This window comes from Halorarius halobius (assembly GCF_024298865.1).
GTDB classification, from domain to species: Archaea; Halobacteriota; Halobacteria; order Halobacteriales; family Haloarculaceae; genus Halorarius; species Halorarius halobius.
In genome coordinates this window covers 2,525,937-2,580,312 of sequence record NZ_CP101161.1, presented here as the reverse complement: position 1 = coordinate 2,580,312, position 54,376 = coordinate 2,525,937, and the positions used below count along the sequence as shown (strand labels likewise).

Sequence of the window (54,376 nt, the reverse complement as noted above, 5' to 3'; positions counted from 1 at the left end):
GCAACAGCACGACGGCCACGAACATTCCCAGCAGGCCGACGAGCCCCAGCCCCGTGAGGAGGCCGGCCGACGGCTCCGCTCCGGGGCCGGCACCGGCGCCCAGCGCCGCGACGCCGACGAACGCCGCGACGCCTATCAACAGCACCGTCGGAATCAGCACGTATGCGATAGTGAGGACGATGAGCTTCAGGCCGTCGACGAACAGGTCCCCCCACTCGTCGAACGCAGGCGGCTCCTCGCCACCGTCGACGGCGACCGCGACGACCCTGACGAGATACCCCTGGACGAACACCGCGGGGATGATGAGAACCCCCAACAGCGAGAGGATACCGCCGATGAGGAAGTTCTTCACGCCGTCGTTGCCGTTGATCGGAAACGCGAGTCCTTCGCCGAGCATGCTCGAATTCGTGTCACTCTCGTTATAATAATCTTCCGCCGAGACATCAGCGCTCTGATTCGTCCGCCATCGGGTCCCTCGTCGCCCCCTCGGTTCGGGGACCCACCCGGTCCCGACCGACGCCACCGTCGTCACCGAGTGTCGGCCCGCGGCCGTCGCCGGTGGCACGCCGCCGGTCGCCGCTCGTCCGTCCGGGGCCGCTGTCGGGGGTGATGCCCTCGGTGTCGACCGTGCGTTGGCGTAGCGACAGCGCCGACCCGACGGCCGACCCCCAGACGTAGCGGACGGCGACGCCGAGCAGGAACTGGAACACGAACCCGATGAGAAGCGAGTAAAACAGGACCGCGACCGGCAGGAACAGGAACTGCAACAGGGTCGTCAGGAGCCAGCCGACCGCGTAATCCTCCGACAGCACCGCGTCGACGATGCGCCGGAGGCCGAACGCGGCCCCGACGCGCCCCTCGTGGGCGTACATCGTGACGGCGGCGGGAACGAGATACGCGGCCGCGAGCAGGGCGAACAGGCCGAACAGGGCGGCGAGTCCGCCCACCGTCTCGGCGGCGGCCACCGTCGCCGGGTCGATGGCCGTCGGGTCACGGACGGCCGCGACGAGGTTGCCGCCGGCCGCGACCGCGAACAGCAGACCCGCGGGTAGCAGGTACGCCACGCCGACGACGACGGCGACGACGCCATCACGGAGGAGTCGGGCGGGCGCGCCGAACGAGGGGGCCGTCGGCTCGCTCTCCGCGGCCGTCGCGCGCAACACCCGGACGTAGTAACCTCGCACCGGCAACTGCACGAGGAACCCCGCCACGAGCGCCGCAGTGGCGACTGCCGGCGGCGCGAACGTTCCGGCGCCGGCCACGAGGACCCCCAGCAGGAGAAGCCCCGACCCGGCGAGGAGCGCGGTCGAACCGTGGTCCCCGCTGGTGGGGTAGTCGAGGGCCTCCGTGAGCATCTACCGCCTCTAGGGCGACAGGGGTGTTAAAACGCCCGCGGTCGGTGTCGCCGTCCCCGAGATGGTCGGCCCAGTGGTCGACCGCCCAGTGATCGGCCAGTCAGACCGCGGGTCGACCTTCGGGCGACTCCGGACCGGAGTCGGCGTCCGAGGCCGCGGCCACGCCCCGACCGTACAGCGAGTAGGCGACGACGAGGCCGTAGAAGTTCACCGGCACCGCCAACAGCCAGCCGACGAGCGGCACGGCCGCCACGAGGCCGGTGGCGACGCCGACGACGAGCAGGACCCCGAGCGCCAGCGCCCACGCGGCGGCGTACGAGCCGTGGAACAGGATTCCCCGCAGGTCGCGCCACGCGAACGCGGCGCCCACTCGACCGGAGCGGGCCAGAAGCGCCAGCATCGCGGGCAACAGATACAGCGCCACGAGGCTCAGAAGCGACGCGGCGAGCACCCCGAGCACCGCGCCCGCGAACACGGTAGCCCGGACGGCGTCGACGTCGCCGGCCAGCGCCGCGGCGAGCGCGGAACCGACGCTCACGCCGAACAGGACCATCGGAACGAGGAACACGACAAGGCTCACGACGAACGCCTTCAGCCCCTCGACGAACAGCTCCCCCCACTCGTCGAATCCGGGGACGGGCTCGCCGTCCATCGAGGCTCGGATGACCCGAAGGAAGTAGCCCAACAGCAGGAACGCCGGCAGTATCAGGACGCTGAACAGGCTCAACAGCGAGCCCACGACGACGTTTCGGACCGCGTCGTCGCTCTCTCTGGGGTAGTTGATGGCGTCTTCGAGCATGACGAATCACCGCCGACTCCGTGGCCTCACGGAGAATCGACTACATCTAACACGCTGAGCGAAGATATAAACGTTTCTCAGACAGTCAGTCGACGATTCGGGAGCCGCCGGGCGGGCAGAACTCCTGTATCAGGTCCGGGGAGGCGACCTTCCGCAGGAACGACTGGTCCGCGAACCGCTCCTTCAGTTCGCGGTACAGCATCTTGGCGATGTCGTTCTGGGCGTACTGGCCCGGCTCTATCTCGACTGACGTCTCCACCTGCCCTTCGATGGCCCGTTTCGGGCCGCCGAGCACCCGCGTCTCCGGTTCACACTGGACGCCGACGGCGCAGTCGACCGGCGTGTCCCGGAAGTAGGTCCGGTCTCCGCGGATGGTGAACCCGCCCTTCTCGAGGTACTCGCCGGATTCGGGCGTCTTCGACACCTGGTCCGGGTCGACCATGTAAACGTCGCCGGCGAACTTCCCCTCCTTCCAGACCGACGAGTAGGTGACCGCGAACCGGGCGGCCTCCTCGAGCGTCGACTCGGGGAAGTCGACCTCCTTCGACGGCTCGGAGGGGCCGGTGGCCTTCAGTATCGTCACGGGGCCGCCGTGGGCCTGTGAGTGGAAGAACCGGTCGCCGCCGTCCATGTACTTCTTGACGAGGGCCTCGTTCTGGTCGGCGTTCCGGCCGCCGATGACGAGGAAGCCGTCGCTGGTGTGGAACCAGCGGAACCGCTCGTACCACTGCTCGTCGTACCGCACCGGGATGTTCGACCGCGAGAGCCAGTCGACGTCCTCGCTCTCGTCGGCCTCCTCGTCCGCGTCGTCGCCGTCGTCGGCCTCCCACTCGTCGCGGCGGCGCTTGGCGTCTTCGAGGTCCTCGCGGGTGTCCTCGATGGCCGCGAGCGCGCCCTCCTTCTTCTCCTCGACGCGCTTTGCCTCCTGGTAGAGGCGGTCGGCGTTCTTCTCGACGCCGTCCTGGGGGTCCAACTCGACGTCCATCCCGTCGAGTTCGACGGTGACGGTGCCCTCGGCGGGGTTCACGTCGCGGACGTGCTCGGCGCGCTCGTTGCCTGCCTCGGCGGCCTCGTGGAACCGCCCTTCGACGGCTTCCCAGTCGTAGTCGGCCTCGCGGGCCTCCCGCACCGTCGACAGCACTTCGTCGACGAGGTCGTAGTGGGCGTACACCGCCTCCGCGCGCTCGCGGTACTGCTCGGCCTCCTGCTCGAACCCCTCGATGGCGCCCTCCTGCTGGTCGATGATGCGCTCGTACTTCGCTATCTCCTCCTCGAAGTCCGGGCGGTCGGTCCCGGGCGTCGGCTCCTCGCGGTCCAACTCGTAGAAGTAGTCGTCGAGCGCGTCGACGAACCGGTCGTACGCCTCGCAGTCGACGCCCTCGTACTCCTCGAGCGGGACGGGCGTTGCGTCCACGGGTTGGGTGCGTTCGCCCTCGTCGGTCTCCCAGTAGACGCGGGGGTCGAACCGCCCCTCGCGGACGGTGTCGCGCAAGCGCTCCAGCGCCCCGAACAGTTCGTCGTAGTCGTCGTCGGTCGCCTCGGCGATGTCGAGCGTCTTCTCGACGCCGGCCCGCGAGCAGAGCTCCTCGGCCCACAGCCCACCGAGGTTGAGCTGTGTGGCGATGGTCCGCACGACGTCCGTATCGGAGTCGTCCATCCGCGCGCCGAACGTCTCGCGGTCGGCGGTCATCGGGTTGAACCGCGAGGCGGGGAACTCGTAGACGGAGCCGGGCGCGACCGTCCGCGACTTCAGCCGGACAGTGTCGAGACAGTCGATGACCTCGCGGTCGCGGTTCATCACCGCCACGTTGCCGTCGCCGAACAACTCGACAACGAGCAGGGTGTCGGCGTCGTCGCGCTCGAACTCGAACACGAGGATGCGGTCGAACTCGTACTGCCGGACGCCCGCGAGGTCCGCGCCCGACAGCCGGTTGCGGAGCATCTTGGCGAAATCCGGCGGGCGGCCGGGCGCGTCGGGGACGTGCTCGGGTGCGGCGACGTGGGCCCGCTTCGGGTCGCCCGTCTCCAGGATGAGTTCGACCCGGCCGGCGTCGAAGTCCCGCAGTTTGAGGCGGACGAGGTCGTCGTCGTACAGGTACGCCTTGTCGACCTTCGCCCCCTCGTACCCGCGCAACTCGGTGACCAGCGCCGCGAGGTCGACGCTCGTCATCGCCCGCTTCTGGTCCATACCCGGCGTTCTCGGCCGGCACTCAAGTGGGTGTCGTCACGCGCCCGTAGGTTCAGGTACCCCGCGGTCGAACTCGGAGCCATGCCCAGAGAACTGCTCGGCGGCGTGTACGACATCACCTGCGCGGAGACCGAGGTCGGACGCATCCGCGCGTTCTGTTTCGACGACGGCACCCTCATCGACACCGGCCTGCCGGACTCGACCGACGCCCTGCTGGACGGCATCGAGGCGACCGGCGTCGACGTCGAGCGGGTCGCTATCACCCACGCCGACCGCGACCACGTCGGCGGGCTCGACGCCGTCATCGACGCGTACGATCCGGACGTGTACCTCCCCGTCGGTGCGGACCCCGACGTGGCCGGCGACGTCGACCACTACTACGGCGACGGCGACACGGTCGGCACGTTCGAGGCCGTCCACGTGCCCGGCCACCGCGGCCACCAGCACGCGCTAGTCGACGAGGAGCGCGTCGTGAGCGACGCGAGCGACGAGGAGACGCGAGCGGGGAGCGGAGCGACCCGCGAGCGGCGCGGCGTCGCGGTGCTCGCTGACGCGCTGTCGGGCGCCGACCAGCGCGGCCTTCCGGCGGGCCACTTCCACCTCCCGCCCGGGAAGTACACGGACGACCTGAACCGGGCCGAGGAGTCGCTGGAGCGACTGCTCGAGTTCGAGTTCGACGCCGGCCTCGTGTACCACGGCTCTTCCGTGCTGGATCGGGCCGACGAGAAACTGACGCGCTACGTGCTCTGAACCCGGTCGGCGGCCTCCAGGCCGGAGCGGAGCGCGGCGTGGACGCGCCCCTCGCCCGCCACCCAGTCGCCCGCGACGTACAGGTCGTGCGCCTCGGCGCCCGGCCGAGTGTCGCCGTCCAGACCGGCCTCGGGGAGCGCGTACTTCCAGCCCTGGTGGTCCGTCCAGTCCGGGTCGGCGAGGCGGTCGTCGTCCAGCAACTCGGCGACGACGGCGGCGGCGTCACCACAGACTGCGTCGGGGTCGTCGTCGTACCGCCGTTCGGACCAGTCGGGCCCCATCTGTGCGACCAGCAGGCTCTCGCCGTCGGGGACGTGGCCCGGCTTCAGTTCCTCGCGGGAGAGCCACCCGCAGTCGTGCTCGCGGTCGGTGTTCACCAGCCCGTACCACGGGCGGTCGAGTTCGAACGGGTAGTGGAGCAGACAGGCGTAGACGGTGCGATACGGGACCGCGGCGGCCGCGTCCGCGAGCGCGGTCCGGGCGTCGTCGGCACCCTCGCTTCGCCCCAGGAGGTCGGCTGTCTGTGGCGCCGGCGGCGTCAGGAGGACGGCGTCGAACCGCCCGAGGTCGGTGTCGTCCTCGCGGTGGATTCGCCAGCCGTCGCCCGCCCGCGACAGCGAGCCGACGCGCGTCTCGCGGCGCACGTCGGTGCCGGCACGAGCGAACAGCCGCTTGGCTATCTGCGTCAGCCCCTCGGTGTAGGTCCACTTGTGGTCGTCGGCGTCCCGTCCCTCCGAGACCCGGCCGTCGGCATCGAACGTGTAAATCGGGGCGGCCACGTCGACGAGCCCCTCGCTGTCGAGCGTCCCCGTCAGCAGGTCGTTGACGACCGGGTCCGCGGACTTCACGTAGTTCGCGCCGTAGTCGTACGTGCAGTCGTCGCGCCGCCGGGTGGCCGCCCGGCCACAGACGCCCCGCGACTTCTCGAAGACGGTCACGTCGTGGTCGGCGAGCGCGTGGGCCGCCGCGGCGCCGCTCGCGCCGGCACCAACGATACCGATATCCATACGCGGGCTACGTGCGCCGGCGTCAAAAGTCGGGAGCTACCGGCGAGCCGCCGGGGTTACGCGAGGCTGTCGGCCAGCGACCGGAGGTCGTCGTCGCCGCCGTCGTGGATGGGGTCGCCGTGCGCCAGTAGCGCGCGCTCGAACGCCGGCGTCCGGTCCGCGAACCCGCGGACGCTCCGGCGTATCTCCCGCATGTCGTAGGAGTCGAGCCAGAAGGGGATGGTGAGCCCTTCGCCCTCGCGCCAGACGAGGTCCCCGAGGAACGCCGTGCCGATGTCCTCGTGGACGTAGACGGTGTGGCCGGGGTTGTGGCCGGGCGTGTGGAACGCGGTGAACCCGCCGATGCGGTCGCCGTCCTCGACCGGAGTGAGGTCGTACCCCTCCAGCGGGTAGAAGCGGCGGGCGACCCGGTGGAACAGCCCCTTGTGGTGGGCCCACTGCGGGTCCCAGTCGCGACGCACGAGCGCCACGTCGGCCGCACCGAGATACACCTCGGCGTCGAGACCGTTCAGTCGCGCGAGCCCCCCGACGTGGTCGAGGTCGTAGTGCGTGAGCAGGACGCGGTCGATGTCAGCTACCTCGTAGCCGGCGTCGGTCAACTCCGAGCGGACGGTCGGGTAGTTGACCGGCAGGCCGGTGTCCACGAGCGTCACCGTGTCGTCGTCGGTGTCGTCGCGTTCGCTCTCGTCGAGCAGGAACACGTTGGCGGCAAGCGGCGCGAACACCCCGAGGTCGAACTGCCAGAGCCCATCCTCTAACCGACGTGCCATTGGCTACGTGTAGGAGCGCCGCGGTTAAGAACTGCCCGGCTCCTGGTAATCACTCCAGGCGCTCGGCGTACGCCTCGTCCTCCGCGGTGGCGGTCGGGCGGCCGCCGTCGAGTTCGATGCACCAGCCGTCCAGCACCGCGGGGTCGGACAGCGCGTTCGTCACCACCGTCCGCACGTCGAGCAGGTCGACGCCGTAGAAGTCGCTCGGCACGCCCTGGAGATACTGGAGCGCCGTCTCGAACAGCGAGCGCATCCCGTCGTCGTCCTCGAAGTCGTAGTGCTTGTACGCGCCTGCGGCCACCTGCACCATCCCGTGGAGGAACTTGCTCTCGGTGGTGCCGCGGCCGTAGTTGTACCACTCCGCCTCGAAGCAGTCGTGTGATTCGTGGTACTTGCCGGCGTTGAACAGCCGGACCCCGTGGACGGTCGCCTTCCGGAGCGTGGCGTGCTCCCACCCGCTGGTGGTGTCGGTACCGAGCCACCCGGCCGGGTCCCCCCGCGTCGGCGGCGGCACGTCCGGGTCGCTCGTGTGTTCGTCCATGTCCGAGGATGGACGGCCGTCCACCTGACGCTTGCGGCGCGTCGTGGTTGAGGCGTGTCGCAACGCTTTACCTCGGGGACGCCCGAGCCTCGATCGCGTGCGGGGGTAGCCAAGCCCGGAAACGGCGGCGGACTCAAGATCCGCTCCTGTAGAGGTCCACGGGTTCAAATCCCGTCCCCCGCACTGCTCGCGCAGTGCCGGAAGGTCACTCTCGGAGTGGTCTTCCCCCGCATCATCCTCACCGCTCGCGAGCTACAGGTCCCGCGCGATGTCGGAGAGCCCCCCGACGCGGGTCGCCTTGCTCTCTATCTCCTCGTCGGTGATGAACCGCGAGAGCCCGGTCTGGCTGACGTGCTCCCGCAACGTCTCGACGGCGCGGTCCTCGACGTCGACCGCCCGGAGATACTCGGCGACCCGGTACAGTTCCTCGTCCGAGGCCTCGGCGCCGCCGTCCGCGCCCGCTAGCCCCCACGCCGCGTCGCGGGCGTCCATCCCCTCGGGGACGGAGGCGCCGCCCGCCAGCACCAGCGCCTTCACGGTGACGAACGGCACCAGGTCCGCCTTCGCGTACTCGAGGTCGTCGACCAGCAGGCTCTCGGCGCGGTCCGACAACACGAGGTCGCGTCGGGTGCCGTCGACCGAGGCGTTCAGGCGGAGTTCGTCGCGCTCGCGGACGAGATGAGGGGAGACGGCCATGCAGGGGGGTGGAGCCGGAGCGAGGAAACCGCTACGCTTCGTCGGCGGCGCGTTCGACGGCGACGACCTCACCCGCCGTCGTCCAGCCGTCGTCCGTCTGCTTCCCCGCGACCAGCGGGTCGTCGGCACCGTCCGAGACGAGCCGATAGACGGTATCCTCGTCGTCGACGCCTTCCGCCTGAAACGCCTCCTGGAAGAACTCCGCGGAGCGCATCGACAGCACCACCTCGGCGCCGTCCGTCAGCGTGAGACGGACGTCCGCCGGCGTGATGTTGTGGATGCGCTTGGCGAGCGTGTTCATGTATCCAAACCGTGGGCCACGGACAAATCGGTGACCATTTGGCCCACCGACCGCCAGCGTGAACATGAGCGACAGCGGAAGCCGCGCCGACCTCGCGGAGCGGGCGGCCCGTGCCGGGGGGGCCGTCGCCGAGGGGCTGTTCCGGCGCGACGTCGACGTCGAGACGAAGGACGGCAAGACGGACGTGGTGACCCGCGCCGACCACGACGCCCAGCGGCAGGTAGTCGCGGCCATCCGAGACGAGTACGAGGAAGACGCCATCGTCGGCGAGGAGGCCGACGAGTTGAAGCAGGTGCCAGACGAGGGGGCGGCCTGGATAATCGACCCCGTCGACGGGACGAACAACTTCGTGCGGGACCTGCCGACGTGGGTGACCAGCGTCGCCGCCGTCCGGGACGGCGAGGCCGTCGCCGCGGCCAACGTCGCGCCGGTCCTCGGTGACACCTACACCGCCGACGCCGACGGAACGTATCTGAACGGCGACCCGGTCGGCGTCAGCGACCGGACCGATCCCGAGACGTTCGCCGTCGCGCCGACCGTCTGGTGGGACCGGACGCGCCGCGACGAGTACGCCGCGGCCTGCCGAGAACTCGTGGAGCGGTTCGGAGACGTTCGGCGGTTCGGGAGCGCACAACTGGTGCTGTCGATGGTCGCCGCCGGCCAACTCGACGGCGCAGTCACGAACGTCGACGCGAACCCGTGGGACACCGTCGCCGGCGCGTTCATGGTCGAGCAGGCGGGGGGCCGCGTCACCGGGCTCGACGGCGAGCGGTGGACCCACGCGACCGAGGGGCTGGTCGCCTCCAACGGCGAGGCTCACGACGAACTGCTCGAGGCGGCCCGCAACATCGACGCCTGACGCGACCGCCGGCCGCGGGGTCGTGTGCGACCGACGCGGGGTATCGGAACCCTGAAACCCGCGGGATACGGTCCCCCGGGTATGTCGAGCCCCACCGAGTCGAGTTCCTCCCCCATCCCGAACCCGTTCGGATGGGACCGCGGGCAGGCGTGGCTAGCGACGGCCGCGGCCGTCGTCGCCGCGTTCGCCCTCGGCTACCTCGTCGCCCCCGAGTTGGTCTGGGACCGGTTCCTCTGGCACTACTTCTGGGGACCGGTGTTCGCCGACGCCAACAACGCCGTCTGTGCGGTGATGCAACCGGGAGGGCCCGAACTGGTCTACTCGCAGGCGCAGTGTGCCGCCGCCGACAGCGGCGCCCGCCCCGTCGCGGAACCCGGCTACACCGTCGTCTCCGAGATCGGGTACGCGCTCACGCTCATCTTCTTCCTCGTCGGCCTGCTGGACCTGCTGGAGCGGCTGGAAGTCGGGCGCACGAAGACGCTGTTTTACGCGCTGGTGCCGTTCATGTTCTTCGGCGGCGCGCTCCGGGTCGTCGAGGACGCCAACGACGCCATCCCGCAGGGCGTCGACGCCGTGCTCGCGTACCCGTGGAACACGCTCATCATCTCGCCCATCATCTACTTCACCGTCTTCGGCGTCACGCTGGCGGCGCTGACCGCGGCGGTGGTGGCCGCGCGCCGGGGCACCGTCGAGAGCTACGACCGGCCCCTGTTCGCGTTCGGCTGGCTCAGCGTCGTGGTCACCGTCGGCTTCCTCGCGTACTTCGTGTTGACCGAACTCGCGGGCACCGTCGAAGGCGCGGGGTTCTACCCCCAGATGACCGGCCTCACGCTCGGCATCGCCGCAGTCCTCGCGTACGCCGTCTACCGCGGTGTCGACCGCTACAAGCCCGAAATCAACGAGGGCACCGGGCTGATCGGTCTCGTGGTGCTGTTCGGCCACGCGGTCGACGGCGTGGCGAACGTCATCGCCGCCGACTGGATAGGTGCCATCGGCGTCCCGGTCCGGTACGGCGCGAAACACCCGGTCAACCGGTTCATCATCGACGCCACGCAGGCAGTCCAGCCGGCGTGGCTCTCGGAACTCGTCGGCACCTCGTGGCCGTTCCTGGTCGTGAAACTCGTCGCCGCCACCGCCGTCGTCTGGGTGTTCGACGAGACGATATTCGAGGAGGAGCCGCGCTACGCGATTCTGCTACTGGTGGCGATTCTCGCAGTCGGGCTCGGGCCCGGGAGCCGGGACATGCTCCGGGCCACCTTCGGTATCTAACGCGCCGGGCAGGTGTTCACGCCGAGCAGGCTGTTCAGCGGGCACTTCTGCGTGTACCCGGTCACCGACAGCACGACGCCGACCACCAGCAGGAGCGCCGGGACCACGACGGTGTACAGCATCCCCTGGCCGATGCTCACCAGCCCCGCCAGCAGGACGAGTCCCACCACCGCGAGCACGGGGCCGACCACGAGTCGCGCGTTCCGGTCCATGCCACCCACGTTCTTGTCCATACGTTGCATTTCTGCCCCAATCGCCTAAAACCTACTGCCGGTCACGGGAACGGGTGGTGGTCGCGCTCAAGGCGTGGCTCGAACCCCATCTCGGCGGGGACGCGCTCGGCCCGCTCGCCGAAGTAAGCGTCGTCGGTGAACAGCGGTTGTGCGCTCGGCACGACGACCCGGGCCGCTTCGAACCCCAGCGATTCGATGTCGCGGGTCGTCAGTCGACTCGCGTACGGGTCCAGTCCCGCGTCCGTGACCCGCGCCACGAGTTCCGACAGCTCCGCCTCGCCGTCGAACGACTCGTCCGGCCCGACCGACGAGGCGGGCACCGTCGTCTCCGGGTCGACGAACGCCCGGGCCGAGTCGGGGAAGCCGGCGTAGTGGCCGATGGCGCCCGACTCCTCGCTCGCGTCGTCACGGCCCATGCCACGTAGCTCCATCCAGTTCTGGAGCGCTTCCGCCAGCGCGCCACGCGCGGCCACCGCGGGGTCGAGGTCCGCGCTCATCCCGGCGGCGAACCGCGGCCAGTCGCCCTCGCGGTGGACGCACGCGGCGACGACGGGCACGTCCACGTCCTGCGTCAGCAGAAGCGCCGTCACGGACAGGTCTTCCGAACGGGCCCGCCGAGCCAGCGTCCCGAACCCCTCGTCGGCCACGTCCAGCCCCAGAGGGTCGAACGTCGAGTACCACGACAGCATCGCGGCGTCGCGCTCGACCACCTCGTACAGCCCGGACAGCAGGGCCTCGACGCCACCGTTGCCGAGACCCAGTCCCGTCGTGATGGCCGGGCGGTGTCGTACCTCCGGCGGGGGGAACGCGACGAACTCCGCGGGCAGGTGGACCCGTGTTCCCGAGCCGAGATGCTCGCCGGGCGTCCACAGCGGGGGCTCCGGTCCCGGCGTGAACGACGGCGCCGTCACGAACGTGGACGGCGGCACCGCGGCGGGTACCTCGTCGGCGGCCGCCCGCCCGAACTCGGCCGTGCGGTAGACGCCCGCCGCGTACCGTTCCAGCGCCTCCCCGAGCGCCTTCATGAACGCGGCGTTCCAGTCGGCGGCGACGCCGGCCGCGGCCGCGCTCGCGGTCGCGTCCGAGAACCCGGAGGTGTCCGCCAGCGACGCGAGGTAGTACGGTGCGGGCCACGACTCCGCTTCGCCGACCTCGGTCACGACGCCGACCCGGGGGTCGAGCGCGCGCTCGGCGGCCGCCAGCGCCGCATCGAGGTCCCGAGGCGCGTGCTCGCGGGTCAGCCCACCGTCGCGGCCGGGGTCGCAGTCACACCCCGGGACGGGAAGGAACTCCCGCTGGGCGTGGGGTACCTCGATGACGCCCCCGAGTACGGGCGAGGGCTCGCCGTCGAGCAGTCGCGTCGCCTCGCGGCCGGCGACGGCGCCCGCGAACCGCGCGTCCGCGTCGGCCGGCGTCGGCTCCTCGTCAGCGCCCTCCGCCACCGCGGCGACCCGCGTCCGCAGACAGTCGAAACAGCCCTGTCCGGGTGCGAACCCGGAGACGGCGGCCTCGACGTCCGCGAGCGGTCGACCGCCCACGCCGCCGAGTTCGACCGCCAGCCACGGCGTCTCGGCGGCTCGAGCGGCGTCGGTGGCGGCGTCGAACCCCGGTGCGCCGACGGGGCCGACGACGACGGCGAGGTCGACCTGACCGACGGCGTCCGGCCCGACCGCGGACACCCGACTCGCGGCGTCTTCGATGCCGTCACGGGCGGCCTCGGCGGCCGGCCCGCTACCGACGATTCCGACGTGCATGGCTCACGGGAGGTGCGGCCGGGAGAAAAACCCCGGTGGCGACGGGAGCGCGGTCTCAGGCCTTCGCCAGAACGGACTGCGCGACGGAGGCGAGTTCGTCGGAGTCGGCGTCCGCCAGCCGTTCGTCGCCGAGTTTCAGGCGGAGTCGGGGACGGCCCACGTCGATGGGCACCTTCTCGGTGTCGATGAGGCCCGCCTCCTCCAGTTTCGTCTTGGTGCGGGAGAACGTCGCCTTCGAGGCGATGCCCACGTCCTCGCCCCACTTCGAGATGTCGTACAGCAGTTCCTCGTTCTTGGCGGCGACCAGAAGCGAGATGGTCACCTCGTCGAGGCCGTCGCCGTCGCCGCGGGCCGTCTCGAGTGAGTCGAGCACGCCGTCGAAGTCGGCGGCGGTTGCCTCGCCGAGGCCCTCGCGAAGCGAGTCGCGAACGCGGGTGATGCCGGGCGTCCGGAGGCCGAACGGCTCGGCGGCCGCCGTGGCGTCCGCGTACTGCTGGTGTGCGCTCTCGATGAACTCCTCGTCGCCGGTAGCGAGCCCGGCGACCCGGTCGCCGGCCTCGACGACGGCGACCACGGAGTCGGCCGTCACGAGTAGCGTGTTGTCGCTCGACTCGTATTCGAACAGGTCGAGCTGGTCGGCGTCACGCAGGTCGGCGGCCGTGCTGGCGAGTTTGAAGTCGTCGGTGACATCCTTCAGCACGCCCGGCGCCGCGAGCACGGACACCGAAGCGGTGACGTCGGCGGCCGCGAGCACGTCCAGAAGTTCCGTCAGCGTCTCTACCGAGGGGTTCACCACGTACAGTTCCTCATCCGCCGACTCCACCGCCTCGCGGAGGACGTCGGCGACCGTCGGTTCGAGCAGGTTCGCGTCTATGGTCATGTGTCTCAAGTGGCCATCGGAGTTAATATTAGTGGCCTTGTGATGTGAAAAGGAGTTCCACCTATTTAAACCCCTCCCGAGTTACGGCTCGTGAGCCGCATCGGTCCCGCGGACCGTCTCGGCGAGGTCCTCGGACCACTCGAGGTCACCCTCGAACACGACGGGCGCGGTCCGGGCCTCCAGCAGTGACGCGAGCGCGTCACCGTCCAATCGGTCGCGGACGCGTGCCCCGTACAGTTGCCGCTGGTCGCCGAGCGGGTCGCGGTACGTCGCCCCGGCGTTTCGGGCCGCGGTGACGCCGTACTCGACGGCGTAACCGTCCTCGTCGGACTCGACGTCGACGACCGCCGGGCGGCCGGGGGTCGCGCCGAGCGCGAACGTCCCGTCGCCGATGACGGCGTAGTCGCGCCCCATCATGATGCGACGACGGGCCAGCGACAGCGCGCGGTCGATGCCGAACCCGTGGACCAGCAAGCGGCCGAACGCCGTCCCCACCCGAGTCGCCTGTTCGTTGAGCACCCGGTCGAGCGTGACGCCGCCCGCCACGCTCCCCTTCTCGACGAGTCGTTCGCCCTCGCGGTACGAGCCACAGGCGTTCAGGAAAAACGTCGTCGCCCCCGAACGGTCGAGCGACGACGCCGAGAGGTGGCCGTCGGGACACCGGAGCCCCTCCACCTCGCAGTGACCGACGAAATGGAGGAAGTCGGCGTCCCGTTCCAGCACGCGGGCGAGTTCGCTCGTCGACAGCGACTCCCGGACGGTGACCGAGAGCGGAAGCGACGACGACCGATAGCTGTCGACGACGCTCGTCTCGGCGAGCATCTCCGGGTCGTTCACGACGAGTTCGACACGGGCGGGCCCGCCGTCGGAGTCGGCACCGTAAGGCCGGTTCTCGTGAGCGCGGGTCGAGGTCTTGAACGCGTCGACGGGTTCGCCGGGTGCCAGCCACGCGTGAGCGGTGCCGGCACCGAGTTCGGGCGCGACGGGCGACACCGACACCACCTCGCCACGGTAGAAGTCGTCCAGCGAGGACGCCAGCAGATCGCGTGGCTCCATCTCCGACGCCTCCGCCGGGTACACAAGCGAGAGCCGGTCGAGCAGGTACGGAAGCGAGCGCGCCCGCTCGTACGTCGCCTCGACGTACGTCGAGAGATGCCACGGCGGCAACGGCACGTCGCCCGACGGTGCATCGAGATACGTCGAGTAGCGGACCGCAGGGGAGACGTCCCGCACCGCCGCGGGCTCGAGACCGAGTTCCGAGAGTGCAGTGCGGTCGATATCACCGTCGAACCGGCTCTCGCGGGCCAGACAGTCCATGTAGAACACCCGCCGGCAGTCCGTCGCAACCTCGCCGGCGAACGCCGGCAGTGCGCCGTACGGCCGCTCGAACCCGACGGAGGGAGCCGTCAACAGCGGCGCGTCTCGGGGCTCCGTGACGAGCTCCGCGCCGAGGTAGTACGCGAACGGAGCCGCGACGAGCACGCTCTCGAGTGTCTCCGGTACCCGCAACACGAGCGGCCGGTCCGCATCTGGGACCGCCGCTCCCGCCTCGAACTCGACGAGCGGTGGACGGGGACGCTGGGCCGGGCGCGACCGCTCTGGGCCGGCGTCCCCGAGCGACGCGCCCGCTACGGTGACCGCCGCGGCAACGCCCGCGGGCGTCGGGGGGACCACAACCGTCTCTGCCGCGGGCGGCTCCGTCCGGAATCCAAGCGACACGACCCGCTGGTCGTCGAACGAGAGTCGGACCATCTCGCCATCGCAGGCCAGAGTCGCGGGCCCGCGGAACCGGGCGAGCGTCTCGACGGGCGCGTCTGCCGTCAGCAGGAACTCGCCGTCGCCGAGTTCCTCGTCCGTGACGGCTCGGGTGCCGTCACCGACACCGATGGTCGCCACTTCCGCAGGCACGGACAGCCCGGCCGTTCGACCGGCGACAGCCGCCTCGGCCGGGTACGGAAGCGAACAGACGGGCGGCGTCGGGTCCCAGCCGTCGGTGGCGACAGTCACGGCACCGCTGGGGGCCGCGGCCCTGATTCCCCCCTCCACCAGCCCCCATTCGACCATGTGGCCGTATCTCACACGCGTCCGGCTTAAATGGTTACGGGGAAGTCGGGTCGCGGCGCTTGCCGCAGACGGGTAGATTCTTGCCCGGGGAGTCGAACCCCCGAATATGAACCACGAGACTGTCCGCGCAGTCGACCCGGCGGTCGCCGACGCCCTGGACGGCGAACTCCAACGACAGCGGGACACGCTGGCGATGATCGCGTCGGAGAACCACGTCTCCCCGGCAGTACTGGAGGCACAGGGTTCGGTACTGACGAACAAGTACGCGGAGGGATACCCAGGCAAGCGCTACTACGCTGGCTGTGAGTACGCCGACGAAATCGAGCAGTTGGCCATCGAGCGCGCAACGGAGCTGTGGGGCGCCGAGCACGTCAACGTCCAGCCACACTCCGGCACCCAGGCGAACATGGGTGTGTACCTGGCGATGCTCGACCCGGGCGACAAAATCCTCTCGCTGGACCTCAGCCACGGCGGGCACCTCAGCCACGGCCATCCGGCGAACTTCACCGGGCAACTGTACGACGTGAAGCAGTACGAGGTCGACCCCGAGACGGGCTATCTCGACTACGAGGGGCTCCGCGAGATGGCCGAGGAGTTCGACCCCGACATCGTCGTCTCGGGCTACTCGGCGTACCCCCGAGAGGTCGAGTGGGAGCGCGTCCAGGCCGCCGCCGACGCCGCCGACGCCTACCACCTCGCCGACATCGCTCACATCACCGGGCTCGTCGCCGCCGGCGTCCACGAGTCGCCGGTCGGCGTCGCGGACTTCGTCACGGGGTCGACGCACAAGACCATCCGTGCCGGTCGCGGTGGCATCATCATGACGAGCGAGGAACACGCCGACGACGTCGATTCCGCGGTGTTCCCGGGTGGACAGGGCGGCCCCCTGATGCACAACATCGCCGGCAAGGCCGTCGGGTTCAAGGAGGCACTGGAACCCGAGTTCGACGAGTACGCCGAGCAGGTCGTCGACAACGCCAAGGCGCTCGGGGAGACGCTCGAAGACCACGGCCTCGAACTCGTCTCCGGCGGGACTGATACGCACCTCGTGCTAGTGGACCTCCGCCCCTCGCATCCGGATACGACCGGTGGCGAGGCCGAGGACGCGCTCGAAGAGGTCGGACTGGTGTTGAACGCCAACACCGTTCCCGGAGAGACGCGCTCGCCGTTCAACCCCTCGGGCATCCGGGCGGGGACGCCGGGCCTGACGACGCGGGGAATGGGCGAAGCGGAGATGGAGCGGGTCGGTGACGTCATCGCTCGCGTCGTGGACGCGCCGGACGACGGGGACGTGAAAGCCGAAGCCTCTGACGAGGTGGATGCGCTAACCGACGAGTTCCCGCTGTACGAGTAGGTCACTCGTCGTTCGGCGTGTTCGGCCCGAGACGCGACGGATACGGCGGAAGGCCGCTCTCGTCTTCCATCGGGTCCTCCTCGGCTATCGGTACGCGGAACTTCTCGGTCGTGTTCGCGTTCACGAACCGGTCGAACTTCTCCCTGTCCGCGAACAACTGCGTGGCCTTGACGCTCCCGTCCGGTTCGCCGTACACGCCGACGCCGGTGACGCTGTAATCACCGTGCATCATCGCCCAGCGGTGTTCTCCCGAGAGCATCCAGGCCTGAACCATCGCCTTAGCGAATTTTCGAGTATCTCTATAGGTATGGTATTTTCCATCAGTAGGCCGTAGGGTTGGTTCTCTGAAATTCAATAAAATAATATTTTCAGCAGTATTTGAATAAGAATCATACTCATATTTGTCCATATATAATGTGTATTTATTCCCATCAGGGTCGACATGAGAGAAATAACTGCGGTTCCACATGTCATAGCTACGATAATCAGCAATTTGAGCCAGCCGTGGGCTCCATACGAGGGGTTCTTTTCCCGACTCTATGCGCTCGTGGTTGACGTAAGCGGCTATCCAGTACTCGACAGTGTTGGGCTCTTCGAGCGTACCATTCGGGTGAGTATCTGGGACATCACGCGAACTCAGCCGTTCCTGAACGGACGGTTCGTAAGGTGTAGGGGGGTGGCCTCGGGGTTCGCCGAAGTGGAGACATCCGCTCGTAGAGACCAGCAGGCAGACGATCAGAGTGACCCTGAGCCACCGCATGGAATCGCTCCAGTTGATAATTACTCAGCATCTGGAATGTATAAATCTGTCGCGAGGGCGTGAATTTATCCATCCGATATCGGATACTTTGCGAACCCGTCGCGTATCTTCGTCGTTCCGCGGAACCGGAGGTCGTTCGCGTTCTCGGTGTCCCCACGGACGAACTCGTTAGCTGCCCGCAGATGGAGGAGGTACCCTTCCTCGAACAGCGGTATCCGGTTGTGGTAGATTTTCGCCCGGCGCTCGAAGAACGAATCGCCACGCGAGTTGGCCTCGTTGAACGTCCGGTCTGCTTGCCCGATCTTGCTCCGGGCAGTCTGGAACGCCTGCTGTGCCGCCTGATACTCGTCGTTCTCCAGATAGTCGAGCCCTGACAGGTCGGCGCCGACCGCTTCCGCATACGCCTCGAAGGCGACGAGCTGCGGCTCCAGCAGATAGGCGTACTGCTCCGCGCCGTACGTGGTATAGTTCCATCGCTCGACATCGAAGGACGGAATTTCCGCCTCGAGATTCGGCCGCGATTCGTACAACTGGAGTATCGCCCGAATGTCCTCGGTCAGTTTCTCTCCAAGCGTCGGCCACGTCGCCAGGAGTTCCCGGGCTTTTCCCATCTTCTCTACCGCCCGGTCGTAGTCGGTCTCGCTGTCGATGAGATACTCGTACTGGTACACCTTCTCGAAGGTGAGCGAGAAACGACGGTAGAACGTGGAGCCGTGCGCAGCGATATCGGCGACGTGTTCGAGCAACTCGACACGAGCGGCTTGCTCGGTATTCGGTCGAACGTGCTCTCTCGCGTCCGAGAGGGCATCCCGCGCAGTGTCGACCAGTTGCTCGACCGAATCGAGATCCATACTCCCGAGATCCTCGTACCGGGGTGTCCAGACCTTCCTGTCGAACTGCACGAGGTCGTTCCTGTACATCTCGGTGAATGCGGCGTCGAGTTCCGCTCTGGCCGTCTCGAGTTTGGGTTCGACCGCCTCGATAGGCGTGGCTGAATCCGTATCTGTCGAGGAATCAGACGGTGTCAGTGTATCCGTCTCTCTCCGCGAATCGTTTTCGGGCGTAGACGAGCCGCCCCCCGGAGCGTTAGTGCCGCCAAAGCACCCTGTCAGCGCGAGCGTCGCCGCCGTAGTTGCTGACAGAAGTGCCCGTCGCGACGGGGCCACGGGGAACGAGTCGAAACTCCTTCGCGCGTCGGTCGTGTCGAATCGGCGTTCGTTATCCATCGTCGTTGATTCGCGAGGGGGCAGTCGACACACTGTTCGGACGGGGGGTAGCAGTCGCCGGGAAAACGGTATCCAGCATGTCAGTACATCCCTCCACCTGGACGGTAGCCTCCGTTTGCGATACGACGGCCTTGCTCGGCGGCGCGCTCACCGCTCGACGTGAGTCCACCGGTGTAGTCTATACCGCCGCCCCCGGAGCCGCTCGAGGAGCTGTGATCGTCCGTGTCGGAGCCGGCGTCCTGTCCATCATTACCGTTGCGCGAGTTGGTAGGTGTCGGGGACCCTCCGCCGGACTGAGCGCGGCGGACTGCTCGCTGAGATTCCTCGAACTCCGAGACTGCGGACGGATGACGCTCCAGAGCGTCCTGTTCTGTCGTTCCGTACCGTTCGTCCCAGTCCTCGGCGTTCACCTCACCGTCGCCGTTCAGGTCGTTCTCCACCCGCTTGCCGTTCATCGAGAACGACTGCGAGTCCGTGGTGGCCGCTCGACCCGCGATCGCATCGAGCTGAGCGTTCGATAGCGACGGTAGCGTCAGTCTGTCGCCATCGTTGTCCCTGACATCCGGCATCGTGATACCGGTTTCGTCGCTGATGTCGCCGCTGTGTTGCGTAATCTCCTCCTCGGTCTTCTTCCAGACGACGTTGTAGTGAGGCAGTCGCAACATCCGGTCCAGATCGGACGTACCCGTCTGGTAGCCGTCGTCGTCCCCGCTGTTGTCGGAACCCGCGATCTCGCAGTGATCGGGCAATTGGTTCTGACGTTCGTATTCTTTATCGTAATAGCAGTAAACAGTGTGTTTGGCACCAGATTCTATCTCAGGATCTGATTCTATCCCTTCAGATTTTATATTTAGATTTATAACAGAAACTCTCCCATCGTTATCCTCCGCTATGACAGAGACATCTCGACTCCCTCTATTGGGCACCTCCACTGTCGGTCCGTTCACCCACTCTCGGCTCACGATCCATCCGTCCGGATCGGATACCTCCGCCGTGAGTGTAATCGTCTCACCGGGATGGATCTGATCGGGCGTGTTGATGTCGATGACCGGCGGTTGATTCTCCGTAATCCGTACATCGTGGCTGGCGTGAGCGGTCCGTGATTCGGAGACACCAGTCACGTATATCGTCTCACTCCCGGGCGAGGTCCACGACGTCTCGCCACCCGTGCCGGAGATGCCGACCGACCACCCGAACTGTGGCTCCCCGTCGAAGCCGCCGTACTCGAGGTCGAACCGTGTCGGCTCTCCCGGCTCTGTTTCGGTAGGACCATCGATAGTCACCCATGGTTCCGGTCCGGAACCGCCCGAACAGGTGCCAGCCGCACACGACCCGGATGCACCGGGGTCGATGCCCGGCGGGTTGCCGGTATCGCTGTCGCTCCGCTCGGCCGGGACGCCCGGTTCCGGTGTCGTCTCCGTGGCTGGTGCGGGAGTTGGCGTCGATGCTGGGTCAGTAGCCTCCGAGTCGCCGACGTACACGTACAGCGTGTCGGTCGAGTCGGCACCGTCGTCGTCGGTGACAGTGACCGTGACGGCGTACGTGCCGGTCTCCATCGGCCGGAACCGAGTCCGACCACACGTCGGACAGCGGGGCGTTATCGTGGTCCCGCCCGGCGTCTCGACGCGCCACCCGTAACTGGCTATCTCGCCGTCCGGGTCGCGTGACCCGGTCGCATCGAGCAGTACTGTCGTCCCCTGTTCGACGTGCTGGTCGAGCCCCGCATCCGCTAGCGGCGCTTCGTTTCCACTACTCTGTCCCACCACACTCGCCGGGGCGACAACGACGGCCGCCACCAGAAGCGCGACGAGCGTCCACGTGCGCGACATTCGTAGGTAGATTTGGGGAAGTTTACGGATATAAAATTACTGTATGATTTGCCAAAATTAACTGTCGCATGACCCCGAACGACGACTGTCGTCCGGGGTTCCGAAATCGATACCGCAGGGTGAAAACGCCGGTCTACTGGAACGTCCGGCTGACCTCGCGGTCCGTCTCGGCTTCCTCCTTGCCGAACTTCTCCTCTATCTCCTCGTACTGTTTCTTCGTCTCCTCGTCGACGGAGGCGGTCACTTCGTCGAGCGCCTCCTCGAAGTGGTCCATGGTGATACGGACGTTGCCGACGGACGTCTCCGTGGCTTCGCGGTCCACGCTGTTGATGAACTCGCGGGTCGCGGCCATCGACGCCTCGCGGCAGACGGCCTCGATGTCGGCACCAACGTACCCCTCCGTCTTGCGCGCGAGTTCGTTCAGGTCTACGTCGTCGGCCAGCGGCTTGTGCTCGGTGTGGACCTCGAAGATCTTCCGGCGGCCGTCCTCGTCGGGCACCGGGACGTGGACGTGACGGTCCAACCGGCCCGGGCGCAACAGCGCCGAGTCGATGAGGTCCGGCCGGTTCGTCGTGGCGATGACGACGACGTCTTCCAGTTCTTCGAGGCCGTCGAGTTCCGTCAGCAGTTGGGAGACGACGCGTTCACCGACGCCGGAGTCGCCCATCTGTCGGCCGCGCTGGCCGGCGATGGAGTCGATTTCGTCGAAGAAAATGACCGTCGGGGCGTTCGAGCGGGCCTTCTCGAACACCTCGCGGACGCCCTTCTCCGACTCGCCGACGTACTTGTTCAGGAGTTCCGGCCCCTTGATGGAGATGAAGTTGCTCTCCGCCTCGTTGGCGATGGCCTTCGCCAGCAGCGTCTTCCCGGTGCCGGGCGGCCCGTACATCAGCACGCCCTTGGCGGCGTCGAGGTCCATCGTCTCGAACACCTCGGGGTAGTCGAGCGGCCACTGGATGGTCTCGCGGAGCCGCTCTTTGGTGTCCTCCAGACCGCCGACGTGCTCCCAGGTGACGTCCGGCACCTCGACGAACACCTCACGCATCGCGGAGGGCGTGATGCCCTTCATCGCCTCCTTGAAGTCGTCCTCGCCGACCCGGACGGCGTCGAGGATGTCGGCGTCTATCTCCTCGGCTTCGAGGTCGAGTTCGGGGCGGATGCGCCGCAGGGCGTTCATCGCGGCCTCCTTCGACAGCGACTCGAGGTCCGCCCCGACGAACCCGTGGGTCGACTCGGCGTACTGGTCGAGGTTCACGTCGTCGGCAAGCGGCATCCCACGGGTGTGGACCTGCAGGATCTCCTTGCGTCCGGTCTTGTCGGGGACGCCGATTTCGATTTCACGGTCGAACCGGCCGCCCCGCCGGAGCGCGGGGTCGATGGCGTCGACGCGGTTGGTCGCGCCGATGACCGTCACCTGGCCGCGCTCGTCGAGGCCGTCCATCATCGACAGCAGTTGCGCGACGACCCGGCGCTCTACGTCACCGGAGGTCTCGCCGCGCTTCGGCGCGATGGAGTCGAGTTCGTCGATGAAGATGATGGCCGGCTGGTTCTCCTCGGCCTCCTCGAACACCTCGCGGAGTTGCTCTTCGCTCTCCCCGTAGTACTTCGACATAATCTCGGGGCCCGAGATGTCCGTGAAGTAGGCGTCTATCTCGTTGGCGACGGCCTTCGCTATCAGGGTCTTGCCCGTCCCCGGCGGGCCGTGCAGGAGGACGCCCTTCGGCGGCTCGATGCCGAGCGTCTCGAACAGTTCGGGGTGGCGCATCGGGAGTTCTATCATCTCCCGCACGCGGTCGAGTTCGTCGTCGAGTCCGCCGATGTCCTCGTAGGTGACCGAGGGGGTGGAGCCCTCGGTCGTGCCGCCGCCCTCGCCGCCGACGATCTGCTCGGCCGGCTGTTCGGAGACGTTGATCTCGGTCGAGTCGGTGACGACCACCGTCCCGGAGGGGTCGGTGTCGGCTATCTTGACGGGGATGCGCTGGCCGCCCATCATCGAGAAGCCCCCGAGACCGAACGAGAAGGGCACCTGCTGGCCGCGCGTGACGGCCTGCCCGCTCAGTTTGTCCCGGATGTGGGGCGCGACGTTGCCGCTGATGCGGAGGTTCGAGGGGAGCGCGATGGTGACCGACTTCGCCGGCTTCACGTCGGCTTTCTCGACGGAGACGCGGTCGTCGATGCCGACGCCCGCCTCGCCGCGGAGTTGGCCGTCGATGCGGACGACCCCCGAGCCGGTGTCCTCGGGGTAGCCGGGCCACACGCGGGCGACTGCGCGGCCGTCGGCCCCCTCGATGACGACGTAGTCGCCGTTCTCGAGGTCCATCTCGGCCATCGCCTCCCGGTCGATGGCGGCGAGGCCGCGACCGGCCTCGCTCTGCTTCATGGGCTTGACGGTGAGTTTCATCGTTTCACCTCGATAGTGACGACACCGTTCGTCATAGAAGCACGGGCCACCCCCTCGGGCACCTCGAACTCGTACTCCTCGTCGCCCACGACCACGATGGCCGTCTCCCCGACCAGGTCGACGCTCCCGTCGCGGTCCGCGCCGAAGTCCGCGACCAGCACCGTCACCTCGTCGTAGTCGTACCGACGCGCGATAGCGTCGTCGTTCTGCGCGAACCGCTCCTGGAATGCGCTCATACTAACTCCAAGTTAGCTATTGTAGTATTTAAATGTTTCTCAAAATCCCGAATACTGTAATAAAGGAACAGCTACCACTTTGTTTGCGGTTCAGGCTGGCCTCCGTCGAGCGTCCGCGGACCGTGAGTCGCCCGGGTTGAAGTCACCGTCTCCCGGAGTAGCGGTATGGACACCGTCAGCCACCACGGCCGCGAGACGGCCTACCGCACGACGTCGTTCGAGGAAGGAGACCCCGTACTGTACGTCCACGGCTCCGGGGGCGACCACCGCGTCTGGGTCGAGCAGTACGGACCTCAGGGCATCGGGCCGGCGGCCGCCGTCGACCTGACGGGCCACGGCGAGAGCGACGACGAGGACCTGCCGGCGGGCGAGGCGTGCCTCGACGCGTATGCCGACGACGTGGTCGCCGTGGCGGAGGCGACGGGAGCACGCACGCTCGTCGGCAACTCGATGGGCGGGGCCGTGGCGCTGTGGGTCGCCCTGGAGCGTGACCTGCCGCTCGACGCGCTCGTCCTCTGTGGTACGGGCGCGAAACTCGGCGTCGGCGACGACCTGCTGGCGATGCTCGACGACGAGTACGACGCGGCCGTCGAGGCCGTCCACGCGCCGGACCTGCTGTTTCACGACGCCGACGCCGAGACCGTCGAGCGGTCGAAATCCCTCCTGACGGACACCGGCGGCCCGGTCACTGCACGCGACTTCCGCACCTGCGACCGGTTCGACGTCCGCGAGCGACTCGACGAGGTGACGGTGCCCGCGCTCGCGCTCACTGGCGAACACGACGGGATGACCCCGCCCTCGTTCACGGAGTATCTCGGCGAGCACCTGCCCGACTGCGAGACGGCCATCCTGGACGACTGTGCGCATCTGTCGATGCTGGAGCGGCCGGACGCCTGGAACGAGCGCGTGCGGTCGTTCCTCCGGTGAGTCTACGCCGGGCGGCGCTGTACCTCCGTGACCGATGCGGTCGCGTCGACTGTCGCCTCGACCGTCTCCCCACCCTGGTCGAACCGGACGCGGAGCCGTAGCGGGTCCTCGCCCACGAGTTCGGCATCCGGCCTGGCCGTGTCCACGAGCGACCACGACGGGTCGGTTCGGGTGTCGAACCCGTGTTCGTAGAGGAACCCCTGCACTGCGGGGTGGAACAGCGCCGGCATCACGCCCGACGCGCGGGCCGTGCTTCCACAGCGGCCGCACTCGTACCGGACGTGGGCCGGGACGCCAGCGACGCGGTCGGGTTCGTCGTCGGCCACCAGTTCGCCGGTCATGCGGCCGGTACACGTGTAGCAGAACCCCGCGACGACGCCGTCGAACACGTGGCCCATCCAGCGGTCGAACGCGCCCGGGAGTTCCTCGCGGTCGAACTGGTCGAGGCTCCCGGGAGGGAACGTGAACGTGTTCTCCCAGCCGTCACAGTCGGAACACGTCAGCGTGGCCGTCTCGTCGGCGTACGCCGCCAGCACCTCGGCGCCACAGAGCGGACACGCGCCCTCGACGGGGAACGGGTCGACGGTGGCGTTCGCGGTGTAGGTGCCCGCGTGCATCGCCCCGAGCACCTGGCGGCCGGCGTAGGTCAGTTCGTACCCCGCGTCGGTCTTGCGCACGAACGTGTCCCGGAGCTTCCGGAGGTGGTAGTTGAACTGGCCGCTGTCGCTGACGCCGACCCGCTCGCGGAGGTCGCCGAACGCGACGGCCTCGTCCGGCGTTTCGCCGAGTGCGCTGACGATGCTCAGGCGGATGTCGTCACCCAGCAACGCGAACACGGCCTCCGGGGACTGTCGGTCTACGGCGATGGCCGCATCGCCCGTCTCGCTCGTTTCACTCATGCGGTAGCTATCGACGAGCGGTGAGATGACCCTGTCGGGCGTTCCGAGACGGGCGAGCCGTCAGTAGACGTCGTCGAGGTCGTCCTCGTAGTGGCTGTGTTCCTCGGCCGGGAACGCGCCCGATTCGACGTCCTGCTTGTAGCCCGCGATGGCGTCGCGCATCTCGCCGCGCACGTCGCCCCACTTCTTCGAGAACGGCGCGGTCCGCTCCGAGAGACCGATGACCTCGTCGACGGTGAGCACCTGCCCGTCGCAGTCGGGGCCGGCGCCGATGCCGATGGTCGGGATGTCGATGGTGTCGGTGACGGCCGCGCCCAGGTTGGCGGGGACGTGTTCGAGGACGAGCGAGAACGCACCCGCCTCCTCGTGGGCCCGTGCGAGTTCGACCGTCTCGCGGGCGGACTCCTCGTCGGTCCCCTGCCGGAACAGGCCGGTCTCGTTCTCGCGCTGGGGTGTGAGCCCGAGATGCGCCTGCACGGGGACGCCGATGTCGGTGAGGCGGTCGGTTAACTCGACGGTGTGGGGACCCGACTCCAGTTTCACGGCGTCGGCGCCCGCCTCCTTCACCATGCGGCCGCAGTTCTCGATGGCGTCGCCCTCGTCGGCGCCGTACGAGAGGAACGGCATGTCCGCGACGACGAACGCGTCGTCGGCGCTCCGGGCGACGGCACCGGTGAGACTCGCCATCTCGTCGACCGACACCGGGAGCGTGGAGTCGTAGCCCAGACGGAGGTTGCCGGCTGAGTCGCCGACGAGTATCATGTCGATGCCGGCCTCGTCTGCGACTTCTGCGGTGGGTGCGTCGTAGGCCGTTATCATCGTCAGCGGCTCTTCCCCGGCCTTCGCGCGGATGTCCTTGGCGCGGACCATGCCACGCGCTCGGGGTGTGCCCGCATTAAACAGTTCGGCACGGACCGTAACCGCTTACCCGGGCAAGCCCCCAGCGGGGGTATGCCGGAACGCGTCGAGACGACGGACCCCGACGGTGTCGACTTCACGTGGGTCATGCAGGTGACGTTCGTCGTCACCATCGTCGTCGGCGCGCCCGTCGTGGCCCTCGCCTCGACGCTGGTCACCCTGTCGACCTGGAGTGCGATGGCCTCTTTCGCCATCCGGGTCGGCGCCGTCGTCTGGTTCTGCACCGCCGTCGGCGTCTACCTGGTGGCGCGACGGCGCAAAGAGTGACCGGACGGGCCGAGGGCGCCCACGGGTAAGCCGGAGATACGCCCGGCCGGGCCGCGCTTACTCGCGGCCGACCGCCGAATGCCGGTGCGTAACAATCACCTCTCGACTCGTCGGCCCCCGACGACCATGACGGCGAGCGCGAACACGGACGACGAACACCGGATACCGGACGCGGTCGAGACGCTCCGCACGGCCGTCCGCGGGCCGGTGCTCCTCCCCGACGACGACGAGTACCACGAGGCACGGACGGTGTGGAACGGCATGATAGACAAGCGACCGGCCGTGGTCGTCCAGTGCACCGGAACCGCCGACGTCGTCGCGGCGGTGAACGCCGCCCGCGAGTCCGACATGGAGCTCTCGGTCCACGGCGGCGGCCACAACGTCGCCGGCACCGCCGTCACCGACGGCGGCCTGATGGTCGACCTCACGCCGATGAACGGCGTCCACGTCGACCGGGCGGCCGGAACGGTCCGGGCCGAGGGAGGCGCACTCCTCGGCGACGTCGACCACGAGACCCAGCTATTCGGGCTCGCCACGCCGCTCGGCGCAGTCTCGGAGACCGGTATCGCCGGCCTGACGCTGAACGGCGGCTACGGCCACCTCTCGCGGGAGTACGGGCTCGCCTGTGACAGCCTCGTTTCGGCCGACGTAGTGACCGCCGACGGGCAGGTTCTGACCGCGAGCACCGAGTCGCACCCCGACCTGTTCTGGGCCATCCGGGGCGGCGGCGGCAACTTCGGCGTCGTCACCTCCTTCGAGTACGACCTTCACGAGGTCGGCCCGGAGGTGTACGGCCTGTTCACGTGGTTCCACGGCGACGACGCGGAGGCCGCACTGGCGGGGTTCCGGGAGTGGACCGGCGACGCGCCCCGCGAGGCCGGCGCGCTCGCGTTCACCGCGCACGTCCCCGAACTCGCCGAGTTTCCCGAGGCGTCGTGGGGCGACCCATCGGTTGCGTTCATCGGCTCGTACCGCGGCGACCCCGCGGACGCCGACGAGGTGTTCGAGTCGCTGACCGAGCGGGCAGAGCCGCTCGCGGACCTCTCGGGGCCGATGCAGTTCGAGGCGTTGCAGTCGATGCTCGACGAGGACTACCCCGACGGGATGCGCTACTACTGGAAGTCGACGTTCGTGACCGGCCTGCCCGACGAACTGCTCGACGTGCTCGTCCGGTACAACGAGCGGGCGCCCTCGGCGCTGTCGACGGTCGACGTGTGGCATCTCGGCGGGGCCGTCGCGGCTGTCCCGCAGGACGCGACGGCGTTCTGGCACCGCGACAAGCCGTACATGGTGAACTTCGAGGCGAACTGGACCGACCCCGACGACGACGAGGCGAACCTCGCGTGGGCACGCGAGGGACTGGCCGCCGTCGAGGAACTGGACGTGGCGGGCGGCCGCTACGGCAACTTCCCCGGGTTCGAAGAGGACCCGGTGAGCCTCCAGTTCGGCGGCAACTACGAGCGACTGGTCGACGTGAAAACCGAGTACGACCCCGAGAACCTGTTCCACCACAACCGGAACGTCGAACCGCGGTGACCGCGATTAGAGCCAGTCGCGCACGTAACTGAACGCGGTACCGGCGTTCGCGGCCGTCTCGGCGTCGCTGTCGCTGTCCCCGACGAACACCGCGCTCTCGGGGTCGACGCCCAGCGGGTCCAGCGCCGCCAGGAGTGGTTCGCCGGCCGGCTTGCGCCACGGCCCCGAGTCGCGGCCGACGACCGAGCCGACGTGGGGGTCGAGTTCGTGCCGTTCGAGCGCCTCTCGACAGGCCGTCTCGCAGTTCAGCGAGCAGACGCCCACGGGAACATCGTGGGGGAGCAGGTCCGCGGCCGGCAGGCGGACGGCGTCGCGTGCCCCCGCGCGTTCGTGGTCCGAGAGGACGTTCTCGACGGCGCCGTAGTGACCGTTCTCCTCGGCGAGCGAGACCATCGACCAGATGTCCCCCTCCGGGTCGAGTCCGCGTGCGTCGAGCGCGTCTGCCACCTCCTGGCGGACGGCCTCCCAGTCGACGGCCAACTCGACGAGCGTGTTGTCGAGGTCGTAGACGACGGCGTCGTACTCCATCAGTCCAGCAGTTCGCGGGCGATGACCTTCTTCTGTATCTCGCTGGTGCCCTCGTAGATGGTGGTTATCTTCGCGTCGCGGTACATCCGCTCGACCGGGTAGTCGGTCGTGTAGCCGTAGCCGCCGTGTATCTGGACCGCCTCGTTGGTCACGTCCATCGCGTTCTCGGAGGCGAAGTACTTCGCCATCGAGGCGGCCTGCGCCGGTGGACGGCCGTCGTCGAGACCGCGGGCGGCGTCGTACGTCAACAGCCGCGCGGCCTGCGTGCCGGTCGCCATCTCGGCGAGTTTGTGCCGGATGCTCTGAATCTCCGCTATCGGCTCGTCGAACTGCTCGCGCTCGGTGGCGTACGACTGCGCCTCGTCGAGCGCCGACTGTGCGAGTCCGACCGACTGGGCGGCGATGCCGACCCGACCGCCCGTGAGAATCGAGAACGCCGCCGAGAGGCCGCGCCCCTCCTCGGTGAGCCGATACTCCGCGGGGATGCGGGCGCCCTCGAACGTGAGCGTCGTCGTGTCCGACCCCCGGAGCCCGAGTTTCTCCTCTTTCCGGCCGACTTCGAGACCGTCGACGTCCTTCGGGACGAGGAACTGCGTGACGCTGCCGGGGTCGTCGCGGTCCGTCTTCGCGAACACGACGACCACGCCCGACCGCTCGCCGTTCGTTATCCACTGCTTGTCGCCGTCGATGACGTACTCGTCGCCCTCCCGGCGCGCGACCGTCGACATCTCCGCGGGATTCGACCCCGCCTGTGGCTCCGAGAGCGCGAACGCGCCGACCGGCCGCCCGTCGACCATCTCGGGGAGATACTCCTCTTTCACGGGGTCGCTCCCGAACTCCGCGAGACACGAGGTGGCGAGACAGTGGACCGACAGCGCGGTCGCCACCGATAGCTGGCCGTACGCCACCTCCTCGTTCACCAGCGCGTACGTCAGCCCGTCGACATCCATCCCACCGTACGCCTCGGGGACGGTCATCGCAGTCAGGTCCAGGTCGGCGAGTCCGTCCCACACCTCCTCGGGGAACGTCTCCGTCTCGTCGGCCTCCCGGGCGGTCGGCCGCACCTCCTCGGTAGCGAACTCCCGGACGGTCTCGCGGATGGCCTCGTGCTCGGGGGACAGCTCCATATCCGGGCGTTGGCGCGCTCCCGCAAAAGTTACCCGTTACTCGCTTCGCAGGAACGCCACCACCTCGTCGGCGCTCGCATCGAGGCCGCCGGCCTGCGCGACGGTCGGTGAGCCGCCGCCACCGCCGCCGAAGGCGTCGGTCACCGACTCGACCACGTCGTCGGCGTCGACACTCCCATCGGTCGCGACGGCGAGTGTGCCGCCGGGGGCGACGAACGCGACTACGTCTGCCCGGTCGCCCGCCTGCTCGCGGGCCAGTTCCCCGAGGTCGTTGGCGTCCATGTCGAGTTCGCCCACCAGCCACGTCGCGCCGTCGCGCTCGACGACCGGGAGTTCCCCGACGCGGGCGGCCGCGAGCTCCGCCTGGAGAGCGTCGCGTTCGGCCCGGAGGTCGTCGAGGTCCGCCTGCAGTTCCGCGAGTCGGCCGGGCACGTCGTCGGGTGCGACGCCGAGTTCCGCCGCCGCATCGGCCAAGGCTCGCTTCTCCGTCGTCCGGCGCTCGATGGCCGCCGGGCCGACGGCGAACTCCACGCGGGTCAGCCCCTCGCCGGGATTGGAGCGGCCGAGAACGGTGACCGGGCCGATTTCCCGGGTGTTGCGGACGTGCGTGCCGCCGCAGGCCGCGGCGTCCCAGCCGTCGATGGTGACGACCCGGACCGTGTCGCCGGCGATGCCCTCCTCGGTCTTGGTGTTGAACGCCACGTCCTCGTCGCCCAGCGCCTCTGCCTTCGGTCGCGTCTCCCACGACACCGGTCGGGAGTCCCAGACCGCGCGGTTGACGAGCCGCTCCAGTTCCGCCAGCGTGTCGTCGTCGATGTCGGTGGTCGTGGTGAAATCGACCCTGACCTTGCGGTCGTCGATGTCGAAACCGCCGTAGCCCAACTCGTCGAGCACGCGCCGGCCCGCGCCGTACAGGGCGTGGCTGGCCGTGTGGGCGCGCATACAGTAGGTGCGGAACTCGGGGTCGACGTTGCAGGTGACCGTCTCGCCGGCCTCGACCGGGTCGGCGAGCGTGTGGACGACCTCGCCGTCGCGCGTCTGGACGTCCTCGACGGCGACGCCGCCGACGGTGCCGCGGTCCGGGGGCTGACCGCCGCCCTCGGGGTAGAAGTACGTCTCCGAGAGGACGGCCTCGCGGCCACCCTCCACGACCTCGGCGTCGAACGTCAGCGTGTAGGGGTCTTCGGGAGCCCTGCTCATGGTCGGGACGTGGCGGCGGCGGGCAAAAAGGTCGCGTTACCGGGGACGCGTGTCACTCGGACAGTTGGACGTTCAGCCGCTCCTCGAGGTCCTCGATGAGCGCGCCGCCGATGCCGGCGCGGTTCGCCCGCCCCTGCTCGACGGCGAGGATGTCGGCTTCGTCGACGCCGAGTTCGCCGGCGAGTTCGGCCGGCTGGAGTCCCGCCTCCTGTCGCGCCTCCTGGAGCTTCTCGCCGTAGCCGCGGACGAGATACGGCAGGGGGTCGTCCTGGTAGTCGGTGCCCTCCTCCTCCCAGTGGGAGGGGTCGCCCTTGCGTGCGTCGTCGAGCCGTGCGACGTTCTGGGCGGCGCGCTTCCGGCGGTCCTGCTCGTCGCGGCTCCCGTCGGACGACGACCCCGAGTCCGACCCGGAGCCACCATCGTCCCGCTCGCCGTGCCGGGCACACTCCTTGCAGACCTGGAGACGTGCGCCGGCGACGGTCGTCTCCCGGAGGCTCCCCGTCTCCGTGCCACACAGCTCGCAGCTGTCGGCGTCGTCGGAGCCGACTCCTCCGGTGGAGTACTTCGCCATACCCCCCATTAGTTCGCGGCGCGTACTTCAACCCCGCGTTCGCTACAGGTCCCCGACAGGAGCCGCCCCGCGACGGAACGAAAGTCCTTTTACGCAAACCCGGGTACGGGCAGATGCACGCGACGTGCGTGGGTAGCCAAGCCAGGCCAACGGCGCAGCGTTGAGGGCGCTGTCCTGTAGAGGTCCGCCGGTTCAAATCCGGTCCCACGCACCTACTACACGTGGGCTCTGCCCACACGGTGCAGGTGACGTCCCTATGGGACGGCACCCACGCAACATCCTACCGACGCTACTCCGGCCAGTGGCGAGACCGCTCGCCCCAGTGAGGTACGCCTTTGTCGCCGGAGTCGCTACGGGCGAGCATGCAAGTCAGGAGCTGGGCGCGCGACCGGGTCCCCGCGCTGACCGGTCTGCTGACGGCCGTCGCGCTCGCGCTGGTGTTCGGCTCCGTGCTCGGTGTCGTCCCCACCCCGCCGCGCGCGCCCACGGCCGTCCTTGAAGCCATCCCCGCCGTCAACGCCGTCGTCTCGCTGGCGGCCATCGTCGCCATCGTCACCGGGTGGCGGGCCATCCGTCGCGGCGAGGTGCGGCGCCACCGGGCGGCGATGCTCACCGCGTTCGGGCTGTTCGCGCTGTTTCTCACCCTGTATCTCTACCGGGTGAGCATCCTCGGCCCCTCCGAGTTCCCGGGGCCAGAAACCGTCTACACGTTCGTCTACCTCCCGTTCCTCGCCATCCATATCCTGCTTGCCATCGTCTGTGTCCCGCTGTTGTTCTACGTCATCCTGCTCGGGACCACACGACCGGTTCGGGAGCTATACGACACGAACCACGCACGCGTCGGGAAGATTGCGGCGTCGCTGTGGCTCGTCTCGTTCACGATGGGCATCACGGTGTTCCTGATGCTGTACGTCGTGCCCTGGTAGCCGAGCGGGTCAGTCGTCCGCGAGCGCCTCGCCCTCGATGACCGGGCGGTCGACCTCCCGGTCGGTGGTCTCGCCGTCGATGTCGTACGGGTACTCGCCGGTCACACAGCCGAGACAGAGGTCCGCCCGCGACTGGTCGAGCGCGTCAGCGACGGCGTCGATGGAGAGATACGACAGCGAGTCGGCGCCGATTTCCTCGCCGATGGACTCGACCGACTGGTCGGCCGCGATGAGTTCCTCTCGGGTCGCCATGTCGATGCCCATGTAGCAGGGCGCGACGATGGGGGGTGCACCGACCCGAAAGTGGACCGCCTCCGCGCCGACGTCCCGGAGCAGTTGCACGAGTTGCGTCGAGGTGGTCCCGCGAACGATGGAGTCGTCGATGACGGTGACGGTCTTCCCCTCGACGACGTCGCGGATTGGGTTCAACTTCAGGCGGACGGCCCGCTCGCGGGCGTCCTGGGTCGGCATGATGAACGTCCGGCCGACGTACCGGTTCTTCATCAACCCCTCCGCGAACTCGACGCCGGCGCCGTCCTCCTGTGCGGCCTCGGCGTAGCCGGAGGCGAACGCCCGGCCCGAGTCGGGGACCGGCATCACCACGTCCGAGTCGACGCCGGATTCGTCCCACAGCGCCCGGCCCAAATCCCGGCGCACGTCGTAGACGAGACTGCCGTCGATGCGGGAGTCCGGCCGCGCGAAGTAGACGTGTTCGAAGAAGCAGTGGGCGGTGTTGTCGGCCTCGACGAGTCGGTAGGAGTCGAACCCCTGACCGTCCGGCTGGAGCACCACGAGTTCGCCGGGGCGCACGTCCCGGACGAGTTCGCCGTCGAGCACGTCGATGGCCGCCGATTCGCTGGCGAGCACGTAGCCGTCGTCTATCTCGCCGATGCACAGCGGCCGGTTCCCCTCGGGGTCCCGGACGCCCATCACGGTGTCGTCGTGCATGATGGTCAGCGAGTAGGAGCCGTGGATGCGGCTCATCGTGCGCTTGACCGCGCGCACGAGGTCCGACTGGAGGAGGTTGCGAGCGAGGTCGTGGGCGATGACCTCGGTGTCGCCGTCGCTGGTGAACGCGTGACCCAGCGCCGCGAGTTCGTCGCGTATCTCGCCGGCGTTCACGAGGTTGCCGTTGTGGCTGAGGCCGAGCGAGCCGGATTTAAAGGACACCGAGAACGGCTGGGCACACGAGGAGTCGACGCTCCCCGCCGTGGGGTAGCGGACGTGGCCGATGCCCACCTCGCCGGTCAGACCGTCGAGGTCGGCCTCGTCGAACGCGTCCCCGACCAGCCCCATCTCGACGTGGTCGTGCTGCTGGAACCCATCGTGGGTGACGATACCCGCGGACTCCTGGCCCCGATGCTGGAGCGCGTACAGCGAGTAGTACAGCGGTCGTGCCGCGTCGCGGTCGTCGAGCGAGACGCCGACGACCCCGCACTTCTCCCGCGGCCCGGAGTGAGTCATCAGCCGTAGGTGTCGGCGCGACGCTCAAAAACCTTCGTGGTTGTGTTCAGCACCGGATGTTCACGGGCATGTGTATGCACGAACGTGGCTATCCAGCGGCCGGATGCCCCGGCGTCTTCTGCACCGACAGCACCGACGAGGCCGACGCGGGGAAGGACGTGACGCTCGACGGAGCGGCGACGGGGCGAGACGCACGGCTCGCGGTCCGAACTGTCTCGTTCAGCAAGCGATTGCCCGAGCGAGGCCCGCTGAAGGCCAGTCGAGCGAACTGCAGAAGGTGTTCAGTTGTCGCCGGACTTCGACTGCCAGGCGTAGTCGCGCCGCTTGGCGGACTTGCCGAAGCCGCACTGCGCACAGACCTTCTTCTTGCTGTGGTAGGACTTCTCGCCGCAGCGTCGGCATTTGACGTGCGTCGTCTTGTTCTTCTTCCCCTGCGAAGGCGTACCTGCGCCGGTCATGGTTGTATCGAGACGACGTTGTCGCCGCGGATAATCGTTGTGTTCTCGCCTTCGAGCACGAGATTCATGTGCTGGTCGTAGCCCTCGAGCGTCCCGGCGACGGTGTCGCCACCCTTCAGCGTCACCGTCACCTCCTCGCCCAGAGTCGCCTCGAGCACGTCGAGCGGGCGTTCGGCCATACGTCCACGCCGTCGGCGTCGGCCTTAAATACACCGGGACCGGGCGGCAGTCAAAGGTCGACGGCGAACGGGGCGAACTCCTCGGCGCGGGCCGCGAACGCGCCCAGGAGGTCGGCCACGGCGTCGAGGTCCGCCGTGTCGATGACCTCGACGGGCGTGTGCATGTAGCGGTTCGGGACGCCGACGTTGACGGCGGCGACGCCCGACCGCGAGGTGTAGAAGCTCTCGACGTCGGTGCCGGTGTCGGAGCCGTGAGCCGACAACTGGACGTCGACGCCCTCGTCGTCGGCGACCGACCGGACGGCGTCGACGACGACCGGGTGGTTCGCGGCTCCCCGGCCGACGACCGGCCCGCCGCCGAGTTCCAGCCCCGACCCGGTCGTGCTCGGCGCCTCCGGCGTGTCCGTCGCGTGGCTCACGTCGACCCCGACGACTACGTCCGGGTCGAGGTCGAACCCGACCATCCTCGCGCCCTTGCGCCCGATCTCCTCCTGGACGGTGGAGACGGCGTACACCGTCGCGTCGGCGTCGCGTTCGGCCGCGCGGCGGAGCCCCTCGGCGGCCGCCCAGACGCCGGCGCGGTTGTCGAGCCCCCGGGCCGCGAGTAGCGAGCCCGAGAGGTCCCGGGGGTCGGTGTCGAAGGTGATGGGGTCGCCCACCTCGACGAGTTCGCGGGCCGCCTCGCCGTCCTCGGCACCGATGTCGACGTGCATCTCCTCGATGTCGCTGGTGTCCTCTTCGCCCGGGTCCCGGAGGTGGATGGCCACCTGCCCGAGCACGCCCGACACGGGACCCTCGCGGCCGTGGACCGTGACGTACTGGCCGCGGGCGACGGTCTTGTCCGCGCCGCCGACCCGGGTGAGTTGCAGGTGGCCGTCGTCGGTCACGTCGCGGACCATGAGGCCGATTTCGTCGCCGTGGCCCGCCAGCACGACCTCGGGGTCGCCGCCGCGATAGACGGCGACTGCGTTGCCGTAGTCGTCGGTCCGGACCTCGTCGGCGTACGTCGAGACGTAGTCGAGAAAGCGGCGCTGGCCCGCCGTCTCGAACCCGGAAGGCGTCGCCGTCGACAGTAGGTCGTCGAGGAACGCTCGGCGGTCGTCGTCCATACCCAGGGGAGGGGCCGCCCGCCGGAAGGACGTTCCGGTCGCTCCGGGGACGAACAGTCATAAGTTCTCGCTCGTCGAACAGTCAGGTATGGTGAAGCTGACGTTCCTGGAGGTCCATCTTGACGGCGCGGAGTTCACGGCCAACGCCCCGCTCAGCGACAGCGGCGGCGATGGCGACGGGCCCGACATCGAGGTCGGCGAGGCCGGCGACGAACAGTCCGGCGGCGGCAAGAGATGGGTCGGGGCGCTGGTCGGCCTGCTGTTCCTCGTCGCCGTCGCGGTCGTCGCCAAGAAGCAACTCGGCGGGAGCGACGACGAACCCGTCCCCGAACTGCAGGGCCGCGAGTAGCTACAACTCGGCGACCATACCGGCGACGTACTCGATTTCGTCCCGGTTGACGCCGTGACCCATCCCCTCGTAGATGCGCTCCTCCACGTCGGCGCCCAGCGACTCGAAGACGTCCCGCGTCTCGTGGACCCGCTCCAGCGGGATGTGGGGGTCCACGTCCGAACAGCCGAGGAACACCGGCGTCCCCGACAGGTCCCCGTCGTAGCCGTCGAGTTCGTCGCCGATGAGACCACCCGACAGCGCGACCACGCCGCCGTAGCGTCGCGGGCGGGTGGCGGCGTACTCGGTGGCGAGACAGCCACCCTGCGAGAACCCCAGGACGAGCACGCGTTCGGGGTCGATACCCGCCTCGCCCGCCCGTTCGACGAGCCGGTCGATGGCGTCGAGGCCGGCGGTCCGTCCCGGTTCGTTCTGCTCGACGGGCGCGAGAAACGACTGGGGATACCACTCGTTGCCCGTCGCCGGGGGCGCGAGATACGCCACGTCGTCGCGGCCGAACTCCTCGTGCATCGCGAGGATGGAGCGGGCGGTCGCACCGCGGCCGTGGACGAGTATCACCGCGGCGTTGGCCGCCTCGAGCCGCGCGCCCGCAGTCGCCGGTTCGCCGGCGTGCAGGTCCGGGTCAGTCATCGGGGCGCCTCCGCATCCAGGTCGAGCGGCGGCAGTCGAGCCTCGATGGCCTCGCGGTCCTCTTCGAGCCACGGGGGCAGTTGGAGCGACTCGCCGAGCGCGTCGACCGACTCGTCGCGGTCGAACCCCGGCCCCTCGGTGGCGAACTCGAACAGGACGCCGTTGCGCTCCCGGAAGTAGATGGACCGGAAGTACTGGCGGTCCTTCTGGTCGGTGACGCGGAACCCGGCCTCGCGGAGCCGCTGTTGCCACGCGAGTTGCGCGTCGTCGTCGGGAACCCTGAACGCGACGTGGTGGACCGTCCCCGTTCCCGGCCGCCCCTGCGTCTCCATCTCGACGAGGTCGACGACGACGGCGTGGTCGCCCGCCGCTTCGTAGCGGACGCGGCCCTCCGTCTCGCCGGTCCGCTCGTACCCCATCCGTTCCAGCAGGCCAGCCGTCGCCGCCACGTCGGTTACGCCGAGCGCGACGCCGTGGAACCCCCGGATGGCGTGTTCCTCGGGCACCACCTCGGACCACGGCGCTATCGGCGTCGGCCGGTCGGTAGCGACGAGTTCGTACTCCAGGCCGTCGGGGTCACGGAAGGCGAGCACCGTCTCGTCGAACCGCACGTCGGGCGCGTCGAACGCGATGTCGTGTTCGTCGAACCGGTCGACCCAGTAGTCGAGGCTGTCCGCGGGGACGTGGAACGCCGTCGTCGTCACCTGTCCCGCGCCCACCTCGCCGGCCGCCGAGTCCTCGAACGGGAAGAACGTCAGCGCCGTCCCGGGTTCGCCCGTCTCGTTGCCGTAGTAGAGGTGGTACGTCGCCACGTCGTCGAAGTTGACCGTCCGCTTCACCAGCCGAAGCCCGAGCACCTCGGTGAAGAACCGGTAGTTGCGCGCCGGGTCGCCCGCCACGCTGGTGACGTGGTGGAGCCCGCCGACCTGTGATGTCGCCATGTTACCTGGTAAGGGGACGAAACTTCATAAGGCCTCGCGGACAACGACACAATCAGGTAACCCCCATGTCATCAGACGAGCGTTACAGCGAGGAGGCCTGCGTCGTCATCGACTCCCTGGAGCAGATAGGGTCGCAGTGGCGGCTCATCGTCCTCCACGACCTGCAGGACGGCGAGAAGCGGTTCAACGAACTGAAGCGGTCGACCGACGCCTCCTCGCGCACGCTCTCGCGCGTGCTCGACGACCTCCAGGAGATGGGGTTCGTCGAGCGCCGCCTCGAAGAGGACGCCCCCGTGGCGACGTTCTACTCGCTGACGGGGAAAGGCGAGTCGCTCCGGCCGGTGTTCGAGGCCATCGAGAACTGGGCCGAGGACTGGCTGGACCCCGAAGAGGAGAGCCTCGTCGCCGACTAACCGCCGAGGAGTTCCCGGGTCTCCTCGGGCGTTGCGACGGGCCGCTCCAGCGTCTCGGCGAGCGTCGCCGCCCGCTCGACCAACTGGGCGTTGCTCTCGGCTTTCTCCCCTTGCCGGTAGTAGACGTTGTCCTCCAGTCCCACCCGGACGTGCCCGCCGAACACGATGCCCATCGCCGCGAACGGCAACTGGTGGCGGCCGAACCCGAGCGTGTTGAACTGCATGCCGTCGGGCAGGTCGTGGATGGAGGCGAGGAAGTTCTCCGGCGTCGGCCGTGTCAGGGTGCCGCCGCCGAAGATGAGCGTCCCGTAGTAGGGCGGGTCGATTCGCCCCGCCTCGATGAGTCGGCGCGCCTCGGTGATGTGGCCGCTGTTGAACAGTTCCAGTTCCGGTTTGATTCCCCGGTCGCGCATCTCCGCGGCCAGCGAGTCGATGGTCGCTCGCGTGTTCTCGCTCGTGAGATGGTCGTAGCGGTTGAGCGGCCCCATGTCGAGCGACGCCATGTCCGGCGCGGGGTCCGTCCGAAGGGGTTCGTGTCGCAACTCGTCTGGCGCGCCCGTTCCCCCGGTGGAGTGCTGGACGACGAGGTCCGTCGCGTTCCGCACGGCGTCGGTGAGTTCCTGGAACCGCTCGCGTGAGAACGCGCGTTCGCCACGCTCGTCGCGGGCGTGGAGGTGGACGACGCTGGCGCCCGCGTCCTCGCAGTCGGCCGCCGCCGCGGCGACTTCGTCGGGCGTCTCCGGGAGGTTCGGGTTCGCCTCCTTCCCGTGGACGCCGCCGGTCAGCGCCGCGGTGATGACGACCGGTTCCCCGGCGAGGTAGTCGTCGTAACTCATCCCTTCCGGTATATCTCGCAGTGGTCGGCGTGGTGTAACTCGTAGCGGTCGTTGCAGATGTCGGCACGCATCGGTTCGACGAACTGCTCCGCGAGGCCACAGTACGCTCGCTCGGCGTCGAACGACCGGCCGTCGGCCTCGCGCCGGTACTCCAGATGTGGACAGACCATACCGGACGTGCGTGACCGAGTCACATAGGCGTTCGCGGGCACCGATGTCACGGGGTGACGTGGGTATCGGTGGGTAGGGAACGACTGAAACCGAACCGTCTCGTAGCCGAAACCATGACCGACGCGTCGGTCCCCGAGCGTCTCGCCGTGGGGCCGGTGACGCTTGCCCGCCTCGCGCCCGAACGGGCCGACCTCCGGGACTGGTACCGGTTCTGGCGCGACTGCGACCCGGCGGTGTTCGCCCACCTCGACCTCGACCCCGACCAGACGGCCGGGGCCGTCGCCGACCGCGTGGCCGCGCTCGACGCGATGTGGGACGAGTTCGAGAGCTTCTCGTACGTCGTTCGCGCCGACGACGCGTTCGCGGGCTACGCGGACCTCCAGCCGGACTGGGACCGCCGGACTGCGGAGATAGGCGTCGTCCTCGACCGACCGTTCTGGGGGGAAGGCGTCGCCGGCGACGTGGTGGCGACGCTCGGCCGTGTCGCGTTCGAACGACTGGACGTCGACCTGCTGGAACTCGGATTCGACGCCGACAACGAGCGGGCGTGGGCCGCCGCCGAACGGTACGCCGACCAGTTCGGTGGCCGCGTCGCGGGACCGTTCCGCGCGCTCAGCACGCGTGCCGGTGAGCCGGTCGACCAGTACCGATACGCCGTCGACGGGGCGGCATTCGACCCGCCGGAACGGGCGTAGCGGCCGTCACTCGGGGTCGGCGTGGCGAGCCCAGAACGCCCGATGCCCGTGGCCGAGGAAGAACGGCACGAACCGCGCTTCGACCGCTACGACGAAAATTCCACCCATCGAACGGGCCCCCGGAAGGTCTATACGCGCAACGACGAACCTTCATCCGTGAGTCTGTATCGCGTGGTTCGGGCCGTCGCCGACAGTTCCGGCGACCGGCCCATCGACTGGGCGGCGGCCGCGGAGGCCGCGAAGGCGGCCACCGACCCGGGGAGCGTGGCGCTCTCGGAGACACAGCGGGCCGGGTACGCCCGCGACGTGCGCGAGGCCCGCGACCGGGTCCGCGAGGTGGCGGCCGTCGAGTTCGACCTGCCGGACACGGTCGAGGTCCAGCACCGCCACCACTGGATAGACGCCAACGTCGACACGTTCCGGCGCGTGATGGCGCCGCTCGAAGGCCAGACCGGGATGGTCCCCGGCGTCGCCCGCACCGTCAACACCGGGACGATGGGGTTGATGCTCGCCTTTCTGGCCAACAACGTCCTCGGCCAGTACGACCCCCTGCTTCTTGCCGACGGCGACGACCACGCGCTCTACTTCGTCCACCCGAACATCGGGCGGGTTGCGGGCCTGCTGGACGTCGACGAGGACCGCTTCCGGCGGTGGATAGCGTTCCACGAGGTCGCACACGCCGCCGAGTTCGGCGCCGCCCCCTGGCTGTCGACCCACCTCGAAAGCCAGATGCAGGAGGGCATCGAGGCGCTGACCGAGGGCCGGCTGAACCGCGACGCCCTGCAGGAGGTGAACGTCACCATGACCGCCGTCGAGGGGTACGCGGAACTCGTGATGGACCGCGCGTTCGACAGCGAGTACGCCGACCTCCGGGAGAAACTGGAGGCGCGACGCCGCGGACGCGGCCCCATCGGGAAACTCGTCCGCCGCCTGCTCGGCCTGGGGATGAAGCGCCGCCAGTACGAGCGCGGGAAGGCGTTCTTCGAGCGCGTCGCCGACGAGCGCGGCGTCCACGGCGCCAGCGTCGTCTGGTCGGACCCCGACTATCTGCCGACCGACGAGGAACTCGACGACCCCGCCGCGTGGCTGGCGCGCGTGCCCGCCGAGCCGTAATCAGGGCTCCCAGTCGAGCGCCTCGACCAGCGAGTTCTGTGGCGGCGAACACACCCGCGAGCGGCAGGCGTACACCGTCGGTTCGCCGTCGCGGGCCTCGCGGCCGGCCCAGACGGGCGGTGCCTCCTCGAGGCCCAGCGCGTCGAGCCACGGCTCCAGTCCGTCCTCGGTCGGCGGCCGCACCGACAGCAACCGCAGGGGGAGATACCGCGCCGCGAGCGTCTCCCGCCACGCGTCGGGGAGTGCGTCGGCCGCCACCGTGAGTTCCAGGCGGCCGACGGCGAGCGCGTCCGCCGCCAGCGTCAGCGCCGCGTGTTGAACCGGGTTGGATTCGAGCCGTTCGGCGTGGGTCTCGACCACTCGCTCGGCGATGGCGGCGAACGCCTCGTCGCTCGTGAACCCCGAGAGCGCGTCCAGCGTCTCGACGGCGACGCCCGTGCTGGATGGCGTCGAGGCGTCGGTCACCTCCTGTGGCCGCGCGACCAGGTCCTCGCCGGAGGCGGGCGTGAAGTAGAGGGTCTCGCGTTCGGGGTCCCAGAAGTCCCGCTCGATGGCCCGCGCCAACTCCAGCGCGAACGCGAGATGCTCGACGTCGCCGGTCGCCTCGTACGTGTGGAGCGCGCCCCGTGCGAGAAAGGCGTAGTCTTCGAGATACGCGTCGGCCGTCACGTCGCCGTCCTTCCAGCGGCGGTGGAGAGTTCCGGTGTCGGCGTCCCACAGCCGCTGGCGGACGAACGCCAGCGCGTCGGCGGCCACTTCGGCGTACGAGGAATCGAGGACGAGACCGGCCTCCGCGAACGCCGACACCATCAGCCCGTTCCACCCCGCCAGCACCTTCTCGTCGCGGGCCGGCCGGGGCCACCCCTCGCGGTGGGCGAGCGCCTGCGTCTCGGCGCGTTCGAGGCGCTCCGCCATCTCGTCGGTAGGCAGGTCGAACTCGGCGGCGAGGTCGTCGACGCTTGCGCTGACGGTCAGCACGGTGTCCCCCTCGAAGTTGCCGGCCTCGGTCACCCCGTAGCGCGCCCGGAACAGGTCGGCGTCGGTGTCGTCCTCGACTGCGGCGTCGACCTGCTCGGGCGTCCAGACGTAGAACGCGCCCTCCTCCTGTTCCCCGTCCCACTCGGAGCGGGCGTCCAGCGTCGAGTAGAACCCGCCGTCTGGGTGCTGGAGTTCCCGCCGGACGAATTCGAGCGTCTCCGTCACGCGGTCGGCGTACCGCTGCTCGCCCGTGACCTGATAGCCGGCCAGGAACGCCCGGGTTATCTCGGCCTGGTCGTACAGCATCTTCTCGAAGTGGGGGACGACCCACTCGCGGTCGGTGCAGTAGCGGTGGAAGCCGCCGCCGAGGTGGTCGTACAACCCCCTGTCGGCCATCGCGTCGAGCGTCTCGGTGGCCACCTCGCGGTACTCCTCGCGGCCGTCGCGGTCCCACGCACGCAGGAGCAGGTGAACCCGCCCCGGTTGCGGGAACTTCTGGCCGCGGCCGAACCCGCCGTGCTGGCGGTCGGCGCTCCGGAGCACGTCACCGGCGGCGCTCCCGAGGAACTCGTCGCCGGGCACCTCCCCCGGCTGGTCGGGCACGTCCTCCAGTTCGCCGCGGGCGGCGGCGGCCCACTGGTCGGCCCGGTCCTCCAGGTCCGGACGCTCCGCGGGGTCGTTCCACGCCGCGGCCACGTCCTGCAACAGTTGCAGGAACCCCGGCTGGCCGCGCTTCGGTTCCTTCGGGAAGTACGTCCCGACGTAGAACGGCTCGCCCTCGGGCGTCAGGAACGCCGACAGCGGCCACCCCGCCTGCCCCCGCACCTGCTGGCAGACCGTGATGTACAGCGAGTCGAGGTCCGGTCGCTCCTCGCGGTCCACCTTGATGGGAACGAACTGCTCGTTGAGCAGGCGGGCGACCTCCTCGTCCGCGAAACTCTCCTCTTCCATGACGTGACACCAGTGACACGCCGAGTAGCCGATAGAGAGGAAGATGGGGCGGTCGTTCTCGCGCGCGGCCGACAGCGCGGCGTCGTCCCAGGGTTGCCAGTTCACCGGGTTGTCGGCGTGCTGTTGGAGATACGGCGACGCCTCCTCGTCGAGGCGGTTGCGGTCCGTCGGGCCGGTCATGGTCCCTCTTGGGAACTGTGACTCGTAAGTCCCCGGCCCGCGGCCTCAGTCGCCGTGGCCGTGGTCGTGCTCCTCGTGGCCGTGGTCGTGGAGATGCTCCGGCAGGCGGAACTGCCCGGAGAACGCCCGCCCTATCACCTCGGTCATCGCGGGGTGGATGTGGACGCTCTCGCGGACGTCGCGGACGGTGCCGCTCCCCGCTTTCATCGAGACCACCACCTCCTGTATCAGACTGGTCGCCTCGGGACCGACGACGTGACAGCCGAGGATGGTGGCGTCGTCGGGGTCGACCAGCACCGTCGCCAATCCCTCGTCGGCGTGGTACGCCTGTCCGCGAGCCGTCCCCGTGTACGGGTACGTCCGGACCGCATAGCGTCGTCCCGCTTCGCGCAGATCGTCGCTCGTCGCACCGACGCCCGCCACCTCCGGGGCGGCGAACACGCCGTACGGCATCGCGGTGTAGTCGACCGGGTCCAGTTCGTCGCCGAGGAGGTTCCGCGCGACCGTGCTCGCCTCGTGGTTCGCGCTGTGTTTCAGCAGGTACTCGCCCACCACGTCGCCGAGCGCCCACACGTTCTCGGCGCTGGTCCGCAGGTAGTCGTCGGTGTCGACGAACCCCGCGTCGTCGGTATCGACGCCGCCCGCCGCCGCGTCCAGCAGGTCCGTGTTCGGGCGGCGGCCCGCCGCGACGAGCAGTTCGTCGGCCTCGACGGTCACCTCCCCGTCGCCGTCGGGCCACTCGCGGGCCGTGAGGCGGAGGCCGTCGTCGGTGGCCTCGACGGCCGTGGCCTCGTACCCCGTGTAGACGGTGTGCCGACGGGCGAACGCCTCCGTGAACGCGTCGCCTACCTCGGGGTCAGTCTCCGGAAGCAGGTGGGGACGCCGGCCGACGACGGTCACGTCGGTTCCGAACGTGCCGAAGAAGTGGCCGAGTTCCGCCGCGATGTAACCACCACCCACCACCACGAGCGAGTCGGGCCGCTCGGTCAGGCGGAGCGCCTCCGTGCTGGTGAGATACGGCACGTCCTCGATGCCGTCGATGGGCGGAATCGCGGGCCGGGTGCCGACGGCGACGACGACGTGCTCGCCGCGGAGTTCCCGGTCGTCGACCGCGAGCGTGCGCTCGTCGACGAACCGCGCCTCGCCCTGCACGAGCGTCCGGTCGTCGGCCTCCCGCCAGCCCTGCTCGATGCCGTCGCTGTCGGTGTCCACCTCCGCGTTCACCGACTCCACGATGGTCTCGAAGTCGACGCTCTCGATGCGCGCGTCGATGTGGTACTCGTCGGCCCGATGTATGGTCCGCGCCACGTCGGCGTGGTGGAGCAGATGTTTCGAGGGGATACACCCCCGATTCAGACAGGTGCCGCCGAGCGGTCCCTTCTCGACGACGGCCACGTCCCACCCGCTGTTCGCGGCGGCGTTCGCCACGTCCAGTCCGGACCCGCTCCCGACGACGACGAGGTCGTACTCCTCCATGCGCGTGCAACGACAGCCACGGCCAAAGCGGTACGGGTGGCGCTACCGCCGGGCGACGAACCGGGCCGGAGCGCCGTCGCCTCTGCGGAGATTCACCGGGAACCCCCGCACCGTGACGCGCTCCCCGACCAGCCACTCGGGGACCCGGAGGTTCTCGGCGATGAGCGTCCCCGCCGACAGCAGGCGTCGGTGGACCGGGTAGGCGTCCCAGTCGTCGGGCCGCATCGTCCGCGGCCGGTCCGGCGAGCGGGTGTCGACGCCGAGCAGTGTCACCTCCCGCTCCAGAAGCCAGTCGGCCGCGTCGCCCGTGAGCCACGGGTAGCGGCCGTAGTCGTCGTCGCCGTAGCGGTCGCCCCACCCGGTCCGCAGGACCACCACGTCGCCCGATTCGACGGTCGCGCCGGCGTCCGTCTCGGCTTCTTCGAGGGCCGCGGCGTCTATCTCGCCGGGGGCGTCACGCTCGACGCCGAGGACGACCCCCGGCCCCGCGAACCGGTCGAGCGAGAGGTCGTCGATGGTCGCGCCGTCAGCGAGGAAATGGGCCGGCGCGTCGACGTGTGTCCCCGTGTGGGTCGAGGTGCCGACCCACTGGACGCTCGCGCCGTCCTCGGCGACGGTCGCCACCTGCTCGAACTCCGGCGGGGGCGTCGCCCCGTGCTCGGCGGCCGCGTCGAACGGCTGGCTGAGGTCCACCCACTCCGGCATGGGTCCCGCTTGTGGGTGCCGGCGGATAGCCGTTCGGGCGCGACGCATTGCACGCTCGTGTACAACTTCGCTCCGCAACAAAGCAACATTTACACTCTCGTGTGCGTCCATCCCGCGTATGAGCGAGACCGTCCTGCTGGTCGGTGGCGGCGGCCGAGAGCACGCCATCGCCCGTTCCGTCGCGGCCTCGGACGACGCGACGCTGTTCGCCTGTGCGTCGAACCGCAACCCCGGTATCGCGTCGCTCGCGGCCGGCTTCGAGCAACTCGACGAGAACGACCCCGACGCGGTCGTCGATTACGCCGAGGCGGTCGAGGCCACCGTCGCCGTCGTCGGCCCGGAGACGCCGCTCGCGGAGGGCGTCTCGGACGCGCTCGACGACGCGGGCGTGTACGCCTTTGCCCCCAACTCGACGGAGGCGCGCATCGAGACGGACAAGAGCTTCCAGCGGCAGTTCCTCGAACAGCACGACGTCCCCGGAAATCCGGCCTACGAGGTGTTCGACGACACCGACCGCGCCTGCGAGTTCATCGACGAGTACGACGGCGACCTCGCGGTGAAGCCGGCGGGTCTCACGGGCGGGAAGGGCGTGCGCGTCATCGGCGACCAGTGTACCGCCGAGGAGGCGAAGCAGTACCTGCGTGACAGCGACTACGACCGCGTGGTGCTCGAGGAGCGACTCGTCGGCGAGGAGTTCACGGTGCAGGCGTTCGTCGCCAACGGTGACCTGCGGCCCTCGCCGGCCGTGCAGGACCACAAGCGCGCCTACGAGGGCGACGAGGGACCCAACACCGGCGGGATGGGGTCGTACTCCGACGCCACCCCCGAACTCCCCTTCATGGACGCCGACGACTACGCCGCGGCCGTCGATATCATGCGGGCCGTCGTCGACGCGATGCCCGACTACAAGGGCGTCCTCTACGGCCAGTTCATGCTGACGAGCGAGGGGCCGAAGATCGTGGAGTTCAACGCCCGGTTCGGCGACCCCGAGGCGATGAACACCCTGCCCGTCCTCGAGACTGACTTCGTCGACCTCGTCACCGCCGCGCGCGACGGCGACCCGCTCCCCGAACCGGTGTTCGCGGAGCAAGCGACCGTCTGCAAGTACGCGGTGCCGGAGGGGTACCCGACGGACCCCCGCTCGGGGACGAAGGTCACCATCGACGAGGATAGCGCGGGCGACGCTCTGCTGTTCTACGCGTCGGTCGACGCCCGGGAGGACGGCATCTACACGACCACGTCCCGCTCCTTTGCGGTCGTCGGCGTGGCGGACACCATCAGCGAGGCCGAGGAGATAGCCGAGGCCGCACTCGATGCGGCCGGCGAGGAGGGGCTTCGCTCCCGCCACGACATCGGGAAGCCCGACGTGGTGCAGAGCCGCATCGACCACATGGCGGAACTGCGCGACGAGTAACTCGCGCCGCTCACCGAGCGTCACCCCGATGCCTCCCCTGCGGTCGAACGCGCGCCGCTTTTGTCGCTCGGCCGCCTACCCCGGCGCAGTGACCGACGAGGATCCGTCCGCGCCCGCGGACGACAGCCCGGACATCCCCATCGACGACTTCTACGACGCGCTGGAGGCGGTGGGCCGCCCGGTCGTGACCGCCACGGAACTCGCCCGCGAGCGCGACTGCACCCAGGCCGAGGCCGTCGCGGCGCTGGACCGCCTCGCCGACGACGGCCGGGTCGACTCCGTGGACGTGGAGCGCGACCCGACGGTCTGGTTCCCGGCCGACTACAAGGAGACCGCCGACCGCGAGCGGGTCGTCGTGTTCCCGAAGCGCCGAGAGGTGGTCGCGGACCGGCCATCGCAGTTCACCCGCGCGCAACTGTCGCAGTTCGCCCACCTCGCGGACGCCAACCGCGAAGCCGGCTACGTGTACGAGGTGCGCGAGGCGGATGTCTGGAGTGCGCCCCACGACCGGTTCGAGGGGCTCCAGCGGACGATGCGGCAGGCGCTCGGCACGCGGTCGGAGCCGCTCGAAGAGTGGGTCCGAAGCCAGTGGGAGCGCGCCCGGAAGTTCCGGCTGTTCTCCCACGAGGACGGCTACACGGTGCTTGAAGCCGAGAGCGCGGACCTCCTCGGAAATATCGCCGAGCAGGAACTGGAGGAGGGACAGCTACGCGCCCGCATCTCCGACACGGAGGCGTGGGTCGCCGAGGAGTCGGTCGCCGCGGTCAAGCGCGCGCTGTACGAGGCGGGCTACCCGGTGCTCGACGAGCGCCATCTCGACACCGGCGAGGACCTGCCTGTCGACCTCGAGGTCGACCTCCGCGACTACCAGCAGGAGTGGGTGAAACGGTTCGTCGACAAGCAGGCGGGCATCCTCGTCGGCCCGCCCGGGTCGGGGAAGACGGTGGCCGCGATGGGCGTCATGGCCGCCGTCGAGGGCGAGACGCTGATACTGGTGCCTGGGCGGGAACTCGCCGCCCAGTGGACTGACACCCTGCTGGAACACACGTCGCTCGCACCCGAACAGATAGGCGAGTACCACGGCGGCACCAAGCAAATCCGGCCGGTGACGATAGCGACGTACCAGACAGCGGGGATGGACCGTCACCGCCACCTGTTCGACGACCGGAAGTGGGGCCTCATCGTCTACGACGAGGTGCACCACATCCCCTCGCCCATCCACCGGCGGAGCGCCGACCTGCAGGCCAAATCACGGCTCGGCCTGTCGGCGACCCCCATCCGCGAGGACGACAAGCAACGGGAGATATTCACGCTCATCGGGCCGCCCATCGGCACCAACTGGGCGGCGCTGTTCGACGCCGGCTACGTCGCGGAACCGGAGATAGAGATACGGCTCGTTCCCTTCGCCGACGACGCCCACGCCGAGCAGTACGCCGACGCGGTGGGTCACGACCGCCGGCAGGCGGCCGCCGAGAACCCCGCCAAGGTCCGGGAAATCGAGGCCATCCGCCGGGACCACCCCGGCGCGAAGACGCTGGTGTTCGTGGAGTTCATCGAGCAGGGCGAAGCCATCGCCGAGCAGTTGGGCGTCCCGTTCGTCTCCGGGGAGATGCCCCACGCGCGTCGCCGCAAGTTGTTCGACGAGTTCCGCAACGGGCCGCGCGACGTGCTGGTCGTCTCCCGCGTCGGCGACGAGGGCATCGACCTGCCGGGTGCGGAGGTAGCCATCGCCGCCTCCGGTCTCGGCGGGAGTCGCCGACAGGGCGCACAGCGGGCGGGGCGGACGATGCGGCCCGTCGGGAAGGCCCGGATGTACGTGCTGGCGACCCGCGGCACCGAGGAAGAGGAGTTCGCACGCTCGCGGACCCGGCACCTCCAGGGGAAGGGCATCAGAGTCCGGGAACGAGAGGCGGAGAGCGTGGACCGAAACGAGGAGCGCGCCGTCGACGACAGGGAGTAAGTTCAAACCCTCCCGCGAGGTACCACCGGACGTGACCGACGAGGACGACGGCACGCGGTTCGACCGCATCGAGCGCTACCCGACCGAGGGGCCGCGCAACTCGCTGTGGTCGTGGACCGACGAGAAGTCCGTCCCGCGCATCGTCTACAACTACCTGTTCGTCCTCGTCGCGCGTCTCGCACCCTCCCTCCGGGTGAAGAACTGGGCGCTCCGCCGCCTCGGCGTCACCGTCGGCGAGGGCGTCTCGTGGGGGCTGGAGGCCACCCCGGACGTGTTCTGGCCCGAACGCATCCGACTGGAGGACCACTGCATCGTCGGCTACGACGCCACCCTGCTGGCCCACGAGTTCCTGCAGGACGAGTACCGACTCGGCGACGTGGTCGTCGGCGAGCGCGCGATGATAGGCGCGGGCGCCATCGTCCTCCCGGGCGTCGAAATCGGCGCGGAAGCGCAGGTGGCGGCCAACTCGCTGGTCACCGAGGACGTGCCCGCCGGCGAGACGTGGGCAGGCGTGCCCGCCGAACCCGTCGACCGGACGGTGACGTGACTACTCGCGGACGACGACGACGCCCTGTTTGAACACCCGGCGGTTCGGGATGACGTACTCCTCGCCGTCGCTCTCGATGCGCGTGACGAACGTATCGACCTCCTGGACGATGCCGCGTCTGTCGTCGATTTCCACCTCGTCCCCGATGGCGTACGGCTCCGAAAGCAGGAGGTAGATGCCCGCCGCGGCCGACACGAGCAGGTCCTTCGTGGCGATGGCGCCGACGAACAGCAGACCGAACGCGTACGCCGCCAGCAACACGAGCAGGGCGGTCACCGCGACGCCGAGCTGGTCGAGCGCGATGACCGCGGCGACGTAGAAGATGAAGTACTTGACGAGCCGCGGGAACAGGCTGATTTCGGGGACCTTGACGCTCTTGAGCTGTTCGCGGATGTAGAGGTCGGCCTTGTCGCCGGTGATGATACCGACGATGAGCACGATGACGGCGACGAACACCTCCTTGAGGAAGTCGGTGAGCCCCTGCGAGAGCAGGCCGGCCGGAAGCGCCTGCGTCAGGCGGAGCGCGATGATGCCGCCGACGGCGACGACGAACAGCCCGCTGAGGTTCGACAGCAGACCGACCGTGGAGGTGCCGAGCCGCTGGGCGGTCCGCTCGAACGGCGTCCCCTCGACGGCTTCGGGCACGTCGAACCCGTCCAGCAAGCGGTGGACGTACCGGCGAACCAGCAGTCCGACGAGGACGGCGAACACGAACACGAGGATACTGCCGAACAGCCGCAACTGGTCGGTGAGGAGGCGTTCGAGCGTCGAGACGAACGCGTCGACCTGGGCGAGTAGCATCTCAGTACTCCTCCGGGTCGAGTTCCAACACCAGTTCCCCGCCCTGGAAGGCGCGCACGAGGCTATCGGACTCCGAGAGGACGATGGAGACGGCGTTCGTGTCCCGGGTGATGGCCGCGGCGGCCATGTGCCGCGCGCCCAGCCCCTTCGGGATGTCCGTCCCCTCGGCGCTGGGTTCGAGATAGCGGTACGCGCTGACTATCTTCCCCGAGTCGCTGATGACGAACGCGCCGTCGAGCCGCGAGAACTCCTTCAGCATGACGTTCACGATGGGGTCGCCGACGTGGACGTGGCTCTTCTCGAACGGATTGTAGCTCAGCGGCCGGGACTTGTTCATCACTTTCCCCGCGTCGCCGACCACGAACAGCGCGCCCACCTGCTTGCCCTTCTGTCCCTTCTTCCCGAGTTCGATGGCGACCTCGAACACGTCGCGGATGACTCCGGGGTCCGCCCGGGAGTCCGCGAACAGCTCGTAGATGCCGGAGTGGGTGAACTCCGCGGCCTTCACGCGGGTCACCGTGTCGATGCCCTCGTCGAACATCGTCACCGCGCAGGCGACGACGTCTTCCTCCCCGATGTAGCCGTTGTCGAGGGCTCCCTCGAGTCCGAACCGGATGCGCTCGCGCACGTCGGTGAACTCCAGCGGTAGCTCGACGAACTCCTCGGCGTCGACGCCGTTCTCGCCGGCGACGACCACGACGGGCACCTCCGCGTCGGTCATCGACTCGAAGTACGAACTGCTGGGCGAGAACAGACACAGCGCGTCGACGTCGTCGACGATACCACCCAGCAGCTCACGGAGGTCGGCCATTACTCCTATCAATTCAGCCGACAAGAAAAAGGTTTGTGGGCAGTCGTGCGGCCGTCTTGCGCCCGTCATCCCCGCGGACTCGGTCGAACGTAGCTATAAGCACCCGGCGGTGGTACGCCGGTGTGTCATGTCACCGAGCGACAGGGGAACGGCGATGTACCGCGAGCGCGCCCACAGCGTGACCGACGAGCGCGGCGACGGACCGGCCGTCGTGTTCGCCCACGGGACGCTGATGGACCGGACGATGTTCGCACCGCAACTGGAGGCCCTATCGGACGACTACCGGTGTCTCGCCTACGACCTGCGGGCCCGCACCGACCGCTACGCCGACGAGTACGACCTCTGGACCCTCGCGGACGACTGCGCGGCAGTGCTCGACGCCCACGACATCGACTCCTGTGTGCTCGCTGGGATGTCGATGGGCGGGTTCATGGCGCTCCGGTTCGCGGACCGCTACCCCGAGCGAGTCGACGGACTGGTGCTCGTCGACTCGCAGGCGACGGCGCACTCCGAGGCCGACCAACAGCAGTACGGGGAGATGATAGAGCAGACGCGCGCGGCCGGACAGGTGCCCACCGACCTCGCGGACGTGGTGAAGCAACTGCTGTTCGGGCAGACGACCATCGCCGAACGGCCCGACCTCGTCGAGGCGTGGGTCGACCGCTGGCTCACCTACCCCGGCGAGGCCGTCTACCAAGAGACCTCGTCGTGGCTCCACCGCCCCGATTTCACCGACGAGGCCGGCGACATCGAGGTGCCGACGCTGGCGGTCCACGGCGAGGAGGACGTCTCCATCGAGATGGCCGAAGCCGAGGCCACGGTCGACGCGATGCCGAACGCGCGTCTGGAGCCGATTCCCGAGGCCGGCCACTCCTCGAACCTGGAGAACCCCGAAGCCGCGAACGCCGCCATCCGCGAGTTCCTCGAGGAGGTGTACTGACGCCACCGGGGGACCGACAGCGGGAAGGGCCGGCCCCCCCATTCGACGGGCATGTACGAGGCCGTCCACGCGCATCCCGACGGCGACGCGACGGTCGCACGCCACGCCCTGACAGCGAGCGAGTACGGCTTCGAGGGGGTCGTCGTCCGCAACCACGGCGACCGGCAGGCCGACTACGACGCAGGCGAGGTGGCCGACGCCTACGGCGTGGACGTGGTGGCCGGCATCGAACTCCGGACCGACGACCGCTCGCAGGCGGCCGGCCTCATCGACCGCTACCGCGAGGAGCGCACCCTCCTGGTCGTCCACGGGGGCGACCCCGACCTGAACCGGTTCGCCTGCGAACAGCCGAAGGTGGACGTGCTCGCGCATCCGATGCGCGACGACGGGGACGTGAACCACGTCCTCGCGAAGGCCGCCGCCGACAACGGCGTCAGACTGGAGTTCAACCTCGGGCGCGTCCTCCGCGCGGAGGGGGGCACCCGCGTCCGGGCCATCCAGGGGCTCCGGAAACTCCGCGAACTCGTGGAGACGTACGACGTTCCCTTCGTCGTCAGCGGCGACCCGACGTCGCATCTCCAGATGCGGGCCCCGCGGGAACTGGTGGCCGTGGGCGAGCAGGTGGGGTTCGACGCCGAGCAACTGCGTGAGGGGCTCCGCGAGTGGGGACGACTCGCGGCGCGCAACCGCGAGCGGACGAGCGAGGCGTTCTTGGAGTCGGGGGTCCGACTGGACACCCATGAAGAGAACGGTTGAGGAACACGCCACACGGTTCGACGAGTCCGCCGCCGAGTACGACGAAGCGCAGGACAGCACCGAGTACAAAGCGTGTGCGTCGCTCGTCGTCGACCACGCGCGCGACGGGCTGACCGGCGAGGAGACGGTGCTGGACCTCGGCTGTGGAACGGGCGCCATCGGCCTCGCGCTCGCGGCGGACGCCGGCCGGGTGCTCGGCCGCGACATCAGCGAGGGGATGATGGAGCAGGCCCGCGAGAAGGCCGCCGCCGCGGGCCTCGAGAACGTCGCGTTCGAGTACGGCGAGTTCCGCGACCCGCAGGTCGCGGAGCCGGTCGACGTGGTGGTCTCGAACTTCGCCATGCACCACCTCTCCGACGGGGAGAAGCGGGAGGCCATCGAGGTCATCGCCGACCTCGGCGCCCGGAGATTCGTGCTCGGGGACGTGATGTTCTTCGGCGAACCGGACCCCGAGGAGCCGTTCTACAGTCCCGAAGTCGACGACCCCTCGACCGTGGGCGTGCTCGCGGACGCGCTGACCGACAGCGGGTTCGCACTCACCGCCGTCGAGATGGTCCACGAGCAGGTGGGCGTGCTCGTCGCGGAGCGGGCCGTCTGAGTCAGGCCCCCGCGAGCAGTCCGAGCACCACGAGGACGGTGAACACGACCGCGGTGCCGTACGCGAACATGAGGGTGCGCTGGAACAACACGACACACGGGTCGACGGCCTCCATCGGTATCAACCCCGAACCGCGTTTTCGACGCGTGAAGTGCACGCCCGAACGGCCTGAAACGAACTCCCGAGGTCGTCAGGCCACGCCGACGCCTCCCTCTCCTGTTGGACGGACTACAAAATCGCAGTAATGTATCCGACCGTACACAAGTCAGATTCAGGAAACTACCATTTAGGCGGCATTCGTACCATCACCCGTAATGGCCGACCGAGGAGTCATCTGGCGCTACTACGCCTTCCGGGCGACCAACTCGGCGGGGTTCTACCTGCCGGTCGCCATCGTGTTCCTGCAGGCGAAGTTCGACCTCGCGTTCGTCGGCCTCGCGTACGCGGTGTTCTCGTTCGGAATGGTCGCGGCGGAAGTGCCGACGGGCTACGTCGGCGACTGGCTGGGCCGCCGTGGGAGCCTCGCCGTCGGCGTCGTCCTCCGGGTCGGCGTGCTCGCGGCCTACCCCTTCCTGGAGACGCAAGCGGCGTTTCTCGCGCTCCACGTCGCGTGGGCGGCGGGGTGGGCGTTCCGCTCCGGCACGCTCGATGCGTGGCTGTACGAACTGCTGGCCGACTGCTGTGACGAAGACGAGTTCGCGCGCGTCGACGGCCGCGGCAGTACGGTCGTCCTCGCGACTTCGGCGGTGGCGGCCGTCCTCGGGGCCCTGCTGTATCTGGTCGACCCGGCGCTCCCGTTCCTCGTCAACGCCGCTCTCCAACTGCTCGGGTTGCCCATCCTCTACACGTTCCCCGCCGTCGCCACCGAGATGAGCGACGAGGAGGTGTTCACCGTCAGGGAGGCGCTGGCGATGCTCCGGGTGCAGGCCGGGCGGCCCGCCATCCGGTGGGTGGTCGCGTACCTCGGCCTGTTCGCCGCGCTGTTCTCGGTGACGCGCACCTTCGAACAGCCGATGCTCCAGAGCGTCGGGGTCCCCGTCGTCGGCCTCGGCGTCGTGTACGCCGCGTTCAAACTCGTCTCGGCGGCCGTCGCCTCGACGGCCGGCTGGTTCGAGGAACGACTGGGCGCACGCGGTGTGTTCCGCCTGCTCGTCCCCGTCTACGGACTGGCGTTCGCCGCCGTCGCGGTGTTCCCGGTGCTCGTGGTGCCCGCACTGTTCCTCAACCGAAGCCTGTCGACGGTCACCCGACCCATCAGGAACCAGTACCTCAACGACCGTCTCGACGACGTGGGGCGGGCGACGGTGTTGTCGGGCGTCTCGATGGTCCTCTCGGTGGGGTCGGGCACGGCGAAACTGGCCGCCGGCCCGGTCGCCCAGTCGATGGGAGCGGTCGACTTCCTCCCGTGGGCCGGCGGCCTCACGGCCGTCGTGGCCGCCGTGCTGTGGCTCGCTACCTCGCCCGTCCGGGCCGGTGGAACGGCGCCCGCGAGCCCCGGCGATGCACCCACACCGTCGGACTGACCCGTCCGAACGGTTGAAATCCCTCGGCGTCGAACTCGGGGGCGTGAAACACCTCCCGAAACATCTCCGGCCTCGGTGGCGCTATCTCGGCGTCGCCGTGGAGTCGTGGCCCGACGCTCGCCTCTCGCGGGGCGACTTCCAGCGGGAGTTGTGGGCCGCGGCCCGCGGCCTGCTCGGCGACGCGGGGAGTGCCGAACTCGACCTCTC

General features: G+C 69.0%; 57 protein-coding genes and 2 tRNA genes (2 of these 59 only partly in view). 22 read left to right on the top strand and 37 right to left on the bottom strand.

Features of this window, described 5'->3' with window-relative positions:
- The 4 genes from NL112_RS13765 to rqcH all read right to left on the bottom strand — a co-directional run.
- A protein-coding gene (locus tag NL112_RS13765) for a DUF4013 domain-containing protein (RefSeq protein WP_255149418.1) crosses the window boundary here: on the bottom strand, positions 1-397 show its 5' portion. It extends 323 nt beyond the left edge of the window; only the first 397 of its 720 coding nucleotides appear in the window; it begins with the start codon at positions 395-397; the stop codon falls past the left edge of the window.
- Positions 398-443: 46 nt separating this feature from the next.
- A complete protein-coding gene (locus tag NL112_RS13760; protein WP_255149417.1) occupies positions 444-1,355 on the bottom strand; it encodes a DUF4013 domain-containing protein in 912 nt (303 codons plus the stop codon).
- Between the two features lie 100 nt (positions 1,356-1,455).
- Positions 1,456-2,154 (bottom strand): DUF4013 domain-containing protein, encoded by a 699-nt coding sequence (locus NL112_RS13755; protein ID WP_255149416.1) that lies wholly within the window; start codon positions 2,152-2,154, stop codon positions 1,456-1,458.
- A gap of 85 nt (positions 2,155-2,239) precedes the next feature.
- The gene (rqcH, locus tag NL112_RS13750; protein WP_255149415.1) at positions 2,240-4,342 is read right to left on the bottom strand and encodes a ribosome rescue protein RqcH; all 2,103 of its coding nucleotides are present in this window, start codon (positions 4,340-4,342) and stop codon (positions 2,240-2,242) included.
- Between the two features lie 81 nt (positions 4,343-4,423).
- Here rqcH and NL112_RS13745 point away from each other — a divergent pair, with 81 nt between their 5' ends.
- Positions 4,424-5,092, top strand: coding sequence for an MBL fold metallo-hydrolase (locus NL112_RS13745; RefSeq protein WP_255149414.1), 669 nt, complete (start codon positions 4,424-4,426; stop codon positions 5,090-5,092).
- Here NL112_RS13745 and NL112_RS13740 read toward each other — a convergent pair.
- From NL112_RS13740 to NL112_RS13730, 3 genes are read right to left on the bottom strand one after another with little or no spacing between them, the layout of a single operon-like run.
- Positions 5,080-6,099, bottom strand: coding sequence for an NAD(P)/FAD-dependent oxidoreductase (locus tag NL112_RS13740; protein ID WP_255149413.1), 1,020 nt, complete (start codon positions 6,097-6,099; stop codon positions 5,080-5,082). The genes NL112_RS13745 and NL112_RS13740 overlap by 13 nt on opposite strands.
- Before the next feature lie 56 nt (positions 6,100-6,155).
- A complete protein-coding gene (locus tag NL112_RS13735; RefSeq protein WP_255149412.1) occupies positions 6,156-6,869 on the bottom strand; it encodes an MBL fold metallo-hydrolase in 714 nt (237 codons plus the stop codon).
- Between the two features lie 49 nt (positions 6,870-6,918).
- Positions 6,919-7,410, bottom strand: a complete 492-nt coding sequence (locus tag NL112_RS13730) for a DUF309 domain-containing protein (protein ID WP_255149411.1) — start codon at positions 7,408-7,410, stop codon at positions 6,919-6,921.
- A gap of 99 nt (positions 7,411-7,509) precedes the next feature.
- Here NL112_RS13730 and NL112_RS13725 point away from each other — a divergent pair.
- Positions 7,510-7,593: transfer RNA gene (locus tag NL112_RS13725), tRNA-Leu, on the top strand.
- A 69-nt stretch (positions 7,594-7,662) separates the two neighbouring features.
- On the opposite strand, the gene NL112_RS13720 is transcribed toward NL112_RS13725, so the two are convergent.
- Together NL112_RS13720 and NL112_RS13715 are read right to left on the bottom strand one after the other, a co-directional pair.
- Positions 7,663-8,106, bottom strand: coding sequence for a hypothetical protein (locus tag NL112_RS13720; RefSeq protein WP_255149410.1), 444 nt, complete (start codon positions 8,104-8,106; stop codon positions 7,663-7,665).
- Positions 8,107-8,137: 31 nt separating this feature from the next.
- Positions 8,138-8,407 carry a DUF8072 family protein gene (locus NL112_RS13715; RefSeq protein ID WP_255149409.1) on the bottom strand — a complete coding sequence of 90 codons (270 nt, stop codon included), beginning with the start codon at positions 8,405-8,407 and terminating at the stop codon, positions 8,138-8,140.
- Between the two features lie 64 nt (positions 8,408-8,471).
- Here NL112_RS13715 and NL112_RS13710 point away from each other — a divergent pair, with 64 nt between their 5' ends.
- Positions 8,472-9,266, top strand: a complete 795-nt coding sequence (locus tag NL112_RS13710) for an inositol monophosphatase family protein (protein ID WP_255149408.1) — start codon at positions 8,472-8,474, stop codon at positions 9,264-9,266.
- 81 nt (positions 9,267-9,347) lie between these two features.
- Positions 9,348-10,535: a DUF63 family protein gene (locus tag NL112_RS13705; protein ID WP_255149407.1), complete on the top strand. Its 1,188-nt coding sequence runs from the start codon at positions 9,348-9,350 to the stop codon at positions 10,533-10,535.
- Here NL112_RS13705 and NL112_RS13700 read toward each other — a convergent pair.
- The 4 genes from NL112_RS13700 to NL112_RS13685 all read right to left on the bottom strand — a co-directional run bounded on the left by NL112_RS13700 (position 10,532) and on the right by NL112_RS13685 (position 15,466).
- Positions 10,532-10,768 (bottom strand): YgaP family membrane protein, encoded by a 237-nt coding sequence (locus NL112_RS13700; protein WP_255149406.1) that lies wholly within the window; start codon positions 10,766-10,768, stop codon positions 10,532-10,534. The genes NL112_RS13705 and NL112_RS13700 overlap by 4 nt on opposite strands.
- Positions 10,769-10,809: 41 nt before the next feature.
- Positions 10,810-12,522, bottom strand: coding sequence for a YcaO-like family protein (locus NL112_RS13695; RefSeq protein ID WP_255149405.1), 1,713 nt, complete (start codon positions 12,520-12,522; stop codon positions 10,810-10,812).
- 55 nt (positions 12,523-12,577) lie between these two features.
- Positions 12,578-13,396 (bottom strand): transcriptional regulator TbsP, encoded by an 819-nt coding sequence (gene tbsP / locus NL112_RS13690; protein ID WP_350356173.1) that lies wholly within the window; start codon positions 13,394-13,396, stop codon positions 12,578-12,580.
- An 87-nt stretch (positions 13,397-13,483) separates the two neighbouring features.
- Positions 13,484-15,466: a hypothetical protein gene (locus NL112_RS13685; RefSeq protein WP_255149403.1), complete on the bottom strand. Its 1,983-nt coding sequence runs from the start codon at positions 15,464-15,466 to the stop codon at positions 13,484-13,486.
- Positions 15,467-15,572: 106 nt separating this feature from the next.
- Between NL112_RS13685 and glyA the strand changes: the two genes are divergently transcribed.
- Entirely contained in the window at positions 15,573-16,820 is a 1,248-nt protein-coding gene (glyA, locus tag NL112_RS13680) for a serine hydroxymethyltransferase (protein ID WP_255149402.1), read from the top strand.
- A 1-nt stretch (position 16,821) separates the two neighbouring features.
- Here the strand turns inward: glyA and NL112_RS13675 are convergent, their stop codons facing one another.
- The 5 genes from NL112_RS13675 to NL112_RS13655 form a co-directional block, all read right to left on the bottom strand.
- Positions 16,822-17,580, bottom strand: coding sequence for a CAP domain-containing protein (locus NL112_RS13675; RefSeq protein ID WP_255149401.1), 759 nt, complete (start codon positions 17,578-17,580; stop codon positions 16,822-16,824).
- A gap of 65 nt (positions 17,581-17,645) precedes the next feature.
- Positions 17,646-18,500: a hypothetical protein gene (locus NL112_RS13670; RefSeq protein ID WP_255149400.1), complete on the bottom strand. Its 855-nt coding sequence runs from the start codon at positions 18,498-18,500 to the stop codon at positions 17,646-17,648.
- A gap of 386 nt (positions 18,501-18,886) precedes the next feature.
- Positions 18,887-20,602, bottom strand: coding sequence for a PKD domain-containing protein (locus NL112_RS13665; protein ID WP_255149399.1), 1,716 nt, complete (start codon positions 20,600-20,602; stop codon positions 18,887-18,889).
- 166 nt (positions 20,603-20,768) lie between these two features.
- Positions 20,769-23,036, bottom strand: a complete 2,268-nt coding sequence (locus NL112_RS13660) for a CDC48 family AAA ATPase (protein WP_255149398.1) — start codon at positions 23,034-23,036, stop codon at positions 20,769-20,771.
- Positions 23,033-23,272, bottom strand: coding sequence for a DUF7127 family protein (locus tag NL112_RS13655; RefSeq protein WP_255149397.1), 240 nt, complete (start codon positions 23,270-23,272; stop codon positions 23,033-23,035). Before NL112_RS13655 ends, NL112_RS13660 begins: the two co-directional genes overlap by 4 nt.
- A gap of 165 nt (positions 23,273-23,437) precedes the next feature.
- Between NL112_RS13655 and NL112_RS13650 the strand changes: the two genes are divergently transcribed.
- Positions 23,438-24,199, top strand: coding sequence for an alpha/beta fold hydrolase (locus NL112_RS13650; protein WP_255149396.1), 762 nt, complete (start codon positions 23,438-23,440; stop codon positions 24,197-24,199).
- A gap of 2 nt (positions 24,200-24,201) precedes the next feature.
- Here NL112_RS13650 and NL112_RS13645 read toward each other — a convergent pair whose 3' ends face one another.
- Both NL112_RS13645 and panB read right to left on the bottom strand, forming a co-directional pair.
- Positions 24,202-25,098 carry an ArsR/SmtB family transcription factor gene (locus NL112_RS13645; RefSeq protein WP_255149395.1) on the bottom strand — a complete coding sequence of 299 codons (897 nt, stop codon included), beginning with the start codon at positions 25,096-25,098 and terminating at the stop codon, positions 24,202-24,204.
- Positions 25,099-25,158: 60 nt separating this feature from the next.
- Positions 25,159-25,968 (bottom strand): 3-methyl-2-oxobutanoate hydroxymethyltransferase, encoded by an 810-nt coding sequence (panB, locus tag NL112_RS13640; protein ID WP_255149394.1) that lies wholly within the window; start codon positions 25,966-25,968, stop codon positions 25,159-25,161.
- Positions 25,969-26,049: 81 nt separating this feature from the next.
- Here panB and NL112_RS13635 point away from each other — a divergent pair, with 81 nt between their 5' ends.
- Both NL112_RS13635 and NL112_RS13630 read left to right on the top strand, forming a co-directional pair.
- On the top strand, positions 26,050-26,283 hold the full coding sequence (locus NL112_RS13635; protein WP_255149393.1) for a DUF5822 domain-containing protein: 234 nt from the start codon (positions 26,050-26,052) through the stop codon (positions 26,281-26,283).
- A 126-nt stretch (positions 26,284-26,409) separates the two neighbouring features.
- A complete protein-coding gene (locus NL112_RS13630) occupies positions 26,410-27,819 on the top strand; it encodes an FAD-binding oxidoreductase (RefSeq protein WP_255149392.1) in 1,410 nt (469 codons plus the stop codon).
- 6 nt (positions 27,820-27,825) lie between these two features.
- Here the strand turns inward: NL112_RS13630 and NL112_RS13625 are convergent, their stop codons facing one another.
- Genes NL112_RS13625 through NL112_RS13610 form a run of 4 tightly spaced genes read right to left on the bottom strand, consistent with a single transcriptional unit; the run spans position 27,826 to position 31,245 of the window.
- Positions 27,826-28,347, bottom strand: a complete 522-nt coding sequence (locus NL112_RS13625) for an HAD family hydrolase (RefSeq protein WP_255149391.1) — start codon at positions 28,345-28,347, stop codon at positions 27,826-27,828.
- Positions 28,347-29,474, bottom strand: a complete 1,128-nt coding sequence (locus NL112_RS13620) for an acyl-CoA dehydrogenase family protein (RefSeq protein WP_255149390.1) — start codon at positions 29,472-29,474, stop codon at positions 28,347-28,349. Before NL112_RS13620 ends, NL112_RS13625 begins: the two co-directional genes overlap by 1 nt.
- Before the next feature lie 36 nt (positions 29,475-29,510).
- Positions 29,511-30,674 carry an alanine--tRNA ligase-related protein gene (locus tag NL112_RS13615; protein ID WP_255149389.1) on the bottom strand — a complete coding sequence of 388 codons (1,164 nt, stop codon included), beginning with the start codon at positions 30,672-30,674 and terminating at the stop codon, positions 29,511-29,513.
- A 52-nt stretch (positions 30,675-30,726) separates the two neighbouring features.
- Positions 30,727-31,245 (bottom strand): helix-turn-helix domain-containing protein, encoded by a 519-nt coding sequence (locus NL112_RS13610; protein ID WP_255149388.1) that lies wholly within the window; start codon positions 31,243-31,245, stop codon positions 30,727-30,729.
- A 126-nt stretch (positions 31,246-31,371) separates the two neighbouring features.
- Here NL112_RS13610 and NL112_RS13605 point away from each other — a divergent pair.
- Positions 31,372-31,456, top strand: a tRNA-Leu gene (locus NL112_RS13605).
- A gap of 151 nt (positions 31,457-31,607) precedes the next feature.
- Positions 31,608-32,171, top strand: coding sequence for a DUF420 domain-containing protein (locus NL112_RS13600; RefSeq protein WP_255149387.1), 564 nt, complete (start codon positions 31,608-31,610; stop codon positions 32,169-32,171).
- Between the two features lie 9 nt (positions 32,172-32,180).
- On the opposite strand, the gene purF is transcribed toward NL112_RS13600, so the two are convergent.
- The 4 genes from purF to NL112_RS13580 form a co-directional block, all read right to left on the bottom strand.
- Positions 32,181-33,635: an amidophosphoribosyltransferase gene (purF, locus tag NL112_RS13595; RefSeq protein WP_255149386.1), complete on the bottom strand. Its 1,455-nt coding sequence runs from the start codon at positions 33,633-33,635 to the stop codon at positions 32,181-32,183.
- A 281-nt stretch (positions 33,636-33,916) separates the two neighbouring features.
- Complete coding sequence (locus NL112_RS13590) at positions 33,917-34,093, bottom strand: 50S ribosomal protein L37e (protein ID WP_255149385.1); 177 nt, start codon at positions 34,091-34,093, stop codon at positions 33,917-33,919.
- Entirely contained in the window at positions 34,090-34,272 is a 183-nt protein-coding gene (locus NL112_RS13585) for an LSM domain-containing protein (RefSeq protein ID WP_255149384.1), read from the bottom strand. Before NL112_RS13585 ends, NL112_RS13590 begins: the two co-directional genes overlap by 4 nt.
- Before the next feature lie 50 nt (positions 34,273-34,322).
- On the bottom strand, positions 34,323-35,381 hold the full coding sequence (locus NL112_RS13580) for a M20/M25/M40 family metallo-hydrolase (protein WP_255149383.1): 1,059 nt from the start codon (positions 35,379-35,381) through the stop codon (positions 34,323-34,325).
- Positions 35,382-35,469: 88 nt separating this feature from the next.
- On the opposite strand from NL112_RS13580, the gene NL112_RS13575 reads away from it, so the two are divergent.
- Complete coding sequence (locus NL112_RS13575; protein WP_255149382.1) at positions 35,470-35,730, top strand: hypothetical protein; 261 nt, start codon at positions 35,470-35,472, stop codon at positions 35,728-35,730.
- Here NL112_RS13575 and NL112_RS13570 read toward each other — a convergent pair whose 3' ends face one another.
- Entirely contained in the window at positions 35,731-36,360 is a 630-nt protein-coding gene (locus NL112_RS13570) for an alpha/beta hydrolase (protein WP_255149381.1), read from the bottom strand.
- Entirely contained in the window at positions 36,357-37,301 is a 945-nt protein-coding gene (locus NL112_RS13565) for a ring-cleaving dioxygenase (RefSeq protein WP_255149380.1), read from the bottom strand. Before NL112_RS13565 ends, NL112_RS13570 begins: the two co-directional genes overlap by 4 nt.
- 65 nt (positions 37,302-37,366) lie before the next feature.
- Between NL112_RS13565 and NL112_RS13560 the strand changes: the two genes are divergently transcribed.
- Positions 37,367-37,714, top strand: a complete 348-nt coding sequence (locus tag NL112_RS13560; protein ID WP_255149379.1) for a winged helix-turn-helix transcriptional regulator — start codon at positions 37,367-37,369, stop codon at positions 37,712-37,714.
- On the opposite strand, the gene NL112_RS13555 is transcribed toward NL112_RS13560, so the two are convergent.
- Entirely contained in the window at positions 37,711-38,550 is an 840-nt protein-coding gene (locus tag NL112_RS13555; RefSeq protein ID WP_255149378.1) for a beta-keto acid cleavage family enzyme, read from the bottom strand. The genes NL112_RS13560 and NL112_RS13555 overlap by 4 nt on opposite strands.
- Positions 38,547-38,720 carry a hypothetical protein gene (locus tag NL112_RS13550; protein ID WP_255149377.1) on the bottom strand — a complete coding sequence of 58 codons (174 nt, stop codon included), beginning with the start codon at positions 38,718-38,720 and terminating at the stop codon, positions 38,547-38,549. Before NL112_RS13550 ends, NL112_RS13555 begins: the two co-directional genes overlap by 4 nt.
- Before the next feature lie 114 nt (positions 38,721-38,834).
- On the opposite strand from NL112_RS13550, the gene NL112_RS13545 reads away from it, so the two are divergent.
- Together NL112_RS13545 and NL112_RS13540 are read left to right on the top strand one after the other, a co-directional pair.
- The gene (locus tag NL112_RS13545; RefSeq protein WP_255149376.1) at positions 38,835-39,416 is read left to right on the top strand and encodes a GNAT family N-acetyltransferase; all 582 of its coding nucleotides are present in this window, start codon (positions 38,835-38,837) and stop codon (positions 39,414-39,416) included.
- Positions 39,417-39,572: 156 nt separating this feature from the next.
- Positions 39,573-40,529 carry a zinc-dependent metalloprotease gene (locus tag NL112_RS13540; RefSeq protein WP_255149375.1) on the top strand — a complete coding sequence of 319 codons (957 nt, stop codon included), beginning with the start codon at positions 39,573-39,575 and terminating at the stop codon, positions 40,527-40,529.
- Here NL112_RS13540 and NL112_RS13535 read toward each other — a convergent pair whose 3' ends face one another.
- Genes NL112_RS13535 through NL112_RS13525 form a run of 3 tightly spaced genes read right to left on the bottom strand, consistent with a single transcriptional unit; the run spans position 40,530 to position 44,819 of the window.
- Entirely contained in the window at positions 40,530-42,638 is a 2,109-nt protein-coding gene (locus NL112_RS13535) for a thioredoxin domain-containing protein (RefSeq protein ID WP_255149374.1), read from the bottom strand.
- A gap of 45 nt (positions 42,639-42,683) precedes the next feature.
- A complete protein-coding gene (locus NL112_RS13530) occupies positions 42,684-44,114 on the bottom strand; it encodes a dihydrolipoyl dehydrogenase family protein (protein ID WP_255149373.1) in 1,431 nt (476 codons plus the stop codon).
- 42 nt (positions 44,115-44,156) lie between these two features.
- Positions 44,157-44,819 (bottom strand): cyclase family protein, encoded by a 663-nt coding sequence (locus tag NL112_RS13525; RefSeq protein WP_255149372.1) that lies wholly within the window; start codon positions 44,817-44,819, stop codon positions 44,157-44,159.
- 118 nt (positions 44,820-44,937) lie between these two features.
- On the opposite strand from NL112_RS13525, the gene purD reads away from it, so the two are divergent.
- The 3 genes from purD (at position 44,938) to NL112_RS13510 (ending at position 48,740) form a co-directional block, all read left to right on the top strand.
- Positions 44,938-46,233, top strand: a complete 1,296-nt coding sequence (gene purD, locus NL112_RS13520; RefSeq protein ID WP_255149371.1) for a phosphoribosylamine--glycine ligase — start codon at positions 44,938-44,940, stop codon at positions 46,231-46,233.
- An 88-nt stretch (positions 46,234-46,321) separates the two neighbouring features.
- Positions 46,322-48,193, top strand: a complete 1,872-nt coding sequence (locus tag NL112_RS13515) for a DEAD/DEAH box helicase (protein ID WP_255149370.1) — start codon at positions 46,322-46,324, stop codon at positions 48,191-48,193.
- Between the two features lie 31 nt (positions 48,194-48,224).
- Positions 48,225-48,740 (top strand): acyltransferase, encoded by a 516-nt coding sequence (locus tag NL112_RS13510; RefSeq protein WP_255149369.1) that lies wholly within the window; start codon positions 48,225-48,227, stop codon positions 48,738-48,740.
- On the opposite strand, the gene NL112_RS13505 is transcribed toward NL112_RS13510, so the two are convergent.
- Both NL112_RS13505 and dacZ read right to left on the bottom strand, forming a co-directional pair.
- The gene (locus NL112_RS13505) at positions 48,741-49,541 is read right to left on the bottom strand and encodes a mechanosensitive ion channel domain-containing protein (RefSeq protein WP_255149368.1); all 801 of its coding nucleotides are present in this window, start codon (positions 49,539-49,541) and stop codon (positions 48,741-48,743) included.
- 1 nt (position 49,542) lies between these two features.
- On the bottom strand, positions 49,543-50,352 hold the full coding sequence (dacZ, locus tag NL112_RS13500; RefSeq protein ID WP_255149367.1) for a diadenylate cyclase DacZ: 810 nt from the start codon (positions 50,350-50,352) through the stop codon (positions 49,543-49,545).
- 127 nt (positions 50,353-50,479) lie between these two features.
- On the opposite strand from dacZ, the gene NL112_RS13495 reads away from it, so the two are divergent.
- The 5 genes from NL112_RS13495 to NL112_RS13475 form a co-directional block, all read left to right on the top strand.
- Positions 50,480-51,292: an alpha/beta fold hydrolase gene (locus tag NL112_RS13495; protein WP_255149366.1), complete on the top strand. Its 813-nt coding sequence runs from the start codon at positions 50,480-50,482 to the stop codon at positions 51,290-51,292.
- A 51-nt stretch (positions 51,293-51,343) separates the two neighbouring features.
- A complete protein-coding gene (locus NL112_RS13490; RefSeq protein WP_255149365.1) occupies positions 51,344-52,048 on the top strand; it encodes an RNase P subunit p30 family protein in 705 nt (234 codons plus the stop codon).
- Positions 52,032-52,646, top strand: coding sequence for a class I SAM-dependent methyltransferase (locus tag NL112_RS13485; protein ID WP_255149364.1), 615 nt, complete (start codon positions 52,032-52,034; stop codon positions 52,644-52,646). The genes NL112_RS13490 and NL112_RS13485 overlap by 17 nt, the downstream gene beginning before the upstream one ends.
- Before the next feature lie 314 nt (positions 52,647-52,960).
- Positions 52,961-54,169 carry an MFS transporter gene (locus tag NL112_RS13480; RefSeq protein ID WP_255149363.1) on the top strand — a complete coding sequence of 403 codons (1,209 nt, stop codon included), beginning with the start codon at positions 52,961-52,963 and terminating at the stop codon, positions 54,167-54,169.
- Positions 54,170-54,212: 43 nt separating this feature from the next.
- Positions 54,213-54,376, top strand: the 5' end (the start) of a protein-coding gene (locus NL112_RS13475) for an Rpp14/Pop5 family protein (protein WP_255149362.1). Its footprint extends 313 nt past the window's final position; 164 of the gene's 477 nt are visible here — the first part of the coding sequence; it begins with the start codon at positions 54,213-54,215; its stop codon lies beyond the right edge, outside the window.

Coding starts and splice junctions, on each gene's coding strand:
- NL112_RS13760 (WP_255149417.1), bottom strand. CDS start 1,355: ATGCTCACGGAGGCCCTCGACTACCCCACCAGCGGGGACCACGGTTCG.
- NL112_RS13755 (WP_255149416.1), bottom strand. CDS start 2,154: ATGCTCGAAGACGCCATCAACTACCCCAGAGAGAGCGACGACGCGGTC.
- rqcH (WP_255149415.1), bottom strand. CDS start 4,342: ATGGACCAGAAGCGGGCGATGACGAGCGTCGACCTCGCGGCGCTGGTC.
- NL112_RS13745 (WP_255149414.1), top strand. CDS start 4,424: ATGCCCAGAGAACTGCTCGGCGGCGTGTACGACATCACCTGCGCGGAG.
- NL112_RS13740 (WP_255149413.1), bottom strand. CDS start 6,099: ATGGATATCGGTATCGTTGGTGCCGGCGCGAGCGGCGCCGCGGCGGCC.
- NL112_RS13735 (WP_255149412.1), bottom strand. CDS start 6,869: ATGGCACGTCGGTTAGAGGATGGGCTCTGGCAGTTCGACCTCGGGGTG.
- NL112_RS13730 (WP_255149411.1), bottom strand. CDS start 7,410: ATGGACGAACACACGAGCGACCCGGACGTGCCGCCGCCGACGCGGGGG.
- NL112_RS13720 (WP_255149410.1), bottom strand. CDS start 8,106: ATGGCCGTCTCCCCTCATCTCGTCCGCGAGCGCGACGAACTCCGCCTG.
- NL112_RS13715 (WP_255149409.1), bottom strand. CDS start 8,407: ATGAACACGCTCGCCAAGCGCATCCACAACATCACGCCGGCGGACGTC.
- NL112_RS13710 (WP_255149408.1), top strand. CDS start 8,472: ATGAGCGACAGCGGAAGCCGCGCCGACCTCGCGGAGCGGGCGGCCCGT.
- NL112_RS13705 (WP_255149407.1), top strand. CDS start 9,348: ATGTCGAGCCCCACCGAGTCGAGTTCCTCCCCCATCCCGAACCCGTTC.
- NL112_RS13700 (WP_255149406.1), bottom strand. CDS start 10,768: ATGGACAAGAACGTGGGTGGCATGGACCGGAACGCGCGACTCGTGGTC.
- NL112_RS13695 (WP_255149405.1), bottom strand. CDS start 12,522: ATGCACGTCGGAATCGTCGGTAGCGGGCCGGCCGCCGAGGCCGCCCGT.
- NL112_RS13685 (WP_255149403.1), bottom strand. CDS start 15,466: ATGGTCGAATGGGGGCTGGTGGAGGGGGGAATCAGGGCCGCGGCCCCC.
- glyA (WP_255149402.1), top strand. CDS start 15,573: ATGAACCACGAGACTGTCCGCGCAGTCGACCCGGCGGTCGCCGACGCC.
- NL112_RS13675 (WP_255149401.1), bottom strand. CDS start 17,580: ATGCGGTGGCTCAGGGTCACTCTGATCGTCTGCCTGCTGGTCTCTACG.
- NL112_RS13670 (WP_255149400.1), bottom strand. CDS start 18,500: ATGTACAGGAACGACCTCGTGCAGTTCGACAGGAAGGTCTGGACACCC.
- NL112_RS13660 (WP_255149398.1), bottom strand. CDS start 23,036: ATGAAACTCACCGTCAAGCCCATGAAGCAGAGCGAGGCCGGTCGCGGC.
- NL112_RS13655 (WP_255149397.1), bottom strand. CDS start 23,272: ATGAGCGCATTCCAGGAGCGGTTCGCGCAGAACGACGACGCTATCGCG.
- NL112_RS13650 (WP_255149396.1), top strand. CDS start 23,438: ATGGACACCGTCAGCCACCACGGCCGCGAGACGGCCTACCGCACGACG.
- NL112_RS13645 (WP_255149395.1), bottom strand. CDS start 25,098: ATGAGTGAAACGAGCGAGACGGGCGATGCGGCCATCGCCGTAGACCGA.
- panB (WP_255149394.1), bottom strand. CDS start 25,968: ATGGTCCGCGCCAAGGACATCCGCGCGAAGGCCGGGGAAGAGCCGCTG.
- NL112_RS13635 (WP_255149393.1), top strand. CDS start 26,050: ATGCCGGAACGCGTCGAGACGACGGACCCCGACGGTGTCGACTTCACG.
- NL112_RS13630 (WP_255149392.1), top strand. CDS start 26,410: ATGACGGCGAGCGCGAACACGGACGACGAACACCGGATACCGGACGCG.
- NL112_RS13625 (WP_255149391.1), bottom strand. CDS start 28,347: ATGGAGTACGACGCCGTCGTCTACGACCTCGACAACACGCTCGTCGAG.
- NL112_RS13620 (WP_255149390.1), bottom strand. CDS start 29,474: ATGGAGCTGTCCCCCGAGCACGAGGCCATCCGCGAGACCGTCCGGGAG.
- NL112_RS13615 (WP_255149389.1), bottom strand. CDS start 30,674: ATGAGCAGGGCTCCCGAAGACCCCTACACGCTGACGTTCGACGCCGAG.
- NL112_RS13610 (WP_255149388.1), bottom strand. CDS start 31,245: ATGGCGAAGTACTCCACCGGAGGAGTCGGCTCCGACGACGCCGACAGC.
- NL112_RS13600 (WP_255149387.1), top strand. CDS start 31,608: ATGCAAGTCAGGAGCTGGGCGCGCGACCGGGTCCCCGCGCTGACCGGT.
- purF (WP_255149386.1), bottom strand. CDS start 33,635: ATGACTCACTCCGGGCCGCGGGAGAAGTGCGGGGTCGTCGGCGTCTCG.
- NL112_RS13590 (WP_255149385.1), bottom strand. CDS start 34,093: ATGACCGGCGCAGGTACGCCTTCGCAGGGGAAGAAGAACAAGACGACG.
- NL112_RS13585 (WP_255149384.1), bottom strand. CDS start 34,272: ATGGCCGAACGCCCGCTCGACGTGCTCGAGGCGACTCTGGGCGAGGAG.
- NL112_RS13580 (WP_255149383.1), bottom strand. CDS start 35,381: ATGGACGACGACCGCCGAGCGTTCCTCGACGACCTACTGTCGACGGCG.
- NL112_RS13575 (WP_255149382.1), top strand. CDS start 35,470: ATGGTGAAGCTGACGTTCCTGGAGGTCCATCTTGACGGCGCGGAGTTC.
- NL112_RS13570 (WP_255149381.1), bottom strand. CDS start 36,360: ATGACTGACCCGGACCTGCACGCCGGCGAACCGGCGACTGCGGGCGCG.
- NL112_RS13565 (WP_255149380.1), bottom strand. CDS start 37,301: ATGGCGACATCACAGGTCGGCGGGCTCCACCACGTCACCAGCGTGGCG.
- NL112_RS13560 (WP_255149379.1), top strand. CDS start 37,367: ATGTCATCAGACGAGCGTTACAGCGAGGAGGCCTGCGTCGTCATCGAC.
- NL112_RS13555 (WP_255149378.1), bottom strand. CDS start 38,550: ATGAGTTACGACGACTACCTCGCCGGGGAACCGGTCGTCATCACCGCG.
- NL112_RS13550 (WP_255149377.1), bottom strand. CDS start 38,720: ATGGTCTGTCCACATCTGGAGTACCGGCGCGAGGCCGACGGCCGGTCG.
- NL112_RS13545 (WP_255149376.1), top strand. CDS start 38,835: ATGACCGACGCGTCGGTCCCCGAGCGTCTCGCCGTGGGGCCGGTGACG.
- NL112_RS13535 (WP_255149374.1), bottom strand. CDS start 42,638: ATGACCGGCCCGACGGACCGCAACCGCCTCGACGAGGAGGCGTCGCCG.
- NL112_RS13530 (WP_255149373.1), bottom strand. CDS start 44,114: ATGGAGGAGTACGACCTCGTCGTCGTCGGGAGCGGGTCCGGACTGGAC.
- NL112_RS13525 (WP_255149372.1), bottom strand. CDS start 44,819: ATGCCGGAGTGGGTGGACCTCAGCCAGCCGTTCGACGCGGCCGCCGAG.
- purD (WP_255149371.1), top strand. CDS start 44,938: ATGAGCGAGACCGTCCTGCTGGTCGGTGGCGGCGGCCGAGAGCACGCC.
- NL112_RS13505 (WP_255149368.1), bottom strand. CDS start 49,541: ATGCTACTCGCCCAGGTCGACGCGTTCGTCTCGACGCTCGAACGCCTC.
- dacZ (WP_255149367.1), bottom strand. CDS start 50,352: ATGGCCGACCTCCGTGAGCTGCTGGGTGGTATCGTCGACGACGTCGAC.
- NL112_RS13495 (WP_255149366.1), top strand. CDS start 50,480: ATGTCACCGAGCGACAGGGGAACGGCGATGTACCGCGAGCGCGCCCAC.
- NL112_RS13490 (WP_255149365.1), top strand. CDS start 51,344: ATGTACGAGGCCGTCCACGCGCATCCCGACGGCGACGCGACGGTCGCA.
- NL112_RS13485 (WP_255149364.1), top strand. CDS start 52,032: ATGAAGAGAACGGTTGAGGAACACGCCACACGGTTCGACGAGTCCGCC.
- NL112_RS13480 (WP_255149363.1), top strand. CDS start 52,961: ATGGCCGACCGAGGAGTCATCTGGCGCTACTACGCCTTCCGGGCGACC.